This is a genomic window from Skermanella stibiiresistens SB22 (assembly GCF_000576635.1).
GTDB lineage: Bacteria > Pseudomonadota > Alphaproteobacteria > Azospirillales > Azospirillaceae > Skermanella > Skermanella stibiiresistens.
On the sequence record NZ_AVFL01000029.1, the window covers coordinates 1 to 56,938 of the forward strand.

General features: G+C 67.3%; 53 protein-coding genes and 1 other RNA gene (1 of these 54 cut by a window edge). 28 read left to right on the forward strand and 26 right to left on the reverse strand.

Annotated features, from left to right (window positions below; translation table 11 throughout):
• Window positions 1–115: 115 nt before the first annotated feature.
• A complete protein-coding gene (locus tag N825_RS28000; protein WP_037459264.1) occupies window positions 116–328 on the forward strand; it encodes a hypothetical protein in 213 nt (70 codons plus the stop codon).
• A 404-nt stretch (window positions 329–732) separates the two neighbouring features.
• Here N825_RS28000 and N825_RS28005 read toward each other — a convergent pair whose 3' ends face one another.
• From N825_RS28005 to N825_RS28065, 13 genes are read right to left on the reverse strand one after another with little or no spacing between them, the layout of a single operon-like run.
• A complete protein-coding gene (locus tag N825_RS28005; protein WP_037459265.1) occupies window positions 733–1,665 on the reverse strand; it encodes an ABC transporter substrate-binding protein in 933 nt (310 codons plus the stop codon).
• Complete coding sequence (locus N825_RS28010; RefSeq protein WP_051513346.1) at window positions 1,662–3,974, reverse strand: xanthine dehydrogenase family protein molybdopterin-binding subunit; 2,313 nt, start codon at window positions 3,972–3,974, stop codon at window positions 1,662–1,664. Before N825_RS28010 ends, N825_RS28005 begins: the two co-directional genes overlap by 4 nt.
• Before the next feature lie 3 nt (window positions 3,975–3,977).
• Window positions 3,978–4,466, reverse strand: coding sequence for a (2Fe-2S)-binding protein (locus N825_RS28015; protein ID WP_037459266.1), 489 nt, complete (start codon window positions 4,464–4,466; stop codon window positions 3,978–3,980).
• Window positions 4,463–5,338, reverse strand: coding sequence for an FAD binding domain-containing protein (locus tag N825_RS28020; protein ID WP_037459267.1), 876 nt, complete (start codon window positions 5,336–5,338; stop codon window positions 4,463–4,465). The genes N825_RS28015 and N825_RS28020 overlap by 4 nt, the downstream gene beginning before the upstream one ends.
• Window positions 5,325–6,029: an SDR family oxidoreductase gene (locus N825_RS28025; protein WP_037459268.1), complete on the reverse strand. Its 705-nt coding sequence runs from the start codon at window positions 6,027–6,029 to the stop codon at window positions 5,325–5,327. The genes N825_RS28020 and N825_RS28025 overlap by 14 nt, the downstream gene beginning before the upstream one ends.
• Window positions 6,026–6,361, reverse strand: a complete 336-nt coding sequence (locus N825_RS28030; RefSeq protein WP_051513348.1) for a Rieske (2Fe-2S) protein — start codon at window positions 6,359–6,361, stop codon at window positions 6,026–6,028. Before N825_RS28030 ends, N825_RS28025 begins: the two co-directional genes overlap by 4 nt.
• A 4-nt stretch (window positions 6,362–6,365) precedes the next feature.
• Entirely contained in the window at window positions 6,366–7,220 is an 855-nt protein-coding gene (locus N825_RS28035) for an ABC transporter permease (protein WP_051513349.1), read from the reverse strand.
• A gap of 6 nt (window positions 7,221–7,226) precedes the next feature.
• Window positions 7,227–8,330, reverse strand: a complete 1,104-nt coding sequence (locus tag N825_RS28040) for an ABC transporter substrate-binding protein (protein ID WP_037459269.1) — start codon at window positions 8,328–8,330, stop codon at window positions 7,227–7,229.
• Between the two features lie 38 nt (window positions 8,331–8,368).
• A complete protein-coding gene (locus tag N825_RS28045) occupies window positions 8,369–9,706 on the reverse strand; it encodes an amidohydrolase/deacetylase family metallohydrolase (protein ID WP_051513350.1) in 1,338 nt (445 codons plus the stop codon).
• Window positions 9,707–9,740: 34 nt separating this feature from the next.
• On the reverse strand, window positions 9,741–10,580 hold the full coding sequence (locus N825_RS28050) for an alpha/beta fold hydrolase (protein WP_051513353.1): 840 nt from the start codon (window positions 10,578–10,580) through the stop codon (window positions 9,741–9,743).
• Window positions 10,581–10,604: 24 nt separating this feature from the next.
• A complete protein-coding gene (locus N825_RS28055) occupies window positions 10,605–11,426 on the reverse strand; it encodes an ABC transporter permease (RefSeq protein WP_037459271.1) in 822 nt (273 codons plus the stop codon).
• Window positions 11,423–12,322, reverse strand: a complete 900-nt coding sequence (locus N825_RS28060; protein WP_084165130.1) for an ABC transporter ATP-binding protein — start codon at window positions 12,320–12,322, stop codon at window positions 11,423–11,425. Before N825_RS28060 ends, N825_RS28055 begins: the two co-directional genes overlap by 4 nt.
• Window positions 12,319–13,413: an ABC transporter substrate-binding protein gene (locus N825_RS28065; protein ID WP_037459274.1), complete on the reverse strand. Its 1,095-nt coding sequence runs from the start codon at window positions 13,411–13,413 to the stop codon at window positions 12,319–12,321. Before N825_RS28065 ends, N825_RS28060 begins: the two co-directional genes overlap by 4 nt.
• Before the next feature lie 528 nt (window positions 13,414–13,941).
• Here N825_RS28065 and N825_RS28070 point away from each other — a divergent pair.
• The 17 genes from N825_RS28070 (at window position 13,942) to N825_RS28150 (ending at window position 32,146) form a co-directional block, all read left to right on the forward strand.
• Window positions 13,942–16,317, forward strand: coding sequence for a xanthine dehydrogenase family protein molybdopterin-binding subunit (locus tag N825_RS28070; RefSeq protein WP_037459275.1), 2,376 nt, complete (start codon window positions 13,942–13,944; stop codon window positions 16,315–16,317).
• A complete protein-coding gene (locus N825_RS28075; protein WP_051513355.1) occupies window positions 16,314–17,162 on the forward strand; it encodes an FAD binding domain-containing protein in 849 nt (282 codons plus the stop codon). Before N825_RS28070 ends, N825_RS28075 begins: the two co-directional genes overlap by 4 nt.
• Entirely contained in the window at window positions 17,162–18,328 is a 1,167-nt protein-coding gene (locus tag N825_RS40940) for a xanthine dehydrogenase family Fe-S subunit (RefSeq protein ID WP_037459277.1), read from the forward strand. Before N825_RS28075 ends, N825_RS40940 begins: the two co-directional genes overlap by 1 nt.
• 57 nt (window positions 18,329–18,385) lie before the next feature.
• A complete protein-coding gene (locus tag N825_RS28085) occupies window positions 18,386–18,895 on the forward strand; it encodes a MarR family winged helix-turn-helix transcriptional regulator (RefSeq protein ID WP_037459278.1) in 510 nt (169 codons plus the stop codon).
• Between the two features lie 95 nt (window positions 18,896–18,990).
• A complete protein-coding gene (locus N825_RS28090; protein ID WP_037459279.1) occupies window positions 18,991–19,191 on the forward strand; it encodes a hypothetical protein in 201 nt (66 codons plus the stop codon).
• The gene (locus tag N825_RS28095) at window positions 19,188–20,612 is read left to right on the forward strand and encodes an amidase (RefSeq protein ID WP_037459280.1); all 1,425 of its coding nucleotides are present in this window, start codon (window positions 19,188–19,190) and stop codon (window positions 20,610–20,612) included. The genes N825_RS28090 and N825_RS28095 overlap by 4 nt, the downstream gene beginning before the upstream one ends.
• Before the next feature lie 413 nt (window positions 20,613–21,025).
• Window positions 21,026–21,814 carry a ParA family protein gene (locus N825_RS28100; RefSeq protein WP_198038926.1) on the forward strand — a complete coding sequence of 263 codons (789 nt, stop codon included), beginning with the start codon at window positions 21,026–21,028 and terminating at the stop codon, window positions 21,812–21,814.
• A 3-nt stretch (window positions 21,815–21,817) separates the two neighbouring features.
• Window positions 21,818–22,729, forward strand: a complete 912-nt coding sequence (locus N825_RS28105) for a ParB/RepB/Spo0J family partition protein (protein ID WP_037459282.1) — start codon at window positions 21,818–21,820, stop codon at window positions 22,727–22,729.
• A gap of 110 nt (window positions 22,730–22,839) precedes the next feature.
• Complete coding sequence (locus N825_RS28110; protein WP_037459284.1) at window positions 22,840–23,943, forward strand: NAD(P)H-dependent flavin oxidoreductase; 1,104 nt, start codon at window positions 22,840–22,842, stop codon at window positions 23,941–23,943.
• Between the two features lie 177 nt (window positions 23,944–24,120).
• Window positions 24,121–24,969, forward strand: coding sequence for an ABC transporter permease (locus N825_RS28115; protein WP_051513359.1), 849 nt, complete (start codon window positions 24,121–24,123; stop codon window positions 24,967–24,969).
• A 2-nt stretch (window positions 24,970–24,971) separates the two neighbouring features.
• Entirely contained in the window at window positions 24,972–25,892 is a 921-nt protein-coding gene (locus tag N825_RS28120) for an ABC transporter permease (protein ID WP_037459286.1), read from the forward strand.
• Between the two features lie 79 nt (window positions 25,893–25,971).
• Window positions 25,972–27,606, forward strand: coding sequence for an ABC transporter substrate-binding protein (locus tag N825_RS28125; protein ID WP_037459340.1), 1,635 nt, complete (start codon window positions 25,972–25,974; stop codon window positions 27,604–27,606).
• Window positions 27,596–28,567, forward strand: coding sequence for an acetamidase/formamidase family protein (locus tag N825_RS28130; protein ID WP_051513362.1), 972 nt, complete (start codon window positions 27,596–27,598; stop codon window positions 28,565–28,567). Before N825_RS28125 ends, N825_RS28130 begins: the two co-directional genes overlap by 11 nt.
• A 35-nt stretch (window positions 28,568–28,602) precedes the next feature.
• On the forward strand, window positions 28,603–29,574 hold the full coding sequence (locus N825_RS28135) for an ABC transporter ATP-binding protein (protein ID WP_342666053.1): 972 nt from the start codon (window positions 28,603–28,605) through the stop codon (window positions 29,572–29,574).
• The gene (locus N825_RS28140) at window positions 29,571–30,560 is read left to right on the forward strand and encodes an ABC transporter ATP-binding protein (protein WP_037459287.1); all 990 of its coding nucleotides are present in this window, start codon (window positions 29,571–29,573) and stop codon (window positions 30,558–30,560) included. Before N825_RS28135 ends, N825_RS28140 begins: the two co-directional genes overlap by 4 nt.
• A 206-nt stretch (window positions 30,561–30,766) precedes the next feature.
• Window positions 30,767–31,198: a hypothetical protein gene (locus tag N825_RS28145; protein WP_037459288.1), complete on the forward strand. Its 432-nt coding sequence runs from the start codon at window positions 30,767–30,769 to the stop codon at window positions 31,196–31,198.
• Between the two features lie 57 nt (window positions 31,199–31,255).
• Window positions 31,256–32,146, forward strand: a complete 891-nt coding sequence (locus tag N825_RS28150; protein ID WP_037459289.1) for an AEC family transporter — start codon at window positions 31,256–31,258, stop codon at window positions 32,144–32,146.
• Between the two features lie 7 nt (window positions 32,147–32,153).
• Here N825_RS28150 and N825_RS28155 read toward each other — a convergent pair whose 3' ends face one another.
• Window positions 32,154–33,203: a histone deacetylase family protein gene (locus N825_RS28155; RefSeq protein ID WP_037459291.1), complete on the reverse strand. Its 1,050-nt coding sequence runs from the start codon at window positions 33,201–33,203 to the stop codon at window positions 32,154–32,156.
• A gap of 396 nt (window positions 33,204–33,599) precedes the next feature.
• Between N825_RS28155 and gfa the strand changes: the two genes are divergently transcribed.
• Window positions 33,600–34,166, forward strand: coding sequence for an S-(hydroxymethyl)glutathione synthase (gene gfa, locus N825_RS28160; protein ID WP_037459293.1), 567 nt, complete (start codon window positions 33,600–33,602; stop codon window positions 34,164–34,166).
• Window positions 34,167–34,235: 69 nt separating this feature from the next.
• Here gfa and N825_RS28165 read toward each other — a convergent pair whose 3' ends face one another.
• Window positions 34,236–35,399: a mandelate racemase/muconate lactonizing enzyme family protein gene (locus tag N825_RS28165; protein WP_037459294.1), complete on the reverse strand. Its 1,164-nt coding sequence runs from the start codon at window positions 35,397–35,399 to the stop codon at window positions 34,236–34,238.
• Between the two features lie 117 nt (window positions 35,400–35,516).
• On the opposite strand from N825_RS28165, the gene N825_RS28170 reads away from it, so the two are divergent.
• The gene (locus tag N825_RS28170; protein ID WP_037459295.1) at window positions 35,517–36,452 is read left to right on the forward strand and encodes a LysR family transcriptional regulator; all 936 of its coding nucleotides are present in this window, start codon (window positions 35,517–35,519) and stop codon (window positions 36,450–36,452) included.
• Window positions 36,453–36,478: 26 nt separating this feature from the next.
• Here N825_RS28170 and N825_RS28175 read toward each other — a convergent pair whose 3' ends face one another.
• The 7 genes from N825_RS28175 to N825_RS28205 all read right to left on the reverse strand — a co-directional run bounded on the left by N825_RS28175 (window position 36,479) and on the right by N825_RS28205 (window position 44,167).
• Window positions 36,479–37,528, reverse strand: coding sequence for an L-idonate 5-dehydrogenase (locus N825_RS28175; protein WP_037459296.1), 1,050 nt, complete (start codon window positions 37,526–37,528; stop codon window positions 36,479–36,481).
• Window positions 37,525–38,931: a TRAP transporter large permease gene (locus N825_RS28180; protein WP_037459298.1), complete on the reverse strand. Its 1,407-nt coding sequence runs from the start codon at window positions 38,929–38,931 to the stop codon at window positions 37,525–37,527. Before N825_RS28180 ends, N825_RS28175 begins: the two co-directional genes overlap by 4 nt.
• 4 nt (window positions 38,932–38,935) lie before the next feature.
• On the reverse strand, window positions 38,936–39,514 hold the full coding sequence (locus tag N825_RS28185; RefSeq protein ID WP_037459299.1) for a TRAP transporter small permease: 579 nt from the start codon (window positions 39,512–39,514) through the stop codon (window positions 38,936–38,938).
• A 92-nt stretch (window positions 39,515–39,606) separates the two neighbouring features.
• On the reverse strand, window positions 39,607–40,578 hold the full coding sequence (locus N825_RS28190; RefSeq protein WP_157619586.1) for a sialic acid TRAP transporter substrate-binding protein SiaP: 972 nt from the start codon (window positions 40,576–40,578) through the stop codon (window positions 39,607–39,609).
• Window positions 40,579–40,628: 50 nt separating this feature from the next.
• On the reverse strand, window positions 40,629–41,342 hold the full coding sequence (locus tag N825_RS28195) for a FadR/GntR family transcriptional regulator (RefSeq protein WP_037459300.1): 714 nt from the start codon (window positions 41,340–41,342) through the stop codon (window positions 40,629–40,631).
• Window positions 41,343–41,457: 115 nt separating this feature from the next.
• Entirely contained in the window at window positions 41,458–42,654 is a 1,197-nt protein-coding gene (gene uxuA / locus N825_RS28200) for a mannonate dehydratase (protein ID WP_037459301.1), read from the reverse strand.
• Between the two features lie 34 nt (window positions 42,655–42,688).
• On the reverse strand, window positions 42,689–44,167 hold the full coding sequence (locus N825_RS28205; RefSeq protein WP_037459302.1) for a mannitol dehydrogenase family protein: 1,479 nt from the start codon (window positions 44,165–44,167) through the stop codon (window positions 42,689–42,691).
• A 128-nt stretch (window positions 44,168–44,295) separates the two neighbouring features.
• Between N825_RS28205 and N825_RS28210 the strand changes: the two genes are divergently transcribed.
• The 3 genes from N825_RS28210 (at window position 44,296) to N825_RS28220 (ending at window position 47,278) form a co-directional block, all read left to right on the forward strand.
• A complete protein-coding gene (locus N825_RS28210) occupies window positions 44,296–45,015 on the forward strand; it encodes a GntR family transcriptional regulator (protein WP_037459303.1) in 720 nt (239 codons plus the stop codon).
• Window positions 45,016–45,143: 128 nt separating this feature from the next.
• Entirely contained in the window at window positions 45,144–45,800 is a 657-nt protein-coding gene (locus N825_RS28215) for a transposase (protein WP_037459305.1), read from the forward strand.
• Window positions 45,801–46,087: 287 nt separating this feature from the next.
• Window positions 46,088–47,278 (forward strand): DUF2252 family protein, encoded by a 1,191-nt coding sequence (locus N825_RS28220; RefSeq protein WP_037459307.1) that lies wholly within the window; start codon window positions 46,088–46,090, stop codon window positions 47,276–47,278.
• A gap of 6 nt (window positions 47,279–47,284) precedes the next feature.
• On the opposite strand, the gene ybaK is transcribed toward N825_RS28220, so the two are convergent.
• On the reverse strand, window positions 47,285–47,767 hold the full coding sequence (ybaK, locus tag N825_RS28225; RefSeq protein WP_037459308.1) for a Cys-tRNA(Pro) deacylase: 483 nt from the start codon (window positions 47,765–47,767) through the stop codon (window positions 47,285–47,287).
• 83 nt (window positions 47,768–47,850) lie between these two features.
• Between ybaK and ssrA the strand changes: the two genes are divergently transcribed.
• Window positions 47,851–48,266: a transfer-messenger RNA gene (gene ssrA / locus N825_RS37585) on the forward strand.
• A 57-nt stretch (window positions 48,267–48,323) separates the two neighbouring features.
• Here ssrA and N825_RS28230 read toward each other — a convergent pair.
• The 3 genes from N825_RS28230 to N825_RS28240 are packed head-to-tail and all read right to left on the reverse strand — an operon-like array spanning window position 48,324 to window position 52,787.
• On the reverse strand, window positions 48,324–49,103 hold the full coding sequence (locus tag N825_RS28230) for an enoyl-CoA hydratase/isomerase family protein (protein ID WP_037459310.1): 780 nt from the start codon (window positions 49,101–49,103) through the stop codon (window positions 48,324–48,326).
• Complete coding sequence (locus N825_RS28235; RefSeq protein ID WP_063833940.1) at window positions 49,100–49,822, reverse strand: GntR family transcriptional regulator; 723 nt, start codon at window positions 49,820–49,822, stop codon at window positions 49,100–49,102. The genes N825_RS28230 and N825_RS28235 overlap by 4 nt, the downstream gene beginning before the upstream one ends.
• Window positions 49,812–52,787 carry an FAD-binding and (Fe-S)-binding domain-containing protein gene (locus N825_RS28240; RefSeq protein WP_245613257.1) on the reverse strand — a complete coding sequence of 992 codons (2,976 nt, stop codon included), beginning with the start codon at window positions 52,785–52,787 and terminating at the stop codon, window positions 49,812–49,814. The genes N825_RS28235 and N825_RS28240 overlap by 11 nt, the downstream gene beginning before the upstream one ends.
• 305 nt (window positions 52,788–53,092) lie before the next feature.
• Between N825_RS28240 and N825_RS28245 the strand changes: the two genes are divergently transcribed.
• The 4 genes from N825_RS28245 to N825_RS28260 form a co-directional block, all read left to right on the forward strand.
• Window positions 53,093–54,286: a pyridoxal-phosphate-dependent aminotransferase family protein gene (locus N825_RS28245; RefSeq protein ID WP_037459311.1), complete on the forward strand. Its 1,194-nt coding sequence runs from the start codon at window positions 53,093–53,095 to the stop codon at window positions 54,284–54,286.
• Between the two features lie 54 nt (window positions 54,287–54,340).
• A complete protein-coding gene (locus N825_RS28250; protein ID WP_037459313.1) occupies window positions 54,341–55,327 on the forward strand; it encodes a TRAP transporter substrate-binding protein in 987 nt (328 codons plus the stop codon).
• Between the two features lie 82 nt (window positions 55,328–55,409).
• Window positions 55,410–56,009 (forward strand): TRAP transporter small permease, encoded by a 600-nt coding sequence (locus N825_RS28255; RefSeq protein WP_051513366.1) that lies wholly within the window; start codon window positions 55,410–55,412, stop codon window positions 56,007–56,009.
• A protein-coding gene (locus N825_RS28260; RefSeq protein ID WP_198038928.1) for a TRAP transporter large permease crosses the window boundary here: on the forward strand, window positions 56,006–56,938 show its 5' portion. The gene runs 351 nt beyond the window's last position; 933 of the gene's 1,284 nt are visible here — the first part of the coding sequence; its start codon is at window positions 56,006–56,008; its stop codon lies beyond the right edge, outside the window. Before N825_RS28255 ends, N825_RS28260 begins: the two co-directional genes overlap by 4 nt.

The following is a 56,938-nucleotide window of genomic DNA, read 5'->3' on the forward strand; positions in this document are numbered from 1 at the left end:
GGTGAGGAATTTTGCCTTCCCATACTGGGGAAAATTGCCTGCACCTTGACAGACACTTCACGATCGTTATCCGGACCCGCCGTTCGAGCCTTTCCGGCGCGTTCTTGGCAAGCTGATGCTGGTATGGGGCGCACTGCTGCCGCTGATAGCGTTGCCCTACACCATGGTTGCCGACTATCCACCCGTGCCGTTGCTGATCCTGCCCCTGATGGCGGCCAGCGCCGCCGCCGAGCCCGGCGCGCTGGTGCTGGCCTATCACGATGTCATCGCCGGTTCGTTGACGCTGATCGGTATGGGTGTCTCGTTTCTGGTCTTGCCGAAGGCTTGACGAGGGCAACGGGGGGTGGGTTGACGTTGGCGGTGCCGAATAATGGTTGGTTTAAGAGGACCTATCATAACCCTAGCCGCCAACATCTAAGCAGTTGATTTTATTGCGTGAACGAAGGTTATGTTAGGCGCTCTAAGAGGGCGTCGCCCGTAGGTCGGATAAAGCGAAGCGGCATCCGACATCGACGCGCCTGCTTGTCGGATGCCGCTTCGCTTTATCCGACCTACGAGAACAAATATTGAGTCCGCCATTGCGCAGAATGGCGCCTTTCCCGCTCAATGGATCCTCGGATCAAGTCCGAGGATGACGAGTGCGGGATGGACGATGGTCAATCAAGTCTTTGGTGACGGAGTTTACCTTGGGCTCGGTAGTAATGTGACGATACTTTGGTGCCGCTTGTGACCTCACGTCAGCGCCGCCCGTACGCCCGTCGCCACGACATCGTCGTACGCCAGCGGCTTCGAGACGATGCCCATCGCGCGGGAGAAGTTCAGCATTCCCGCGATGGCGCTTTCCGGCAAGGCTGGGTCGTAGAACGGCGCGTCGCGGCGGATCAGGTCGGCGATCAGGGCCATCTCCTCCGGGGGGAACAGGTGGGATGCCACCTCGGTCGCCAGATCAGGCTGGCGTGTCAGCATCGCCTGCGCCTCGGCTACCGCGCGCGCCATGCCGATGGCTGCCGTGGGAGCCTTGGCGATCAGGCGGTCGGTGGTGGCGATGGTCGCCATGGTGCAGTCGAAGCCCTCGGGCGGGCCGTCGCCGCGGCGGGGGTCGAGCATCACCATGCCGATGCCTCGGCGCACCGCCAGTTCCGCCCCCATGCCATTGGCCCAGAAGCCGTCCAGCGTGCCCTCCGCCAAGGCTTGGGCCGCCGTCACGCCATAGTTGACCCGCGTGCCGGTGGCGCCGGGGATCGGCACGATCTCGACGCCGTCTCGGCCAATGCCGGGCGTGGTGTCGATGCCGGAGATTGCCAGCAAGCGTTCCAGCGTCAGCCGCACCCACGGTGCGGCACCAATCCTACAGCCCTTCAACCCCGCCAGATCTCCCCGCGTCAGGCCCAAGTCGGAGCGCATCACCAGGAACCAGTAGAGCCCGCGCGACTGCGCGCAGATCAGCTTGACGCCGTCCCAATCGGGAAAGGCGGAGGCGGCGGAATGGGACGAGCCGCCGACGAAATCGACGGTGCCATCGCGCAAGGCCCGATAAGCGGCGTCGACCGGCGAGATCACCTCAAGCTCGACGGTCAGTCCCTGCTTCCGGCACAGCCCCAGCTCGATCGCGGCGATGGCGGGGAAATAGGAGGGTGAGATCAGGTCGGGGATGGCGAGCTTCATTCCGCCGCACTCCGCTGGTCCATGGGAACCACCGTGTCCAAGCCGTCCAGGGCCGCCAGGATTCGCTCCCCCGTGAAGGGGGTCGTGGTCACCCGGGCGCCGGTGGCGTCCTCGATGGCGTTGGCGAGGGCGGCGGTCACGGCGAGCATGCCGCTCTCCCCCAGCCCCTTGGCGCCGAACGGCCCTGGTCCCATGCCGTGCTCCTCCACGAAACAGTCGAAGCGGTCCGGCAGGTCGGAGGCCATGGGCACGCGGTAGGCGCGGGGGTCGGCGTTTTCCGGCTGGGCGCCGTCGCGATAGCGCAGCTCCTCGAACAGCGACAAGCCATAGGCCTGGAGGGCGGCGCCGGCGATCTGGCCGACGCAGGACGCCATGTCGATGGCGTGGCCGGCGTCGCCGCCGACGATCAGTTGCAACACCCTCAGCCGCCCGGTCTCGCGGTCGATCTCGACCTCCGCCCCGGCCCAACTCGGCATCCAGAACAGGTTGCGGGCGCGCACCGGCGAGCGCTCGTCATAAGGCACCTTGATGCCGCCGCGTCCGATGAAGACATAGCCGACCCCGCCGAACCACGACATGATCAGGGGGGCGAGCGGATGCAGGTCGGCGCCGCGGCGGACCGCCCAGCCCTGGCCCGATTCCTCAAGGGTCAAATCCGCGGCCGGGCATTGCAGTTGTTCGGCGGCGAATTCCAGGATCTGGGCGCGGGCGTCCTCGGCGGCGCGCTGCACCGCCGTGCCCGTCACCGTCGTGCCGCAGCTGACATGGGTCCCGTTGTTCAGCGGCGTGCGGTCGGTGTCGATCGGCGCGTAGCGCGCGTTCGCCAGCGGCAGCCCAAGGGTGCGGGTGGCGATGCGGCACAGCGTGCTGCCCGCCCCCTGCCCTATCTCGGTCGTGGCGGCGCTGACCGTCACGGCGCCGGTGTGGCTGACGGTGACCGTCGCCTGGGCGTGGTTGCCGGTGCCGCCGCCATCCTTGATGCCGATCGCCAGCCCCATGCCCCGGCCGTTCCGATGGCCGGGGTGTTGGGAGCGTTCGTGATATCCCAAGCGGCGGCAGACCTCGTCCAGGCCGCGCCGCAGGTCGCTGTCCATGCCGCTGTCGCCGGGCGCGAAGGGCTCGCCGACGTCCAGCAGGTTGCGGCGGCGCATCTCGTAGGGGTCCAGGCCGATCCGGCGGGCGATCATGTCGATCTGGCATTCCGAAGCGTAGCTCGCCTGGGTGCCGCCGAAGCCGCGGTACGATCCCGCCGGGATTGTGGTGGTGCGGATGATCGAGGCGCGGCTGAACACCGACTTCCAGCGGTAGGGTCCGGTCACCCGGTAGGCCGCCTTGAGGGCCACCATCGCGCTGGCGTCGGCATAGGCTCCGCCGTCCAGTTTCAGTTCAGACCGGCGGGCGATCAGCCGTCCCTCGGCGTCGACGCCGGTCGTCAGGGTCAAGACGCCGGCGTGCTTGGTCAGCGTCAGCAGGCTCTCGTCCAGGGTCAGCGCCAGCCGGACCGGCGCCCTGGCCTTCATCGCCATCAGGACGATCAGCGGCTCCAGCTTGCAATAGCTCTTGCCGCCGAACCCGCCGCCGATCATCGGCGAATGCAGGCAGATGTCATTGACCGGCAGGCCGAACATGCGGCTGATGTCGGCCCGGATCATGAAGGGGTCCTGGTTGCAGGTCCACAGCTCGATCCGGCCGTCCTCGATCCGCGCCACGCCGGAATAGGGCTCCAGGTAATAGTGGCTGATCCGCGATATCGCGAAGCTGTCGGTGAAGACATGGGCGGCGCCGGCCAGATCGGTGTCGATCTCGCCACGCGCGTAGCCGTATTCGTACAGGACGTTGGGAGCGGGCTCGTTGCGGCTCCATGATCCGGCGCCGACGCCCAAGGGCGCTCCGGGATGCGGTTCGTCGAAGAGCACGGGAGCGCCGGGTGCCAGGGCGGCGTCCAGGGTCGGGACCGGCTCCAGCACCTCGTAGTCGACCGCGATCAGTTCCAGCGCCGCCAGGGCCGTCCGCTCGTCCATAGCGACCACCGCGGCGACGGGATCGCCGACATATCGGACCTTGCCGATGGCGATCAGCGGCTGGTCGCGAACCGAGAAGCCATGGTGCGGGTCCGGCAGCCGGGCCGCGTCCTCGCCGGTCACGACGCAGACGACGCCGGGCAGCGCCAGCGCGTGGGACGCGTCGATGCCGAGGATGCGGGCGTGCGGGTGCGGACTGCGCAGGAGCTTGGCGTGCCGCATGCCGGGAAGCGCCGCGTCGAAGGCGTAGCGCGTGCCGCCGCCGACTTTGTCGTTCAAGCCGTCCATTGGTCAGACGCTCCCTTGCCGCAGCAGCCGCGCCGCCGTGTGGACTGCGGAGATGATCGCGGAATAGCCCGTGCAGCGGCAGACGCCCGCCCCCAGCCAGGCCCGGATGGTCGCCTCGGTCGGGTCGGGATCGCGTTCCAGCAGGGCCCGCGTCGTCAGGATCATGCCGGCGGTGCAGTAGCCGCACTGGAACCCGCGCTCCTCCAGGAAGGCGCGCTGGATCGGGTCGGGAGCGCCGTCGGAAGCATTCGCGACACCCTCGATGGTCAGGACGGAGCGGCCCTCGACCTCGAAGGCGAAGGTCGAGCAGGCCGCCATCGGCGTGCCGTCGACCAGCACCGTGCAGGCGCCGCAGACCGCTTGGTCGCAGCCGATCCTGCAGCCGTGGAGCCCGTGATCCTCGCGCAGCACATCGACCAGCACCGCGTTGTCGGGTGCTCGGAGGCTGGCCGGTTTGCCGTTGAGGGTGAAGCCCCTGCCGTCGCCGGTCATGGTCGTGATCCCGCTGGTGGTGTGGTGTTCAGGGTGGTGCCGAGGGAGGTTTCCAGCAGGCGCCGGGTTAGGATCCGGATCATCCGGTTCCGGTAGGCTGCCGAGGCGATGCCGTCGTCCAAGGCGGGTGGCAGGCCGGACGCCAGACGGTGCGCCAGCGTCTCGGCATCGCTCCCGTCCAATGCGACGGCCGCGACGCCGGGCCGGGCGTGGGCGCAGGAGACCGACAGCCGCGCCGAAGTGGCGAGGCCGTCGCGCAGGTCGACGCCGAGATAGACGCAGGCGACGGGGCGCAGGGTGCGGTCGAAGGTCAGGCGGGTGACTTGTTGGGAGGGGATCTCGACCGCGCGCAGCAGCCGCGGCTCGCCGGCTTCCAGATTGGCCGCCGGAAGCCGCGTCTCGCCCTCGGGGCCGACCAGGACGAGCGTGGCGCCCAGCGCCAGCAGGGCCGGCATCAGGTCGTAGACGCCGTTGCCCGACATGACGCTGCCGCCGACCGTCGCCTTGCTCCGGATGCGGATGTTGGCGACGCCGCCGATCAGCGTGGCGAGGTCCGGCGCCATCGTCCGGACCAACTCGCTGTCGGCGAGGTGCTGGTAGGTGGTCAGCGCGCCGACCCGCAGCGCGCCGTCGTCCGTGCGCTCGATCGCGCGCAACTCGGCGAGGCCCGCGAGGGGGATCACCCGCTCCATCGGCGAGCCGTGCTTCAGGCTGTCGATCAGGTCGACGCCGCCGGCCATCCAGGTGGAGCGCCGCGCCTTTCTGAGGTCCAGGGCATCGGTCAGGCTGGTGGGGCGCGCCAGTGTGAAACCGGCGATCCGCTGGCGTCCGCGTAAGCCTATCAGGGGTGGGGCCGGTTCAAAGCTGTCCATGGGGCCTTATCTCGATCAGGTCGATGCTGGCGGTCGCGGGAGCGTTGACGGCGTGGAGGATCGCGTCGGCCACTTGTTCCGGCGTCAGCCATGCGAAGGTCTTGGCGGCATAGGAGGCCAGGACGGTGGGGTCGTCGACATCGCGCATGACGCCGGTCCGCACCAGACCCGGCGCCACCTCGGTCACCCGCACGCCTTTGGGCGCCAGTTCCATCCTCAGCCCTTGGGTGATGGCGGCGACCGCGTGCTTGGACGCGGCGTAGACGGCGGTGAACGGCGCCACCCGGCGGGCCAGCAGGGACGACACCATGACGATGTGGCCGGAGCCGCGCGCCGCCATCACCCGCGCGACGGGCTGGGTCAGCGCCAGCAGGGCCAGCACGTTGACCTGGAACACCCGCTCCCAGTCGGCGGGATCGCCCTCCAGGATCGCCGCGTGCTTGAGGGTGCCGGCGTTGTTGACCAGGATGTCGACACCGGCCGCCGCCTCGACCAGATGAGCGACGAAGGCGGTATCGGTCAGGTCGCCGGCCAGGGTGGTGATGGAGGGGTGCTCGCGGGCCAGGGCGTCCAGCGCCCGGGCGTCGCGGCCGGTCGCCAGCACCGAGGCCCCGGCCCTCGCCAGGGCCAGCGCGGTGGCCCGCCCGATGCCGGAACTGGCCCCGGTCACCAGGGCGCGTTCGCCGTTCATATCGCCTCCGCCAAGTCTATGTTTCCGTCGGACTCGGTCACCGGGACCGCCATCAGCTTCTGTCCGGCGCAGGGGCCGCGGACGCAGACCCCGTCCTCGCGGCGGAACAGCGCGCCGTGGGCGGTGCAGCGCAGCCAGCGGGGGCCGGGAGCCGTCACCCGATCCGCCACCCAGTCCAGCATGATCCCCATGTGCGGGCAGGCGTTGAGGTAGGCCACGGCGACGCCGCCTTGCCGCAGCACGATCAGGTTGCGGGTGTCGACGCCCTCGCCGATGCTGACCAGGATGGCGGCGCCCTCGGCCACGTCGTCGCTCCGGGCCAGCCGCCTCACCGGGTCAGACCACGTCGCCGGCCGACATGGGGGCGTCCAGCTTCCGCATCACCGCAATCTCCAGCAGCGTCACGACGCCGTACAGGATGACGCCGACCAGGCAGAGCAGGAACACCGCCGCCAGCGCCAGCGCCGTCTCCGCCGCCGAGGACGCGAACATGATGATGTAGCCGAGCCCGGCCTGTGCGGTGACGAACTCGCCCACGACGATGCCGATCACCGACATCGTCACCCCGACCTTCAAGCCGGCGAAGATGTAGGGCACGGCATAGGGGAAGCGGACGTTGACGAAGGTCTGCAAACCCGTGGCCGTCAGCGAGCGGCACAGCCGCAGCGCCGCCGGGCTGGTTCCCGCCAAGCCCGCCGCGGTCGAGACCGCGACCGGGAAGAAGGCGATGAACACCGCGAAGGCCAGCCGCGACGGCGTGCCGATGCCGAGCCAGACGATGAACAGCGGCGCCAGCGCCACCTTCGGGATGACCTGGAACAGCACCATGTTCGGGTAGATCGCCTGCCGCATCCGTTCCGACGAGGCGATCAGCGTGCCCAGCGTGATCCCCAGCAGCGACGCCAGCGAGAACCCCGCCACCGTCTCGGCCAGGGTCGGGATGGCGTGCTGCATCAGGATCGCGTGGTGCTGCGACAGAACGGCGAAGATGGCCGACGGCGGCACGATGATCATCGACGACACGCCGGAGATCCGGACCGCCACTTCCCACGCGGCGAACACGCAGATGACGAAGGCGAGCGGCAGCGCGACACGGCGGATCGCCGGGCCGTACAGTCGCCAGGAGGCCGGATGGACGGGCGTTACCGTCCGCTCCAGCCGCCCGGCTGTTGAGTTGACATCGACCGCCATGGGACCTCAGGAGACCAGCTTGCCGAATTCGGACGAGTTGGTCTTGACGCTCGCCCACTCGGCTTCGGTCAGCTTGAACTTGCCGGCGAAGCGGTTGCTGAAGACCTGATCGACCGTCGGGCGCTTCATCTCGGCGTTGCCGGTGTATTTCATGACGAGGTCGATCATCTCCTCGTAGACCTTGGGATCGCCCCAGCCGATGCCGTGGGTCATCGACTCCTCGCGCGCCATGGTGTGGTGGGCGAGGCCCAAGCCGATCCGGACGAACTCCTTGCCGTTGGCGGTCAGCCCGATCTCGGGAACCTCGCGGGCGAACAGCTCCAGCGACTCCTCCGGGTTGCGCATGGAATAGGCGATGGCCTCCATCAGCGCGTCGACCACCGCTTCCGACATGGCGGGGTCGCGTTGCAGGACCTCGGGGCGGGTGACGATGGTCTGGCCATAGGTCCGCATGCCGGTGGAGCTGTAGAGCAGCCAGCGGACAGGGATGCCCTTGGACAGCATGACCGGCAGGCTCGACGAGCCGACGCCCATGATGGCCGAGACCTGCTTCTCGGTCATCGCCCGCTCCAGCACCTTGTTGTCGAGGTGGATCAGCTCGACGTCGTCCATGCTCATCCCGGCCCGGTCCATGAAGGCGGGGAAGAACGGGTATTCGGCGGAACCCGGCACCGCGCCGATCTTGAGGCCCTTCAGGTCGGTGGCCGCCTTGATCGGGCTGTCCTGGAGGACGCCGACCCCCATCGTCGCGTCATAATCGGACGTGGCGATGGCGGTCAGCGGCAGGCCCTTGGCGATCGACAGGATCAGCGGGGTCGAGATCACGATGCCGTAGTCGAACTGCCCCGCCGCGATGCTCTGCGCCGCCGGCAGCGAGCCGTAGCCGCGCGAGATTTCCACATCCAGCCCGCGCTGGGCGAAGAAACCCTTGGCCTTGGCGAGGTAGACGTAGAGCGAGGAGCCCTGCGCCAGCCAGGCCAACGTGAACTTGACCGGCTTGTTGGCCGCGATGGCGGGAGCCGACAGGGGGCCGGCCGCCGCCAGGGCGGCGCCGGCGGCGGTCGCCTTCAACAGGGTCCGGCGCGAGAAGTTGGTGGGGATCAGCGTCATGATGGCTCCTGTTCGGGCGGTCGTGTTTAGGCGGTGTCTTAGGCGGCGGCGGCGAATTCGGGGATGATCGGGCTGTCGGCGGTGATGATCTCGCCGGCGCGGACCACCATCTCCGGCTTGAGGAAGCGGTCGGTCTTGACCTTGACGCCATTGCTGTCCTCCAGCATCCACTCGCCCTCCAGCACGCGGAAGATCGAGACGTCGGCGGGGGCGCCGGGACGGAGCGTCGCGATCTCGCCGGACAGGCCCAGCATCGCGGCGGAGTTGGCCGTGGCCATTCGCACCAGGTCCGGCAGCTCGATGCCCAGCGCCATCAGCTCCGTCATGGCGTGCAGCATTCCGAGCGGCGTGGAATACGGGCTGTCGTCGACCGGCGCGTCGTCCGGCGCCAGATCGGTGTCGGTGAAGATGCCCCGGTACCAGCGCTTCTCGCCCGTCAGCTTGACGTTGTAGCCGTGCTGGTCGGCGCCGATGGTGAACGGCATGATGCCGCCGTCGAGCACCGCCTTGGCGTTGTCGAACGAGAAGTGCGCGCCGCGACCGACGTCGATCCGGACACCCTTGTCCAGCGCCTCGCGGACCAGCGGATGGATCGAACCGTCGGCCGAGACGAAGCCGCTGGGATAGCGGGTGAACGGGTGGGCCAGGATGTCGCCCTCGTCCAGCAGCGGCACGACCTCGTCGATGATGGTCTTGGCGTCGACGCTGACACCGGCCTTCTCCGGCCACAGGGTTCCCAGGTGGACGTAGACCGGCAGTTTGACCTCGCGGGACGCCTGCTTGGCGAGCTTGAGGGATTCGACGCCCCAGCGCGAATAGCCACCGGGCTCGGCGTGGGCCTTGATGCCCTTGATCAGGCCGGGATTGTCGGTCGCGGCCTTGACGATGGCGCCGACATTGATGCCGGTCGGGCCGTAGAGGTCGACGTATTTGTGACCGAGCAGGCCTCCCGCCAGATAGGCCGAGACGTAGCACAGCACGCGCGTCTTCGACGGCTCGACGATGAAGTGCTTGAAGCCGTCGATGGTCAGCGCGCTGGCGCCGCCCTGGTCGACCACGGTGGCGACGCCCGAGCGGACGCCGACCATGTCGGGGTTGAGGCCGAAGTCGCCGCTGACGTGCTGGTAGACGTGGGCGTGGGTGTCGATGATGCCGGGGGTGACGACCGAACCCTCGACCGAAACGCGCTTGGCGTCGGCCGCCTCGACCGTTGGCGCGATGGCGACGATCTTGCCGCCGCCGATGCCGATATCCATGATGCCATCCAGCCCGTTGGCCGGATCGAGCACCCGGCCGCCGGTCAGGATCATGTCGATCTGGCCGGGCATGGCGCCGACAGTTCCGTTCTCGCTGGTGCGTTCCTTGGTGTGTTCCATGGTCGAAACCTCCGTTATCAGAGCCGGCGGGGCTTCAGCCCGCCGCCGGGTGGTGTTTGTCGAGAAAGCCGTCGAGCGCCGCGTCGAACGCGGCCGGTTGCTCGATCGGGATCATGTGGCCGGCGCCAGGCACTTCGGCGTAGGCCGCGTTCGGGATGGCCGCCGCGATGTCGCGCATTCCCGCCGGCGGCGTCAGCGTGTCCGCCGTCCCGGCCAGGACCAGGACCGGCATGGCCAGCCCGGCGTGATGGACGGTCGCGTCATAGCCGTAGCCGGCCCGCATGGCGTGGGCCAAGGCTGACTGGTCGTGACCGGCGCGCCATGCCACGAACCGGGCCAGCTCGGCCGGATGCGCCGCCCGCCACGCTTCGGAGAAGACGCTGTCGGCGGCGACCCTGGCCGCCGCCTCGGCGCCTTCGGCTGCCTGGGCCGCCAGCCGCTTCTCCATGTTGGCGCGGCCCGCCTCTTGGAACTTGCCCGACGTGCTGACGAGGCACAGCGCAGACACCAGGTCCGGCCGCTTGGCCGCCAGGATCTGCGCCGTCATGCCCCCTTGCGAGAAGCCCACGACGCAGGCACCGGCGACGCCCAGGGCGTCCAGCAGCGCCGCCCAGTCGGCGGCGTATTGGTCGATCGAGTACGGCCCGTCCGGCTTGTCGCTCTCGCCATGGCCCCGCGTGTCGGCCGCGATCACCCGGTACCGTCCCGACAGCCGCTCGACCTGGGGGCGCCACAGGTTGCGGTCCCAGCCAAGCCCATGGACCAGCACGACCGCCCTGCCCTCCCCCGCGATGGTCGCGGCCATCCGGATCTCCCCGGCGGCGATCCGGTCCAATGGCAGGCTGGTGGGAAAGGGGAACAGGGCGTCGGGCATCAAGGCCTCTTCTTGGTTGGGTGATCAGGCGAGATAGGTTCGGCGGACGATCCGCTCGGCCAGCACGACGGCGCCGAACAGGACCAAGCCGACGATGCACAGCATCAGCAGGGCGGAGAAAATGCCGACCGTCTCCATCCGCGAGGACGAGTACAGGATGTAGAAGCCCAGCCCGGCGCGGGACGAGATGAACTCGGCCACCACCACGCCGATGATCGCCATGGTCGAGGCGATCCGCATGCCGTTGAACAGGTAGGGCAGCGCGAAGGGAACGCGGACCTGGAAGAACGTCTGCACGCCGCTGGCCGCCAGCGACCGGCACAGCCGGAGCGACACGGGATCGGTGTTGGAAAGCCCGACCGTGGTCGAGATCACGACCGGAAAGAAGCTCATGAACACCGCGAAGGCGAGGCGGGACGGCGTGTCGATGCCCAGCCAGATGATGAACATCGGCGCCAGCGCGATCTTGGGGATCAGCTGGAACGCCACGAGGTTCGGCTGCAGGATCTCCCGCGCCAACGGGAACGCCGCCATCAGCCCCGCCAGCGTGGCGCCCGCCGCGGTCGCCAGGACGAAGGCGCCCAGCGCCTCCAGCCCGGTGTGCCGCGCGTGGTTGAGCAGGGCCGGCAGGTTGGTCAGGAAATGCGCGCCGATCTCGCTCGGCGCCGGCAGGATCACGCGGGGGATCTGGAACGCCACGGTGACGATCTGCCAGACGATCAGCACCGACAGCGCCGTCGCCACCGGCAGGATGACGGCCATGTTCGCCCGGATCAGCCGCCTCACCCGCGAGGGAGCGGCGATGTCGAGGATCGCGGCGCCGGAGCTGTTGGCGGTGATGCTCACGCTCCCCTCCGTCCGGGTTGCAGCACGGGGCCGTCGCCGGAGCGGCGGCCCTGGGCGGCGCCGTGCCCGCTCTCGATCAGCGAGCGCAGATAGACGCAGATCTCGTTGAATTCCGGCGAGCCGCTGACGTCGCGCGGACGGGGCCGGCCGAATGGGATGCGGATGTCCTCCACGATGGTGGCGGGACGCCTTGTCATCACCAGCACCCGGTCGGCCAGCAGCACCGCCTCGCGGATGCTGTGGGTCACGAACAACGCGGTCTTGGTGTACTGCTCCCAGATGTCGAGCAACGCCTCGCCCATCTCGTCGCGGGTGATCGCGTCCAAGGCGGAGAACGGCTCGTCCATCAGCAGGATGTCCGGATCGTAGACCAGGGCGCGGCAGATCGCGACCCGCTGGCGCATGCCGCCCGAAAGCTGGTGGGGCTTCTTGTCCTCGAAGCCGTGCAGCCCGACCATGTCGATCAGCGACCGCGCCCGCTCGGTGTACTCGGCCATCGGGCGCTTCAGGATCTTGATCGGGAACAGGATGTTCTCGAGCACGGTCTTCCAGGGCAGCAGCGAGGCGTCCTGGAACATCACGCCGATGCTGGGGCGCGGCTGGGTCATCGCCACGCCCTCGATATCGATCCGGCCCGAGGTGATGCTCTCCAAGCCGCCGCACATCATCAGCAGCGTGCTCTTGCCGCAGCCGCTCGGCCCCAGGATGGCGACGAACTCGCCGCGCTTGACGTCGAAGCTGACGCCGCTGACCGCCTCGGTCCGCTCGCGCCCGGTGTCGTAGATCTTGCGGACGCCATCGACGCTGATCGCGGTGCCGGCGGTGCCGCTCTCGGTGCCGGCTCCGGCGTCGGGGACGATCTGGGTGTCGACGGTCCTCAGGGGTGCGACGCTCATTGGAAGAACCCCGCGTATTCGCGTGTGGCGGCCATGGCGGTGTCGAACTCGGCGGACGTCAGGGTGGCGGCGCCGACGAACTTGTTGGTCATCACGCCGTCGACGGCGGGCCGGTTGTCGCCCGGCGCCGACAGGTGCTTCATCACCAGATCGGTCATCCGTTCATAATCCGCCGCGGCTCCGTAGCCGATCGGGTTGGAGCGCAGGATGTCGTTCATCATCGACATGCGGAACAGGCCGAGCCCGACCTTCGCCTGGGTCTTGCCGCCGGGGGTCAGCGCCACCTCGGGCACCTGCTTGACGAAGATGTCCAGCGCCTCGTCGGGCTTGAGCAGGCAGAAGTGGATGGCCTTGGACAGGCCGTCGACCATCGCCTTGCAGACCTCGGGCTCCTCGGCCAGGCGCTGGGGCTGGGTCATCAGGGCGTTGTTGTAGAAGCTCATGCCGTGCTGGCTGTAGAGCGAGAACTTGGTCTTGATGTTGTTGGCGACGAACACCGGCAGGAAGCTGACCGCGAAACCCGAGATCGCGCTGACCTGCTTCTCGATCAGGATGCGCTGGCGCACCGCCGCGTCGACCTGCACCACCTCGACCTTGGAGAAGTCGAAGCCGGCGTTGGACGCGAAGGCCGGCAGGAAGGGGAATTCGCCCGATGTCGCGGTGGCGCCCAGCTTCTTGCCTTCCAGGTCCTTCATGGACTTGATCGGCGAGTCCTCGAGGTAGCAGACGCCCATGGTGCTGTCGTAGCCGCAGCTCATCAGCTGCATGACCGGCAGGCCCTTGGCGGTCTGCTGGATGCCGGCCGATGCCGCCGCCAGCCCGAAGTCGAACTGCCGGTTGCCGACCGCCTGCGCCGCGGCCAGCGAGCCGTAGCCGCGCGCGATATCGACATCCAACCCACCCTCGGCCCAATAGCCATTGGCCTTGGCGACATAGGCGAACAGGTTGCCGCCCTCCGCGACCCAGGGCAGCGTGAAGGTCACCTTGCGGGTGGCCGCCCGCGCGGCACGGGGAACGATCGCCGAAGCCGCGGCGATGGCGCCAAACGCCTTTAGTACGTCACGCCGGTTGGAAGTAATGCCTCGCACCATTCACCTCGTTATCTGATCGCCGAATACCGGTGTCACGCCGGACAAGACGCGTTATGGATCGCGATTATCGACACGGGCGCGTTCCCAAGGATTTCGCGGGAGAACAACGCCAGGGTCACTTGCCGGCGCGATACGGTGTCGCAATCCCCGTGCCAAATGGTCTCAGCCGCGCGGTCACTGGATTATCGCTGCCCCGCTGCGGGCATTGCCGTTATTAGGCGCCTCTTGAATGGGCAAAACGTCGCGGTTGGGTGGGGGACAGGGCGGGATCTAGGGCGGGGGAAACGCGATACGCCAGTATTTACCGCCTCCTCGGCGGTCTCGCGATGATGGTCGATTTATACGCACCGACTGCACAGCCCGAAGGCAATCGTCAGTATACTGAGTAATTTTCGCCGGAGGCATGCGACGGGGGTTTTCAGCGGCCACGGGCGGTCCTAGCGGATGGCGACCCGAATACCCTCGAATTCCACATGGCACGGGGGTTGCGTGAATGCCGCCACTCTCGTTGAAAGCAGGGACGGCGAAATGGCTGCCAAGAAGTCGGAATTCGGTGTGGGCGCGTCGATCGAGCGCCTTGAGGACGATCGCTACCTGCGAGGCCGAGGCCGCTTCGTCGCCGATATCCAAATGCCGGGCATGCTCGACATCGCCTTTGTCCGAAGCCCCGTGGCCCATGCCCGCATCCGCTCGATCACCAAGCCGGAAACCGGCGGCGATGGCGTGTTCGTCGCGGCCGACCTGGCCGGCGTCAGCGGCATCCGGGCGGATTCCGGATTGCGGGGTTTCCGGAGCTCGATCCAGCCGATCCTGGCCCACGACAAGGTGCGCCATGTCGGCGAGCCGATCGCCGCCTGCGTCGCCACCTCCCGCGCCCGGGCGGAGGACTTGGCGGAGTTGGTGACGGTCGAGTTCGACGAGTTGCCCGCCGTGTCGGAGATGACCCGCGCCCGCGACGCCGACGCGCCGCTGCTGCACGAGGACTGGGACGAGAACGTCTTCCTGGAGACAGCCGTCGACACCAATTTCGCGGCCAGCATCGCGAGCGCCACTGTCGTGATCAAGCGCACCTACCGGACGGCGCGCCAATGCATGGCTCCGATGGAGGGGCGTGGCGTCGTGGCGGTGTGGGACAATCAGGCGGAACAGCTCGTCCTCCACACCTCGACCCAGATGCCGCACATCGTCCGCACCGGGTTGTCGGCCTCGCTCGGGCTGGACCACTCGCGCATCCGGATCGTGGCGCCCGATGTCGGGGGCGGCTTCGGCTACAAGGGCATCCTGCTGACCGAGGAGGTCTGCGCCGCCTGGCTGGCGATGAAGCTGCGCCGCCCGGTCCGCTGGATCGAGGACCGGCGCGAGCACCTGACCGGCGGGGCCAATTGCCGCGAGCACCATTACGAGATCACCGGCTACGCGGCGGCGGACGGCCGCCTGCTGGCGGTCGATTGCGAGGCGATCGTCGATAGCGGCGCCTATTCCATATACCCGTTCTCGGCCTGCCTGGAGGCGGCCCAGGTCGCCAGCATCCTGCCGGGCCCCTACCGGATGGACGGCTACCGCTGCCGCACCTGGTCGGTGGCGTCGAACAAACCGCCGATCCTGCCCTACCGCGGCGTCGCGCGCACCGGCGTCTGCTTCGCGATGGAGATGCTGATGGATGGGCTGGCCCACGAGCTTGGCATCGAGCCGTGGGAGATCCGCCAGCGCAACTTGGCGGAACCGCACCAGATGCCCTTCACCAACATCACCAACAAATACTTCGACAGCGGCGACTATCCGGAGGCGCTTCGCCGCGCGGTCGAGGCGATCGACATCGCCGCGATCCGCCGCCGGCAGCGGGTTGATGAGGGGGGAAGTGGCGGGCGTCACCGGATCGGGGTCGGCCTGTCGATCTTCTGCGAGCAGGGCGCCCATGGCACCTCGGTCTATCATGGCTGGGGCATCCCGATGGTGCCGGGCTTCGAGCAGGCGACCGCTCGGCTGACGCCGGACGGTGGGCTGGAAATCAGGGTCGGCATCCAGAGCCACGGGCAGGGGCTGGAAACCACGCTGGCGCAGATCGCCTACGAGGAATTGGGCATCAAGCCGGAGGCGGTCCGCGTCGTCCATGGCGACACGGCGCTGACCCCCTACTCCACCGGAACCTGGGGCTCCCGCTGCATCGTGATGGCGGGGGGCGCCGTCGCGGCTGCCGCGGCCAAGCTGGGTGACCGCATCCGGCACATCGCGGGCCACCTGCTCCAAGCGGCGCCCGACAGCGTCATCCTGGCCGATGGCGTTGCGCGCGCCGGCGCCGGTGAGATCCCGCTGAGGGAGATCGGCCGCCTGTGGTATCTGGCGCCGCAGCACCTGCCACCGGATGTCGATCCGGGTGGATTGGAGGTGACGCAGGGCTACCGCACGGTTCGGGACACCGGGACGTTCTCCTATGCCTGCCACGCGGTCACCGTCTCGGTCGATCTGGCGCTGGGCGACGTCAAGCTGCTGGACTACGTGATCGTCGAGGATGGCGGCGTGCTGATCAACCCAATGGTGGTGGATGGGCAGGTGCTGGGCGGAGCGGCCCAAGGCATCGGCACCGCGCTGTACGAGGAGATGCGGTTCGACGGCACCGGCCAGCCCATGGCCGCGACGCTGGCCGATTACCACCTGCCGGGCGCTCCGGAGGTGCCCGCCATCCGCATCCTGCACATGGAGACCCCCTCCCCACTCAGCCGGTTCGGCCAGAAGGGCATTGGCGAGAGCGGCGCCATCGGGCCGCCCGCCGCGATCGGCAACGCGGTCAACGACGCCCTGCGGTCTCTGGACGCCCGGATCTGGGAACTGCCGATCACGCCGGAACGCGTGCTGGCCGCCGTGGCGGAGGCCGAGGGCAAGGCCCGGATCGGAGAAGCGGCATGAAGCCCGTCGCCTTCGACCTGACCACCGCAACCGCGGCCCCGCACGCCGTGGCGCTGCTCTCCAATGTGGACATCGAGGCCAAGATCATCGCCGGCGGCCAGTCGCTGGGGCCGATGCTGAACCTGCGGCTGGCACGGCCAGGGCACTTGATCGACGTGACGCGCGCCAAGGATCTGCGCGGTGTGGTGGATGAGGGCTCCGCCCTGCTGTACGGCGCGGCGGTCACCCACGCGGAGATCGAGGATGGCGCGGTGCCGGACGCGACCGGCGGCTGGCTGCAAGCCATCGCCAGCCGCATCGCCTATCGGGCGGTGCGCAACCGCGGCACGATGGGCGGCAGCCTCGTCCATGCCGATCCCGCCGCCGATTGGGTCGTGACGCTGACGGCGTTGGGCGCCGTGGCGGTGATCGCCGGTCCCGGCGGCGCCGCGCGCGAGGAGCCGCTGTCCAGCTTCATCGCCGGTCCCTTCACGACCACCCTGAAACCGGGCGAGATCCTGACCGGCATCCGTCTCGCCAAGCGGACCGCCGACGCCCGCTGGGGCTATTGGAAATTCACCCGCAAGGTTGGGGAATTCGCCAAGGCCAGCGCCGCGGTGCTGATCGACCCCGGCGCCGGTGACACCCGCGTCGTGGTCGGCGCCATCGAACAACCGCCCATCATCCTGCCCGCCGGTGACGCCGAAGCCGTCATCGCCGGCCGCCTGCCCATCGAGGAAGCCTTGCGCCGCGCCCTGCCCCACCGCCCACCCGCCTCCCTCGTCCTGCACGCCGTAGCCGTCCGGGAAGCCCTCGGCATCGCCGGCGCCGCTGGGTTCCCGGCACAGGACCAGGGAGCCGCGTGATGAACGCGATCACCCTTCGCATCAACGACCGCGCGGTTTCCGCCGAGGTCGAGCCACGGATCCACCTCGCCGACTTCCTGCGCGAGGACCAGCTTCTGACCGGAACGCATATCGGCTGCGAGCACGGCGTCTGCGGCGCCTGCACGCTGATGGTCGATGGCCGGCCGGTCCGCTCCTGCCTGACCTTCGCGGCTGGTTGCGGCGACGCCGAGGTCAGGACGATCGAGAGCTTCGACGACGATCCGCTGATGACGCGGCTGCGCGCGGCGTTCTCGCGCCACCACGCGCTCCAGTGTGGCTTCTGCACGCCGGGCATGCTGGTGACGAGCTATGACATCGTCCGCCGCCTGCCCCACGCCGACGAGGCGCGCATCCGCGAGGAGTTGTCGGGCAACCTGTGCCGCTGCACCGGCTATGCCGGCATCGTGGCGGCGATCCAGGACGTGCTGTCCGCTCCGCCGGCCGCACCGGTGCAGCCGCTGACACGCCCGGCCCCCACCGCGCCGGCGGCGGTGATGGGTGCTCCCGCGGTGACGGGGGCGACCTCCCGGCCGTCCGTGGCGGCTCCGCGCGAAGAGGCCCCCTCCCCCGCCCTGCCGCCGCTGGACGGGGCGATCACCGATGGGGTGACGTTGACGCGTGCCATACCGCTCGACCTGCCACCGGATCAGGTTTGGGCGCTGGTGCAGCGGATCGACGCGGTGGTCGCCTGCCTGCCCGGCGCCCGGCTGATCGGCGCCACCTCGGGCGAAGTCCTGGATGGGACCTTCACCATCGCCATCGGGCCGATGCGGGCGACCTTCGCCGGCAAGGCCGCCGTCAGCTTCGACGCGGCCAGCCGCTCCGGCACGGTGCGCGGCCGCGGCGGCGACGCGCGCAGCCGGTCGTCCGCCGATGGCGCCATGGGCTTTCGCGTCGCGGAGGGGGTTGCTGGAGGCTCCCGCGTCGAGGTTGACCTGACATACAGGCTGAAGGGTCCGCTGGCGCAGTTCGGCCGCCCAGCCATCGTGTCCGGCATCATCGACCGCCTGCTGGCCGACTTCGCGGCCAACCTCACCGCCTTGGCCGAAGGTCGCGAGGGGGCCGTGACGACGGAGCCGCCGAGCGGTTTCCGTCTGGTGCTGGGCGCCCTCGCGGCCCGGTTCCGGCGGCTGTTGGGCCGATGATGGCACCGGTGATCCGCATGTCGTATGGTGCGGTCCGCAATAGGAACGAAGGGTTTCATGACACCGCCCGCCGACTGCTTCGCCACCGAGGTCGAGCCGACCGACCGGTGGCGCTCGCTCCCAATCCACGAGCGCCCTGGCTTTCTGATCCGGCGCCTGCATCAGATCCACGTGGCGCTGTTCGCGGAGGAATGCGCGGGCGAGAACATCACGCCGGTGCAGTACAGCGTGCTGACCGCCTTGGATCATCTGGGGACCGCCGACCAGACCGCGCTGGCGCATGCCGTCGGTCTGGACCGGACCAACATCGCCGACGTGCTGGCTAGGCTCGACAAGCGGGGCCTGATCGACCGGCGGGTGGCCACGGAGGATCGGCGGATGAAGCTGGCCACCTTGACCACGACGGGACGCGAGACCCTGGTTCGTCTGGCGGACGGCGCCAGCCGCGCGCATCTGCGGACCGTCGAGACGCTTCCCGCGCAGGAACGGAACGCCTTCGTCGAGGCGATGAAGCGGCTGGTCGACGCCAACAACGATGTCGGGCGGGCACCCTTGCTGCTGAGCTGACGGGATTTCGGCCGGACGGGTTCTTCTTGGCGCTTGACAGGTGTGCGGCGATCGATCCTGATTGTCCGGACAATTAAGGTGCCGAGGAGTGTTGCATGACCGATCCCCTGCTGATCAAGACCGTGATCCACGCGTGGCATGGCGTGACGCTGGATGATGCCGATGCCGCCGGAGCGGTGCTGGCGCTTGACCGCTCGCTGGAGGCCTTGAAGGCGGCCGGTGCCGGCGAACTGGGCTTCGACCACGACAAGGGCCTGTTCCAGGCCCAACTCGTCAAGGCCGGAGCGACGCCATGAGCAACGTGGAACCGTGGAAGCTCTCCCTTCGCGACGCCGCCGACGCCATACGAGCGGGCACCTTGAAGTCCGAGGCGCTGGCGGAAGCTTGCCTGGACCGGATCGCGCGCACGGAGGACCTGAACTGTGTCGTCGCGGTCGATCGCGGCCAGGCGCTGTCCGCCGCCCGTGCCGCCGACGCGGCCGTCGCGGCGGGGCGTGAGTTGGGGCCGCTGCATGGGGTGCCGCTGGGTCACAAGGATATGTTCTACCGGGCTGGCCGGGCTTCGGACTGTGGAACGACCATTCGCCGCGGCTTCGTTCCCGATCACACCTCGGCGGCGTTGGAGCGGCTGGATTGGGCTGGCGCCCTCGACATCGCGCGGCTTCACATGTCCGAATTCGCGATGGGCCCGAGCGGGCACAACGCGCATCTGGGCCGGTGCCGCAACCCATGGAACCCGGATTACATCACCGGAGGGTCATCCAGCGGATCGGGCGCCGCCGTCGCGGCTCGGCTGGTGTTCGGCGCCCTGGGTTCGGACACGGGCGGTTCCGTCCGGCTGCCTGCCGCGATGTGCGGCGTGGTGGGACTGAAGCCGACGCAGGGGCGGATCAGCCGGTATGGCATCATGCCCCTGTCGGAATCACTCGACTGCGTCGGGCCGCTCGCGCGGACGGTGCGGGATGTGGCGCGGCTGATGGATGTCCTGGCGGGATATGATCCACGGGATACCGGCACGGTCGCGGCTCCGGTGTCGGATTACGAGGCGGGGCTGGACAGGGCAGGCGGCCAGCGTCTCGACGGCGTTCGGATCGGCGTGCCCACAAGCTTCTATTTCGACGGCATCGACGCCGAGGTGGCGAACCGCGTCGAAGAGGCGATGCGGGTGCTGGAAGGGTTGGGTGCCGTCCTCTCCGACGTCCCCCTGCCCGACCATGACCAGATCGCCGAACTCGCCAACGTCACTTTCACCCCGGAAGCGGCGATGCTGCACCTGCCCTGGCTGCGGGAACGGCCCGATGATTACGGACCGCAGGTACGGGCGCGATTGCTTCAGGGATTGGTGATCCCGGCGACAGCGTACCTCCAGGCGAAGAGTTTGCGGGGTGTCCTGTTGAAGTCGATGTTGGAGGGGCCGTTCGCCCAATGCGACGCCTTGGTAACGCCGATGCTGGGAACCCCGGCACCGACCGGCGCCGAGACGGACGTGGCGGCGGGCGAGGGCATGGCCGCCGTGGTGGGCAAGCTGGCCCACATGACCCGCCCGGTCTCCTATCTGGGGCTCCCTGCCCTGTCCATGCCGGCTGGCTTCACCAGCAACGGCTTGCCAACCGCGATCCAACTGATCGGCAAGCCCTTCGCCGAAGCGACCCTGCTGGGCATCGGCGACGCCTACGAGCAAGCCACCCATTGGACCGAACACGCGCCGCCCCTCTGAACCCGTGTGCGGAACCGCACACCGTATATCGTGGCCGCTCGCGGCTGGCCGCCAGCACTTCGTAGGTCGGCTAGAGCGAAGCGGCGGCCGACAAGCGGGCGCGTCGGGAGTGGCGTCGGCTGCCGCTTCGCTCTAGCCGACCTACGTTCACGGCCTTTGATACGGCCATGGCGGAAAGCAATCATGTGCGGTTCCGCACACAGCCAACGGAAACTTACCCTGCCCGCCCCAGACCATCGTTGACATTGGGTCTGTGTGGTCCGAAACATCGCGCCACACAGACCCAAATGATTTAGAGGCTGGAGATGGCGCGTACCGTCAAGAAGACAAGCAACACCACCGAAACGCTTGTCGAGGATCGAGGCGCCGGCGAACCGGTTACTCCTCCCCTCAAACGAACTTTCCGTCTCGCCGTGACCAACTTGAAAGGCGGCGTCGCCAAGACCACGACGGCGGTCAACGTCGCCTGGGGGCTGGTCGATGCCGGACTCAGTTGCCTGATCGTCGATCTGGACATGCAGGCCAACGCGACATCCGACCTTGGTTTCGACATCACGGAGGTTCGGGAGAATGGCCTGAACATGGCCTCCGTGCTGCGCAACCAGTGCGAAATCGACGGCATCCTCCTTCAGTATGGTGAAACCGACCTGTGGGTGGCGCCAAGCTCCAAGGCCTTGACCGATGCCGAGCGTATGCTGAGCAACGAGATCGGCGGGGAGAAGCGACTGGCCCAAAAGCTGAAGGCGGTCGAAGGTAGGTTCGACGTCATCATCTTCGACTGCGGCCCCAACCTGAACCTGCTGACGATCAACGCCCTGAGCCTGGCCGACTACCTGATCATCCCGGTTCAGACCGAGTATCTGGCGGCCCATGGCACTCTGAGCCTATTGGATACCGTGGCGCAGGTGCGGGACAACTATAATCCCGGCCTGACGATTCTGCCGATCCTGCCGACCATGTATACCGCGAAGAACAGTCAGGAACAGGCGACGCTGGGCGAATTGAACCGGCTGGTGTCCGATCTCGTCCCCATCTTCGAACCGGTGCCGCGCGCCACCGTGTTCAGCAAGGCGTCGGCCGCCGGGCACCCTGCCCTGCGCGCCAGTGCCCGGTCGAAGGCTGTCGGCACGTACCGCGACTACGTCAAACTCATCCTCAAGCACATCAGAGCGGCCCAGGCGGCTCAGGGAAAGGCTGGTTGATCCATGGCTAATCTTCTCGCTCGCCGCTCGTCCGACAACATCCAGCGTCAGGTCCGCGAACTCGCGGGCAAAGGTGGCGAAGCCGATCCGAACGGCCGCCAACAGCGCATTCCGGTTAACAGCGTTCGGCCCAATCCGAACCAGCCGCGCAAGAACGTCGATCCGGGAAAGATCGCGGCGCTCGCCGACAACATCCGCAAGGTTGGTCTGATCAACCCGATCACCGTCGTCTGGCTGGCCGAGGGCGAGTACGAGCTTCGCGCTGGACAGCGCCGGCTCATGGCCCACGAGCATATGGGCGAACAAACCATCCTCGCCCGCGTCTTCCTGAAGAGCGATCCAGCGGTAGCCATCGCCGAGAACCTGATGCGGGAGGACTTGGACGTCGTGGAGACGGCCCTGGCCTTCCGGAGCCTGATGGAGCAACTCGGCATCACCGACCAATCGGCGATCGCCGATCTCGTCGGGATGGAGCGCTCCCGGATCAGCCGTATCCTTGGCGTGCTGAGGATGCCTCAGGATATCCTCGACGAATATCAGGACATGGCCGATCAGGTGTCCGCCGCGCGGCTGTTCGAGGTCGCGTCGGCTGGGACCGAGGAACGTCAACGGCAGCTTTGGCATCTCGCGAAGGCTGGTTTGACCGAGCGCGAGTTGCGTGACGCCAAGCGCGCGGAGAGTCCGATCGAGGTCAACCCGAAGCAGTCGCCCAAGTCGGCGGCTGGTGGTGATCGGGAGACACGACCGGTCAAGCCGGGCAAGCAGTTGCTGGGGCTGATGGAGCGCCTCACGACATCGTTCGATGATCTGGAAATCCAACGGGCCAGCATCGACGATGATCATCGGTGCCGTATGGAGGCTCTGCGTGACCAGATCGATCGGTTGCTGAAAGCCGGATCCGGAATGGTGGATTAGGGCAGGGGGCGCGTGTGCGGTTCCGCACGCGAGCTTCAAAGACCCCTGTGCGGAACCGCACAGACAGAAGACCAAAAAGAGAGAGAAGACCAAAAAGGAGGAACACCGTCATGACCGTTTGGCCGGACACCCGGATCATCGACCTACTCGGTATTGACCTCCCGATCGTCCAGGGGCCAATGGCGGGAGCGACCACTCCGGAGATGGTTATCGCCGTTAGCGAGGCGGGAGGATTGGGCTCCCTGCCCTGTGCGATGCTGACCCCGAAACAGGCCCGCGAAGTCCTTGATCAAATCCGTCAAGCGACGTCGCGGCCGATCAACGTCAACTTCTTCTGCCACGAACCGCCATCGCCGGACGCCGCCCGTTCCATGGCGTGGCGGTCGCGTCTGGCTCCGTACTATGTTGAACACGGGGTCGACCCGGAAGCACCGATCCCGGTTTCCAACCGGGCGCCGTTCGATGGCGAGTTCTGCTCCCTGATAGAGGAATATAGTCCTGAAGTCGTGAGTTTCCATTTCGGCCTGCCAGCCGATGCCCTGCTCTCCCGTGTGAAGGCGACCGGCGCCAAGGTCATAGCTTCGGCCACGACGGTCGCCGAAGCTCTCTGGCTGGAGGCGCGCGGCTGTGACGCGATCATCGCCATGGGCATGGAGGCGGGCGGCCATCGCGGCAGCTTCCTGTCGAACGACTTGATTGGCGACATGGCCCGGCAAGTCGGAACCTTCGCTCTTGTCCCGCAGGTGGTCGACGCCGTGCGCGTGCCGGTCATCGCGGCGGGTGCCATCGCCGACGCGCGCGGGATCGTCGCCGCCTTGTCGCTGGGAGCCTCCGCCGTCCAGATCGGAACCGCTTATCTATTCACCCCGGAAGCGAAGATCACCCCCGTCCACCGCGAAGCGCTCAAGACCGCCAGCGCCGATGACACCGTCATCACCAATGTCTTCACCGGACGTCCAGCGCGCGGCATCGTCAACCGCCTCATAAGGGAGGTCGGGCCGCTTTCGGATCTGGCGCCGGCCTTTCCGCTGGCGGGTGGCGCGCTGGTCCCACTGCGGGCCGCGACCGAACCGACGGGGTCGTCGGACTTCACCAACCTGTGGGCGGGGCAGGGGGCTCCGCTGGCGAGGGAGATGTCCGCCGGTGACCTGACGCGTCATCTCGCCAAGGAGGCATTGGCCAAGCTGACCGGTTTTCCCCAAGGCCGAACGTAGTACCTCGCGGGGAACCTTGCGGCCAGGCTTCAAGCGGTTTCAATTGGTTACTTACCAATTGCCCGAAGCGAGCGGGTCGAGGGATGACCGAAAATCAACGAAACAACGAAGCCGCGTCCCAGCGGGGCGGCACCCGATCGCCCGCGCGTGACGGCTCGCCGACACCCAGCGCCGTGAATGTCTGACGCGTTCCGGCGCTTCGCCGTCAACCGCATCGCCATGATCGGTCTCGCGGTGATCATCCTGATCGTCGGCGCCGCGGTTCTGGCGCCGGTATTGGCGCCCTTCGACCCCAATGAGCAGTTCTTCGAAGGGCTGACGATCGAAGGGGCGCCCCTGCCACCCAACGCCACCTATTGGCTGGGGACGGACCAGCTTGGCCGCGACCTGCTGTCCCGCCTGATCTTCGGCGCCCGCACGTCGCTGGTGGTCGGCGTGCTGGCGAACGGGGCGGCCGTGCTGGTCGGGACCATCCTGGGCGTCGTCGCCGGCTATGCCCGTGGCGTGGTCGGCTCGGTCATCATGCGCTTCACCGACCTGATGATGGCCTTTCCGGCGCTGCTGCTGGCGATAGCGCTGGCGGCGATCTTCAGCCCGTCGCTGCTGATCGTGGCCCTGGTCATCGCCATGGTCAACTGGGTGCAGATCGCCCGCGTCGTCTACACGGAGACCACGGCGCTGGCGGAACGCGACTACATCGAGGCCTGCCGGGCGCTGGGCGCCAACTGGCCGCGCATCCTGTTCCGCCATATCGTGCCGCATCTGGTGCCGACCGTGCTGGTCTACGCGACGCTGGGTATCGCCACCACGGTGCTGCTGGAGGCGACATTGTCGTTCCTCGGCATCGGCGTCCGTCCGCCGGAGCCCTCCTGGGGCAACATCATCTACGAGAACCAGACCTACTTCGCGACGGCGCCTTGGCTGGTCTTCATCCCCGGTGCGGCGATCCTGCTGCTGGCGCTGGCGTTCAACCTGGTTGGCGACGGGCTGCGCGACGCGCTCGACCCGGCGCGGCAGGGGAGGTGAGCATGGCGGGATACCTTCTCCGGCGGATCATCCAGGCGCTGCTCATCCTGCTCGGCGTGACAGCGATCACCTTCATCCTGCTCTATCTGCTGCCGGCCGACCCGGCCCGCCAGATCGCGGGGCGCTCGGCCACCGCCGCGACGGTGCAGTCGATCCGCCAGCAACTCGGCCTCGACCTGCCGCTGTGGCAACAATACCTGCGCTACCTCGGCAACCTGGTCCAGGGTGACATGGGGCGCTCGTACATCCAGCGGACGGAGGTGGCGTCCCTGGTTTGGAGCCGGCTGCCCGCGACCCTGCTGCTGATGGCCGGCGCCATCGTCTGCGAGTTGGTGATCGGCTTGGGTGCGGGCATCATCGCGGCTGTCCGGCGGGGCAGGCCGACCGACACCGCCATCATGGTGGCCTCCTTCCTGGGCGTTTCCGCCCCGCAATTCGTCGTCGGGATCCTGCTGCTCTACGTCTTCGCGGTCCAGCTCGGCTGGTTCCCGATCGGGGGATACGGCACCTTCGCCCATCTGGTGCTGCCCTCCCTGACGCTCGGCATCCTGGGCGGCGGCTGGTACAGCAGGATGACCCGAAGCTCGATGGTCGATGTCCTGCGGCAAGACTACATCCGCACCGCCCGCGCCAAGGGCGCCACCGGCGGCCGCATCGTCCTGGTCCACGCGCTGCGCAACGCCGTGCTGCCGCTGATCGCCATGATCGGGTTGGATGTCGGCATCTTCATGAGCGGTGCCGTGGTCGTTGAATCGGTCTTCGGCTGGCCCGGCATCGGACAACTGACGTGGCAGGCGATCCAGCAGGTCGACATCCCGGTCATCATGGGGGTCACGCTGACCGCCGCCTTGTTCATCGTGCTTGGCAATCTGTTGGCCGATCTGATCGCCCCGCTGGCCGACCCGCGCATCAAACTCCGGTGACGCGATGGCGCGTCCCGGCAACCAAGAACCCAATTTCGTGACCCACCAACAACAACCCCTCACAGGAGGCTTCCCGAAGATGCGTACCCTGATGATCGCCGGCGCGCTCGCGTCGGCACTCGTGTGCGGAACCGCACTCACCAGCCCGGCCCCGGCTTTCGCCGCCGAGATCAAGAATGGCGGCGCCATGACGGTGACCTACAAGGACGATGTCGCGACCCTCGACCCGGCCATCGGCTATGATTGGCAGAACTGGTCGATGATCAAGGCCCTGTTCGACGGGCTGATGGATTACGAGCCGGGCACGACCAACCTCCGGCCGAACCTGGCCGAGAGCTACGAGATGTCGCCCGACGGCATGACCTATACCTTCAAGCTTCGGCCCGGCGTCAAGTTCCACAATGGCAGGGCCTTGACGGCGGAGGACATCAAGTACTCGATCGAGCGCGCGGTCAACCCCGCGACCCAGAGCCCTGGCGCCGGCTTCTTCGGGTCGATCAAAGGCTTCGAGGAGGCGGCGGCCAACAACGGCGCGCTATCCGGCATCACGGTGGTCGATCCCGCCACCGTCAAGATCGAGCTGTCTCGGCCCGACGCCACCTTCCTGCACGTGATGGCGATCAACTTCTCCTTCGCCGTGCCAAAGGAGGAGGTGGAGAAATCCGGCGCCGATTTCGGCAAGAAGCCGGTCGGCACCGGCGCCTTCAAGCTGCGGGAATGGACGCTTGGCCAACGCGTCGTGTTCGAGCGCAATTCCGATTATTACGAGAAAGGCCTGCCGCACCTGGATGAGATCACTTTCGAGATCGGTCAGGAACCGACGGTGGCCTTGCTCCGCCTGGAGAGGGGAGAGGTCGACGTGCTCGGCGACGGCATCCCACCGGCCCGATTCCTGGAGGTCAAAGGCAACCCCAAGAACAAGGGCTTGATCGTCGAGGGCGGCCAACTCCACACCGGTTACGTCTCCATGAACGTGACCATGAAGCCGTTCGACGATGTCCGCGTCCGCCAAGCCGTCAACATGGCGATCAACAAGGACAGGGTCGTCCGCATCATCAACGGCCGCGCGATACCGGCGAACCAGCCGCTGCCGCCGACCATGCCCGGCTACGCCAAGGATCACAAGGGCTACGCCTTCGACCAGACCAAGGCCAAGGCGCTGCTGGCCGAGGCCGGTTTCCCCAATGGCTTCGAGACGGAGATCCTGGCCAACAACACCGATCCCAACCCGCGCATCGTGCAGGCGATCCAGCAGGATCTGGCCGCCGTCGGCATCCGGGCGGCGGTCAAGACGCTGGCCCAGGCCAACGTCATCGCCGCGGGTGGCGAACAGCAGGGCGCTCCGATGATCTGGTCGGGTGGCATGGCCTGGATCGCGGACTTCCCCGATCCATCCAACTTCTACGGCCCGATCCTAGGCTGCGGCGGCGCCGTTCCCGGCGGTTGGAACTGGTCTTGGTATTGCGACAAGGATCTCGACGCCAAGGCGGCCGCCGCCGACGCGATGGTCGATCCAGCCAAGAAGGAGGAACGCACCGCCGCGTGGCGCGATATCTACCTGAAGATCATGGAGGCCGCTCCCTGGGCTCCCGTGTTCAACGAGCAGCGCTTCACCATGCACAGCGCCCGCTTGGGCGGACCCGACGCGATCTTCGTCGATCCCGTCCACATCCCGGTCAACTACGAACAAGTGTACGCCACCGATGTCCAATAACCCCGCGTCCCCCTCCGGCCATGCGCGGCACGGCCACACGATCCACCGCCACTGCCATCACCACGGCTGGGACAACACCAACGCCCCGGTGCTGACGATAGCGCCGGGCGAGACCGTGGAGTTCGAGACGGTCGACAGCTCGGGAGCGCAGCTTGGTCCCGACAGCGGCCTGGACGACCTGCTGAAGCTGGACTTCGGCAAGGTCAACCCGGTGACGGGGCCGGTCCTTGTCGACGGCGCCGAGCCCGGCGACGCGCTGAAGGTGACGCTGGTCTCGTTCAAGCCGTCGGGCTGGGGCTGGACCGCCAACATCCCCGGCTTCGGGCTGCTGGCCGACCAGTTCAAGGACCCGGCGCTGCACATCTGGAAATACGACCCCGGCACCCTGGCTCCGGCGTTGTACGGACCCGGGGGCAGGGTGCCGCTGAAGCCCTTCACCGGCACCATCGGATTGGCGCCGGCGGAACCCGGTCTCCACAGCGTGGTTCCGCCGCGCAGGGTGGGGGGCAACCTGGATGTCCGCGACCTGTGCGCCGGGACCGAGCTTTACCTGCCGGTCGAAGTGGCGGGAGCGCTGTTCTCGGTCGGCGACACCCACGCGGCGCAGGGCGACGGCGAGGTCTGCGGCACCGCGATCGAGAGCCCAATGGACGTCACGCTCAAGTTCGAGCTGGTCAAGGGCGCCAATCTGGCGTTTCCCCGTTTCCGCACCAGCGGACCGGTGACCCGCCACCTGGACGCCGAGGGCTATGAGGTGACCACCGGCGTCGGCCCCGACCTGATGGAGGGCGCCCGCGCGGCGGTCTCCGGCATGATCGACCTGCTGTCGGCGCGTCACGGCTTGTCGGCGGTCGACGCCTACATGCTGTGCAGCGTCTGCGGCGACCTGCGCGTCAGCGAGATCGTAGACATGCCGAACTGGGTCGTCAGCTTCTACTTTCCGCGGGTGGTGCTGTCCTGACCGCCCACGACCCGAAAACCACGCCGCTGTTGCGGGTGGAAGACCTGACGGTCAGCTTCGCCGGCCGGGATGAACCCGGCCGGCGGACTGGCCAGCGGGCGAACGTGCTGGAGGGCGTCGGCTTCACCCTCGCCATCGGCGCGATCGTCGGGCTGGTCGGTGAATCCGGCTGCGGCAAGAGCGTCACCGCCATGTCGATCCTGCGCCTGCTGCCCTCTCCCCCCAGCCGGGTGGAGCGGGGCAGGGTGCTCTTCGAGGGTGTCGATCTGCTGACGCTGGACGAGGGCGCCATGCGCGACATGCGGGGCAACCGCGTCGGCATGATCTTCCAGGAGCCCATGACCAGCTTAAACCCGACCTTCACCGTCGGCTGGCAGATCGACGAGGCGCTGCGCCTGCACACTCCTCTGGGCCGGAAGGAGCGTCACCAGCGCTGTCTGGAACTGCTGCGTCTGGTCGGCATAGGAGCGCCGGAACGTCGGCTGGCACAGTATCCACACGAGCTGTCCGGCGGCTTGCGCCAGCGGATCATGATCGCCATGGCGCTCGCCTGCGAGCCGCGCCTGCTGGTGGCGGACGAGCCGACCACGGCGCTGGACGTGACGATCCAGGCGCAGATCCTGGATCTGCTGGCCGGCATCCGCGAACGGCTCGGCATGGCGATCCTGTTGATCACCCACGATCTGGGCGTCGTCGCGGAATATTGCGACGAGGTGGTGGTGATGTATGCCGGCCGCGTCATCGAGACGGCGCCGGTCCGCCCCCTGTTCGCCAATCCCCGGCACCCCTACACGGCGGGTCTGCTGGCGTCCATGCCGAAGCTGGATGGCGGGCGCGGCATGCTGCCGACGATCCCCGGCATGGTGCCGAGCCCCGGTTCCAGGCCGGTGGGGTGTCCCTTCACCGACCGCTGCCCCAACGCGCTGCCCCGCTGCCGCACCGAGATGCCGCCGCTGGAAATCGGGCCGGACCGACACGCCTTCGCCTGCTGGAACCCCGTTCGATGACATCGAACCCTCGCCAATCCGAGAATCCTTCCGACGACCTCCTCGCGGTCGAGGACCTCACCAAGCATTTCCCGCTCAAGACCGGGGGCGTCATCCACGCCGTCAACGGCGTCAGCCTGCGCCAGCGGCGGGGGGAGACGATCGGCATCGTCGGCGAGTCCGGCTGCGGCAAATCCACCTTCGCCCGCCTGTGCCTCCGGCTGATCGAACCGACCTCCGGCGCGATCCGCTTCGATGGCGGCGACTTGCGTTCGTTGCCGGCGCGCGCGTTGCGCGCCAAGCGGCGTGACATGCAGATCATCTTCCAGGACCCCTACGCCTCGCTCGACCCCAGGATGAGCGTCGGCGACATCATCCGCGAGCCGCTCGACATCCACGCCATCGGAAACCGCGCCGAGCGCCGCGCCCAGGTCGTCGAACTGCTTGAGAAGGTGGGGCTGCCGCCCGACGCCGCCCGGCGCTATCCGCACGAGTTCTCCGGCGGCCAGCGCCAGCGGATCGGCATCGCCCGCGCCATCGCGCTGAGGCCGAAGCTGGTGGTCGCGGACGAGCCGGTCTCCGCCCTCGACCTGTCGATCCAGTCGCAGGTTCTGAACCTGCTGGTGACGCTCCGGGCGGAGATGAACCTGTCCTACCTGTTCATCTCCCACGACCTCGCCGTGATCCGCCACATCAGCGACCGGGTCGCCGTGATGTATCTCGGCCGGATCGTGGAATTGGCCGAGGTCGACGCCCTCTACGCCAACCCGGCGCATCCCTACACCCGGGCGCTGCTGTCGGCGATCCCGCAGCCGGACCCGACGCGAAGGCGCCCCCGGACGATCCTGGCCGGCGACCTGCCGAACCCGGAAACGCCACCCTCCGGCTGTCCATTCCACCCTCGCTGCCCCTCCGCCCTGGAGCAGTGCGCCACCGTGTACCCAGCGTCGCGGAACATCGGCCCGCCCGACAAGCCGCATCTGGTCGACTGCCACCTTTATGACTGAGTGGGCCGGCGAGGGAACCGCCGGTCAGGCCCGCTCCACAACCGCATTGACATCGACGGCTGGCGGGACGATGACAGTAGTCGTCGAGCCCCCTCCGTGATCGAAGTCCGAAAGACCGAAGGCATGAGCATCAAGCGCGTTCCCCGCCGCCACCCGATGCCAGCGGGCGGTCTCGGCGAGACGACGTCTCCCTGAGCGCCGATATCATGCCCATCCGTGCCGAAAACCGGTATTTCTACCCGATCGACTGGCCGCAGCTGTCGCGCACCATCCGGTTCAAGCGCGCCAAGGGGCGGTGCGAAACCTGTGGGCGGCGGCATCTGGCGCGGGTGCGGGTGTTGCCCGACGGGCGCTGGATCGATCTCGCGGTGGGGGACGCGTGGCGCGATCGGCGGGGGCGTCACAGCGCCTGGCCGGACATCATCGAGGTGTCGCGGGGCAAGATCAGCGTGGTCGTCCTGGCGTGCTGCCATCGGGATCGCGATCCCGTCAACAACCACATCTCCAACCTCGCGGCCTGGTGCCAGTGGTGCAATCTCGACGCCGACCGGCCATCCCAGCGGCGGCGGGCGGGCATGACGATCAAGATGAGGCGATCGATCGGGGACCTGTTCTCCGGTCCCTACCGCCGCTGGTGAACCCCGCCGGTCACGAAAAGAACAATCAAGAGCTGACTGAAAAGGCCCCAGACCCCCATGGACTCCCAAGCCCTCCTGTCCGGCATGTTCGCCGTCATCGCCCCCGTGTTCGTGGTGGCGGCCCTGGGGTTTGGTTGGGCGCGCGCCAAGCTGCCCTATGACAGCGCGTTCATAACCACCTTCGCGATCAACGTCTCGACGCCCTGTCTGGTCTTCTCCGCGCTGACGCGGATGCATATCGGCGGCGACCAGCTTTGGACCATGGCGGTGGCCTCGGTCGCCTGCATCGTGCTGCCCGGCCTGATCTCCCTGCCGATCCTGTTGGCGGCGCGGGTTCCGTGGCGCGTCTATATTCCGGCGCTCAGCTTTCCCAATTGCGGGAACCTGGGGCTGCCGATCTGCCTGTTCGCGTTCGGCGAACGCGGCCTCAGCCTGGGTGTCATGTTCTTCGCCGCCATGGCTGTCGGGCAGTTCACCATCGGCCCGGCCATCGCGGCGGGACGCTTCAACCTGAAACGCCTGATCAGCACGCCGGTGATCTACAGCGTGGCCCTGGCCCTGACCGCGCAGTTGACCGAAACGGCGGTGCCGAAGTGGATCTCCAACACAACTGGCCTGATGGGAAACTGCGCCGTTCCGCTGATGCTGTTCTCGCTGGGCGTGGCCCTCGCGCGCCTCCGGTTCGCCGGCACCTCCCGCGCGATCACGCTGTCGGCGCTGCGCATCGTGCTGGGCGCCGCCGTCGGCTTCGGCGTGTCATGGGCGATGGACCTGGATCACCTGACGCGCGGCGTCGTCATCCTGCAAAGCGCCATGCCGGTGGCGGTGTTCAACTACCTCTGGGCGCTACGCTACGACAACTCGCCCGAGGAGGTCGCCGCCATGGTGCTGGGCTCGACCGCGCTGGCCTTCCTGGTGCTGCCGCCGCTGCTCCTGGTCGTCATGTAGAGATCGGTCATGGCGAGGGTTCGCCGAAGCCATCCAGGAAGCTGTCGAGATTGGCCGCCAGCGCCTCCCGATCGTAGCCGCCCTCCTGGACCACGACGATGGGCAGGCCGAATCCCGCGATCAGAGCGCCCAGCTTGGCGAAGCCCGGAGTGGTCACCTTGAACGCGGCCAGCGGGTCGCCGGCGTAGGTGTCGAACCCGAGCGACAGGACCAGCAGTTCGGGCGCGTAGCGGGCCAGATGGGCGCCCGCCTCGGCCACCGCCGCCAGGAAGGCGGCCTCCTCCGTCCCGATCGGCAGCGGCATGTTGAGGTTGTAGCCCTGTCCCCGGCTGCGGCCGCGCTCATGGGCGTAGCCGGCGAAGAACGGGTAGAACTCGGCCGGATCGGCGTGGATCGAGATGACCAGGACATCGTCGCGTTCGTAAAAGATCGCCTGGGTGCCGTTGCCGTGGTGGACATCGACGTCGAGGATGGCGGCGCGCGGCTGCTTGCCCCGTCCGGCGAGGATCGGGAGGGCAGCCTGGGCCGCGATGGCGGCGTTGTTCAGGTAACAGAAGCCCCCCGCCATGTCGCGCGACGCGTGATGGCCGGGCGGGCGGCAGAGCGCGTAGGCGGCCCCGGTTTCGCCGCTCGCCACCAGCAGGGCGGCTTGGACGGCGGTGTCGGCGGAGGCGCGGGCGGCTTCCCAGGTTCCCTCGGCGATGGGGCAGGCGGTGTCGGACATGTGCCAGCCGGCTTGCCCGACGATGCCGCGCGGGTATTCCGCCATGTCGGTGTTGCGGTGGACGTTGGGGATCACGGCCTCGGCAGCGTCGGGCAGCGCCGACCAGCGGGACCAGGCGGTCTCCAGGAATGCCAGGTAATCAGGCGAATGCACGGCGGCGAGCGGTCCCATCCCATGGGAAGGCGGTCGCTCGATGGTGACGCCGCGCCGGCGAAGCGCGCCAGCCAATGCCTCCGCCCGCTCCGGCTTCTCCGGGCACGGTTTCAGTCTACCCCGCACGAGGAAGTGGGGAGGCGAATGGCGAAGTTGGGTGTCGGAGTGGATGAATCTCATGGTGGTGGCTCCTGACGGCCGCGCTGGATGTCCCGACGGTGCCGAATGACCGTGATTACAACAAGGCCTTTAGTCGGTTGAACCCAGCAAGCCTCTGAAATATGGACTAATGCGTCCGTTCCATGTTCTTGGACGCAAGCTTATGACAAGATGAGTTCGGGAGTCCGTACATGCGCTTCCGAGACTATCGAGATGCACCCTCGCGGTGAATCCCAAGATAAAAATGAACGCTCAGGGTCACGCCGTCCGTTCCGTTCAGGCAAATACAGCTGGGATCGGACGGAACTACAATGCGGACTACGACGAACGGGAGGAAACAAGATGTTTTGGCGAAAAAGCAACAATAGCGCTTCTGCGAGCGGCTCCGCTCCAAGCAACACCGCCAGCTATAGTTCGGTGAAGATCCACCCTTCCGTCGACAACGGTGTCGTTGCCGGCAACCCCAGCTTCGCGGGCGGCACGCTTCATTGCAAATGCTCGCGCAACCCGGTCGAGGTCCAGATCAAGGGCAACTCGGCGCATAACCACGTGTGCGGCTGCACCAAGTGCTGGAAGCCCGCGGGCGCGCTGTTCTCGATGGTCGCCGTGACGTCGCGCGACAACGTGAAGGTCACCGCCAACGCGGACAAGCTCCAGGTGGTCGACGCCTCGGCCGCGATCCAGCGGCACGCCTGCAAGGAGTGCGGCGTCCACATGTATGGCAGGATCGAGAACACCAGCCATCCCTTCTACGGCCTGGATTTCATCCACACCGAACTGTCCGACCAGAAGGGCTGGAGCGCTCCGGAGTTCGCGGCCTTCGTCTCGTCGATCATCGAGTCCGGCGCCAAGCCGGAGCAGATGCCAGCGGTGCGCGGCCGGCTCCGCGAGCTGAAGCTGGAGCCCTATGACGCCCTGTCACCTCCGCTCATGGACCTGATCGCGACCCACATCGCGAAGAGCAAGGGCGTACTGGCGGCCTAAGCTTGGACCTGAAACAGACGTAAGGGGGCGGTGGTGCCGCGGGCTGGAAGGCCCGCGGCACCACCGCCCTCACTCGGCGAGTTCGCGCATCACCTTGATCAGGTCGGACTTGCCCTCGAAGCCGATGCCGGGCAGTTCGGGCATGACGATGTGCCCGTCCTGGACACGCACACCGTCCGGGAAGCCGCCGTAGGGCTGGAACAGGTCCGGATAACTCTCGTTGCCACCAAGCCCGAGGCCGGCGGCGATGTTGAGCGACATCTGATGCCCGCCGTGCGGTACGCAGCGCGACGGCGACCAGCCGAACTGATCCAGGACATCGAGGGTGCGCAGGTATTCGACCAAGCCGTAGGACAGGGCGCAGTCGAACTGCAGGAAATCGCGGTCGGGCCGCATCCCGCCGTAGCGCAGGAGGTTGCGCGCGTCCTGGTGCGAGAACAGGTTCTCGCCGGTCGCCATGGGACCTGGATAGAACTCCGACAGGGCGGCCTGAAGGGCGTAGTCCAGCGGGTCGCCAACCTCCTCGTACCAGAACAGGGGATAGTCGCGCAGCATCTTCGCGTAGGCGATGCCGGTCTCGAGATCGAACCTCCCGTTCGCGTCGACCGCGAGTTGCGCCTGTGACCCGATTTCCGTGAGTACCGCCTCGACGCGACGCCGGTCCTCGTCGATCGGAACTCCGCCGATCTTCATCTTCACGACGTTGTAGCCGCGATCGAGGTAGCCGCGCATCTCGGCCCGGAGGGCGGTGTCGTCCTTGCCGGGATAGTAATAGCCGCCGGCCGCGTACACGAAGACCCTCGGGTTCGCCTCGCGGCCCTTGCGGTCAGCCAGCAGGCGGAACAGCGGCTTGCCCGCGATCTTGGCCGTGGCATCCCAGATGGCCATGTCGAGGGTGCCGACCGCCACCGACCGCTCGCCGTGACCGCCCGGCTTCTCGTTCATCATCATCGTGGCCCAGATCCTGTGCGGATCGAGGTTGTCGCCGCTGTCGTCGAGCAGGCTCCCGGGAGCCGCCTCGAGGATCCGGTCGCGGAAGCGCTCCCGGATGAGGCCACCCTGGCCGTAGCGGCCGTTCGAGTTGAAACCGTAGCCAACCACGCGCCGCCCGTCGCGGACCACGTCGGTGGCCACCGCCACCAGGCTCGCGGTCATTTTCGAGAAGTCGATGTAGGCGTTGCGGATGGGCGAGGCGATCGGCTTGGTGACCTCGCGGACGTCGATGATGCGCATGGATGGTCTCCCTGGGGTAGGATTTGGTTGAGGGTCGGTGAGGTTGCCAATTACTTCTCGACGCCGCCGATTGGCCAATGCCAAGATCGGTTCGCCTTATGCGGGATCGGTATCGTCATGGATCTGGACTGGCTCAAGGACTTCCTGGCGCTGGCGGAGCAGAAGAACTTCTCGCGCGCGGCGGACATCCGCAACGTGACGCAACCGGCTTTCAGCCGCCGCGTCCGCGCCCTCGAGGATTGGATCGGCACTCCGCTCTTCGCGCGGGGCGCCCAGGGAGCCACCCTGACGCCGGCGGGCGACTATTTCCTGCCCTTGGCCGATGAGTTGACGCGTGGCCTGCTCCGGGCACGCCGCGACACGCGGGCCGTGGGCGAGCGCGTGGGAGCGACGCTGTCGATCGCCGCGACGCATGCCCTCTCCTTCACCTTCTTTCCCGGCTGGATACGCCGGCACATGCGCTTCGAAGCGCTCGGCACCCTCAACCTGATCTCGGACAGCATGGATGCCTGCGAACAGATCATGCTCGGCGGCGAGGTGCATTTCCTGCTGTGCCACCATCATGCGGACGCGCCGACGCGGTTCGAGCCCTCCCGGTTCCAGAGCGTCCATGTGGGGAACGACGTGCTGGTTCCGGTCTGCGCGCCGGACGCGGAGAACCGTCCAGTCTGGCCGCTTCCCGGCAGGGCGGAAAGACCGACGAGGCTGCTGGCATACAGCCAAGCTTCCGGGCTTGGCCGGATACTGGCGGCCCATCAAAGCGGCGGGAGCGGGAGCGCTGAAGTGGAGACCGTTTTCACGTCGCATCTCGCCGCGACGTTGCTGACCATGGCCCGGCAGGGGCACGGGGTCGCCTGGCTTCCCCTGACGCTGGCGGAGGACGACCTGACGCGCGCGCGCTTGGTTCGGGCTGGACCGGAGCGGTTCGATATCCCCATCGGGATCAGGCTGTTCAGGTCGGTCGATTGCCGCAATCGCGTCGCGGACGAGTTGTGGGAGCTTCTGAACGGGAGCCCCGCCATCCCCGACACCCTGATCCCTCCGGCGGGATAACGGCGTCGGGGATGGCGGCGGCGGCGTCACGCCGCCGTGAGCACGACCTTGACGCTCTGGGTGCGGTCGAGGGCCAGCAGGAAGGCGTCGGGGGCGCCCGACAGCGGGCGTTCCGCCGTCACCAGCTTGAGCACGTCGACCCCGCCCGAGACGATCAGCGAGACCGCCCGGTCGTATTCTCGGCCAAAGCGGAACGTGCCCTTCAGATCCAGCTCCTTCGACATGACGGCGTTGGCCGGGACCGGCAGCAGGCCGCCGGCGAGGTTGCCGATCTGCACGACCGTGCCGCCCTTCCGGACGCTGCCGATGGCGGACGCCAGTCCGGCCGGGGTGCCGGAGACCTCGAACCCGACATCGAAGCCCGCCTGGGCCGACAGATCGCGCAGCGCGGCGTCGCCGCCCGAGACGTCGACCACGTGATCGGCGCCCAGCTTCTCGGCGAAGGCGAGGGGGGCCGCCGCGACATCGACCACCGCGACCTCGGAGGCACCCGCCAGCTTGGCGCACAGCATCGTCAGCAATCCGATCGGTCCGGCGCCGAACACGATCGCCTTGTGACCCTCCATGGCTCCCGCCCGCGCCACCGCGTGCAGGCAGACCGCCAGCGGTTCGGCCAGGGCCGCCGCCGAGAAGGGCAGGTCGGCGGGGACCCTGACGCATTGCGCCGCCGTCGCGTCGAACAGGCTGGAGAAACCGCCCTGCATGTGCGGCGTCTTGGACGCCGACCCCATGAAGTAGATGTTCTCGCACAGGTTCTCGCGGCCCTCGCGGCAACGGACGCAATGGCCGCACCAGCGCGACGGGTTGACCGCGACATGGTCGCCAACCGCCAGGCCGGTGACGCCGGAGCCCAGCTCGACGATCTCGCCGGCGACCTCGTGGCCCAGCACCAGCGGCGAGGTGACGACGAAATCGCCCGTCCGGGCGTGCCGGTAGTAGTGCATGTCGGACCCGCAGATCCCGCCCGCGCCGAACTTGACGCGGACCATGCCGGGGTCGAGGCGGTCCAGCGGGCGCTCGACCATTCTCAAATCCTCGGGGCCGAAGAGGGTCGCCGCCAGGGCGCTGTCGGTCATCGGATCAATCCCATCGTTTGGGGAAGCCAAAGGGTGATGGCGGGTATGAAGGTGATCATCAGCAGGGCGATGAACAGCGGCACCAGCCAAGGCAGGATCGCCATGGTGGTCCGCTCGACCGACAGCTTGGCGACGCGGGACAGCACGAACAGCACCATGCCCAACGGCGGGTGGAGCAGACCGATCATCAGGTTCAGCGTCATGACCACGCCGAAATGGACCGGGTCGATGTCGAACTTCAGGACGATCGGCAGCAGGATCGGCACCAGGATGGTGATCGCGGCGATCGTGTCGAGGAAGCAGCCGACGATCAGCACCAGGATGTTGACCAGGATCAGGAAGACCCATTTGTTGTCGGTGATGCCCAGGATCAGGTCGGACAAACCCTGCGCCGCCTGTCCGACGGTCAGCAGCCACGCGAAGATCGACGCCGCCGTGACGATGAACAGCACCGAGGCGGTGGTCTCGATCGTGTCGAAGCCGGCCTTCGCCAGCGTGCGGAACGTCATGGTCCGGTAGCGCACCAGCCCCAGGAACAGCGACCAGATCACGGCGGCGACCGCCGCTTCCGTCGGGGTGAACCAGCCCATGGTCATGCCACCGATCAGGATGATCGGGGTCATCAGGGCCATGACGGCGGAGAAGTCGAAATACCAGTCCAGCGCGATCAGGACCGCGAAGGCGATGATCAGGGCGACGTTGGGCGACAAGCCGGCCCAGGTCATCGCATAGACCACCAGGGGGAAGGCCAGCACGATCACGACTTCCATCGCGGCGCTCGCCAGCTTGTTCCATTCGAACCCAGTGTCGGCGCCCCAGCCGCGCTTGTAGGCGATCAAGGCGACCGTCACCATCATCAGCAGCGTCATGACGATGCCGGGCAGGATGCCGGCCAGGAATAGCGCGCCGATCGAGACGTTCGCCATCATGCCGTAGATCACGAAGGGCAGGGACGGCGGGAAGATCGGGCCGAGCGTCGCGGAGGCGGCGGTGACGCCGACGGCGGCCTCGACCGGGTAGCCATGGTCCTTCATGGCCTTGATCTCGATCGTGCCGATGCCGGCCGCGTCGGCCAGCGCGGTGCCCGACATTCCGGAGAAGATGACCGAGCCGATGATGTTGACCTGCGCCAAGCCACCCTTCATCCAGCCGACCAGGGCCACCGCGAAGCTGTAGATGCGGCCGGTGACGCCGGCGATGTTCATCAGGTTGCCGGCCAGGATGAAGAATGGCACGGCGAGCAGCGGGAAGCTCTCGACGCCGGCGATCATGCGCTGGGCGACGATGACATCTGGCGCCACGTCGTAGAAGACGAGATAGAGCAGCGACGCCGAGGCCATCGCGACCGCGACGGGGATGCCCAGCACCATGAGGACGAGGAAGGAGACGATCAGAAGCGTCATGGGGTCACTCTCCCGCCGGCAGGAAGGCTTCGGGGCGCTGGAGCACCGAGTAGCCACGGCGCAGGTTCTGGATCAGCACTTGGATGGAGCGCACGCACATCAGGGCGAAGCCGACCATCACGGTGTAGAAGACGATCGACTTGGGCAGGTCGATCATGGTCATGCGCTCCTCGCTGATCAGCTGGGAGTAGTTCCAGACCAGCAGGGCCGCGTAGCCGAAGAACGCGATCCGCACGACATCGACGAACAGCGACAGGATCCGCGCCAGACCTTCGGGGATGTAGTGGTACAGGATATCGACCTGGATGTGCCGCGACTGGCGCACGCACATGATGGAGCCGAAGAACACGACGCCGACCAGGAAGTTGATGGCGACCTCCTCGGTCCAGGCGAGGCTGTCGTTGAGAACGTAGCGGGTGAAGAACTGGACGAAGACCGCCAGAGCCATCGCCCAGAACATGAACTGGGTGATCCAGTCCTCGATGGCGTATTGCGACAGATCGACCGCCTCGACCTCCTCCTCGAAGGCGTGGGCGATTTCTTCCGCCGTGGCGGTGACGTCGGATTGGGGATGCTGCGACACGACCGTGCCTTTCCAAACTGAGCCATGTACCCATCGCCTCGGGGCGGGGCAGGGCGGACCGGCGCCGCGCGGGGCGGCGCCGGGTCGGGGTTCTACTGGACGGCGCGGATGCGGTCGTAGTCGGCCTGCTTGTAGCCGAACTCCTCCAGCGGAACCTTGGCGCGGACGACCTGCTCGAAGGCGGCCTTGTCAACCTCCTGGACGTTGATGCCGCGGTCCTTGAAGGTCTGGACCAGCGCGCCCTCGCGCTCCTGGACGATCTTCGTCGCGCGGGCGGCGGCTTCCTGGGTCACCTCGGTGAAGATCTTCTTGTCCTCGTCCGACAGCTTGGCCCAGCGCCGTCCGGCGATCGTGGTGTTGACGTGGTCGGTGATGTGGCCGGTCAGGACGATGTTCTTCTGGACCTCGTAGAACTTCTTGGCCTCGATCGTGGTCAGGGGGTTCTCCTGGGCGTCGACGGTGCCGTTCTGAAGCGCAAGATAGACCTCGGCGAAGGCGATCGGAGCGGTGTTGGCGCCGCAGGCGCGCGGCATCGCCAGATATGCGGGCACGTCGGGCACCCGGATCTTCAGGCCGCGCATGTCATCGCAGCTCGTGATCGGCTTGTTGGAGGTGGTGTGGCGGGTGCCGTAATAGGTCACCGCCGCGATGTGGTGGCCGGACGCCTTCTCGTAGCCCGCCGCCAGCTCCTTGAACACGTCGCTCTTGGTATAGGCGATCAGGTGATCCGGGTTGCGGAAGATATAGGGATAGTAGGTGACGCCGATCGGCGGATAGCTGCGGGCCGCGAAGCTGGAGCCCGAGACGATCATGTCGACGCTGCCAAGGGTCAGGCCCTGGTTGAGGTCGTTTTCCTTGCCGAGCTGCGAGGCGGGGAAGACGGTGATCTTGTAGCGGCCATTGGTCCGCTTCTCGATCTCCTCGGCCGCCCAGACGGATTCCGTGTGGAACGGCTCCGACGTCTCGTAGGCGTGGCCCCATTTGAGGTTGGTCTGGGCCTGGGCCGGCGCCGTGGCGCACAGGGCGATCACGGCGGTGAAGGCGGCGGCGTAAAACTTCATCATCTTCTCTTTTTCCTCCCGGGAACTGAACTGACTTGATCTCCGGCCCGCCCTCAGCCGGGCGAAGCCGCCTCCTCCTCGAAACTCGTGGAGAAGCGGTGCTGCGACTGTTGCAGGTGATGGCGCATGGCGGCGCTGGCGGCGCCAGGGTCGCGGGACGCGATGGCGTCGCGGATCGCGCGATGCTCGTCCACGGCGGCCCGCCACGTGTCGGCCGTCTCGAAATGGCCGGACAGGCGTTGGAAATAGGGGTTGATCCGCTGGTCGAACAGGTCGCCGGCGAAGCGTAGGATGATGCCATTGCCGACGATCGACGCGATCGTCTGATGGAACTGGCGGTCGAGCCCGACCATCGCCTTGGTGCCGGCGTCGCTGCTCCGCTCCATCGCGTCGAGCAGGTGGTCCATGGCGTTGATATCGGCCTGGGTCACCAGCGTCGCCGCCTCCGCCGCGATGGCGCTCTCGATGAAGGCGCGGGCGCGCAGCAGTTCGAAAGGACCTTCCGCGGGGCCGACCAAGATCGGTGACTGGGCTGGTGGTTCGGTGACGTAGATGCCGGAGCCGACACGGATGCGGACGCGGTGTTCCACCTCCAACGCGATCAAGGCCTCGCGGACGGTGGGGCGGGAGATGCCGAGCTTTTCGGAAAGCTCGCGCTCGGTCGGAAGCCGTTCGCCGACCTTGTACTCGCCCCGGTCGATCAGGTCCCTCAGGTGATCGGCGACCTGCCGGTAGAGCCGGCGCGGTTCGATGGCTTCGATCGGCATGCGCCGAACCCCTCCCAGGCGTGCCGAGTATCCGGCTAGTTCATGTCGGCCATTTGGTCTGACCAATTGACCGACATGATCCCGTGAAACACCCGGTGTGTCAAGTGTCCAGTGGTCAGACCGGTAAGTCTTTCAAAGACGCCACCGCTGTCATGATCCCGCGGAGTTCCGCAAGTCCCCGCAAACGTCCAATCATCGGATATCCCGGATGGGTCGGCTTGCCGACATCGTCCAACAGTTCATGGCCGTGATCGGGACGGAACGGGATGCGCCAGTCGTCCAGCCCTGCGTCGTGACGGCGCTTCTGCTCCTCCAGCAGGGTGGTGACGACCGAGACCATGTCGACGTCGCCGCCCAGGTGGTCGGCCTCCATGAACGAACCGTCGACCTCCTTGGCGACGTTCCGCAGATGGGCGAACTTGACGTGGCCCGCGAAGCGCTTCGCAAGTTCCGGCACGTCGTTGTCGCGGCCGGCGCCCAGCGATCCGGTGCAGAAGGTCAGGCCGTTGGCGTCCGACGGTACCGCGTTGATGATGAAATCCAGGTCGTCGGCGTTGCTGACGATGCGCGGCAGGCCCAGCAGCGGCCGCGGCGGATCGTCGGGATGGATGCACATGCGGATGCCGGCCTCCTCCGCGGTTGGGATCACCTCGCGTAGGAAACGGGCGAGCGTTTCCCGCAAGCCGTCGCGGGTCATGCCGCGATAGCGGTCGAGCATCCGGCGCAGGCCCGGTGCGTCGTAGCGGTCGAAGGCACCCGGCAAGCCCGCCATGATGTTGGCGAGCAGGTTCCGCTTGTCGCTCTCCGACGCTTGATCGATCCAGGCACGGGCGCGACGCATGACCTCGGGCTCGTGCTCGTCCTCGGCGCCCGGACGCTCCAGGATGAAGCAGTCGAACGCGGCGTATTCATGGGCGTTGAAGCGGAGCGCGCTGCCGCCGCCGGGCAGGGGGGCCCGCAGCTCGGTCCGAGTCCAGTCCAGCACCGGCATGAAGTTGTAGCAGACCGTGTCGACGCCACAGGCGCCCAGGTTGCGCAGCGATTCCCGGTAATTGTCGAACAGCACCTCCAGGTCGCCCTCGCCCAGCTTGATGTCCTCCGACACCGGCAGGCTCTCGACCACGCTCCAGCGCAGGCCGAGCGAGGCGTCCTCGCCGATCATGGCCTTGCGCTTCTCGATCTCGTCGACCGACCAGACCGTCCCATAGGGGATGTGGTGGAGGGCGGTGACGATGCCGGTGGCGCCAGCCTGCTTGATGTGCGGCAGGCGGATGGCGTCTTCCGGCCCGAACCAGCGCCAAGTCTGTTCCATGGTGCGTTCTCCCTGGATTTACGTGTTTATGAACTTAGCCGACATCTTGAATGGCTTGGCGGGCACCGCGCGCCACCAGCCGGTCGAGCGCCCGCGTCACGGCGGCGATGAAGGTCGGATTGGTCGGCAAGTCGTCGCCGAACACCTCGCGCACGCCGAGCAGGGCCGAGACCAGCTTGCCGGTGTCGCCGCCCGCTTGATCCGCCGCTTGGTCCGACAGCGCCTTCAACCGCTCGGCCAGGGGATCGCGCACGTCGATCGGCTGGCCGGCCTCGTCCCGCCCGCCGACATAGCGCATCCAGGCGGCGACGCCGAGCGCCAGCCGGTCGAAGCCCTGTCCGGCGGCCAGCCGGTCGCGGATGGTGCCGAGCAGGCGCTGGGGCAGCTTCTGCGACCCATCCATGGCGATCTGCCACGTCCTGTGCTTGAGGGCGGGATTGGCGAACCGCTCCAGCAGGGCGGCCTTGTAGCGCCCGAGATCGGCACCGGGCGGCACGTCGAGGGTGGGGGTCACCTCCTCGTCCATCAATTCCCGCGTGAAGCTGACGAAGCCCGGGTCGGCCATGGCGTCCGACACCGTGGCGTGGCCCGCCAAGTATCCGAGATAGGCGATGCAGGAGTGGCTGCCGTTGAGCAGTCTCAGCTTCATGAACTCATAGGGCCGGACATCGGTGACCAGTTCGGCACCCTCCAGCTCCCACGCCGGGCGGCCGGTCGGGAAGTTGTCCTCGATCACCCATTGGGTGAAGGGCTCGGCCATGACCGGCCACGCGTCCTCCACTCCCAGGGCCGCCGCGACGCTGGCGCGGTCCTCGGCGGTGGTGGCCGGCACGATCCGGTCGACCATGCTGCTGGGGCAGGCGACCCGGTCGGCGACCCAGCGGCCAAGCTCGGGATCGCGCAATTCGGCGAAGCGGCGCAGGATGCCGGCGGCGACGTGGCCGTTGCTCGGCAGGTTGTCGCAGGACAGCACGGTGAACGGCTCGACACCGGCCGCGCGGCGGCGGGCCAGCGCCTCGACCAGGAAACCGGCGAGGGTGCGGGGTTGTCCACGGTTCTGGAGATCGTGGACGATATCGGGGTGCCGCTCGTTCAGGGCGCCGGTCGCCGGATCGTGGCAATAACCCTTCTCGGTGACGGTGATGGTGACGATCCGCACGGCGGGGCGGGTCAGCCGCTCCAGCACGGCGGCCGGGTCCTCCGGCGCCACCAGCGTTTCCGTCAGGGAGCCGACCACGCGGAGCCGTTCGCCCGACGCGTCGCGGATCGCGACCGTGTACAGGTTGTCCTGGGGAGCCAGCGCGTCGCGCGTCTCCGGACTGCGGAGCGAGACGCCGCAGATGCCCCAAGGCCCCGGCTGGCGCTTCAGCGCGTCCTCGGTGTAGACGGCTTGATGGGCGCGGTGGAACGCGCCGAGCCCCATGTGGACGATGCCGGTCTCCAGGCCGCTGGCGCGCACCGGGATTTCCACTCCCAGAGTCTCCAGCGTCCGTTCATCAAGACGGCGACCCATGGCATCCTCCCCAACATATGCTATTATCGGCTTATTGACTGGTATGGTAGTATGCAAGCTCACGAAGCGCAAGCCCCCGCGATCATGGGAGGGGGCGGCGATAAGAACAGGGATGGGGAGGATCGGTGATGCTGGACAGGATCGAAGCCAATTCGGCGGAGCCGGTCGCCCGCCGTGTCTTCCGCGAAGTGCGGAACGCGATCGTGACGATGGGTTTCCAGCCCGGCCAGGCCCTGTCGGAGCAGGAGATAGCCACCCGGCTGGGCGTCAGCCGCCAGCCCGTCCGCGAGGCCTTCATCAAGTTGAGCGAGGCGGGGCTGGTGACGATCCGGCCGCAGCGCGGCACCTTCATCGTCAAGATCTCCATGAAGCAGGTGTTCGACGCGCGCTTCGTGCGGGAGGCGGTGGAACTGGCGATGGTCCGCCGCGCCTGCGCCGAGATCCCGCAATCCGCCATCGACCTGCTGCGCGCCAATTTGGAGGCTCAAAGGGTCGCCGCCACCGCGCTGGACCCGGTCGAGTTCATGGGCCTGGACGAGGCGTTCCACCGTGGCATCGCCCTGGGCGTCGGCTGCGATTACGCGTGGCGGGTGGTCGAGGAGACCAAGGCCCAGATGGACCGGGTCCGCTATCTCAGCGTGCCGCTGGCGACCCCGGTGGAACGGCTGATCGCGCAGCACCAGGATGTCCTGGACAGCATCGCCGCCCGCGACGCCGACCGGGCGGAAGCGGCGATGCGCCGCCACCTGCGCGAGATCCTGACCTCCCTGCCGGAACTGGCGGACCGCTTCCCCGACTTCTTCGAACGCGATGTGGCGGCGGAGATGGCGAGTGTCCTGGCGTCGTGAGAAGCGAAAAGAAAGGAAAGAAAGGGGACATTCTGGTTTAAAGTTGCGTGACTTGGCATCGGATCACGATAACCGCGCGTCATTTGGCCGCCTTGCACGCTCCCGGATGCAATCCGTAAGTTCCAAGGATGCCACGAACCGCACGCGCCTCCGTTGGCGGGATCTGCTATCACGTCATGAACCGGGCGAATGGCGGTACCCGCATTTTCGAATGCCCCGCCGACTACCGGGCCTTCGTGAACCTTATCGCCGCTGCCGGCGATCGGGTGCCGATGCGGATTTCCGCGTGGTGCCTGATGCCGAACCATTTTCATCTGGTGCTATGGCCTCTTGAGGATGGCGACCTCAGCCGATGGATGCAGTGGTTGCTGACCGCTCATGTCCGCCGGTATCACAATGCGCGTGGCCCCGATTCTCGCGGACGTGTCTGGCAAGGTCGGTTCAAGGCATTCCCTGTGCAGCAGGATGCGCATCTCTTGACCGTATTACGCTATGTCGAGCGCAATCCTCTTCGAGCCAGCTTGACGCCATGGGCGGAGGATTGGCCCTGGAGTAGTTTGGGCTCGCCAGACGCGCTGACCTTGACCACGCCCCTGATACGTCCCAGCGGATGGGTGGGGTTGGTGAACTCCGCCCAGACGGTGGCGGAAGTCGAGGCGCTCGACCGGTCGGTGACGCGGGGGACTCCTCTCGGAACGGCGGATTGGGTTGCGGCGACGGTGCGGGATCTCGGTTTGGAAAGCAGTATTCGCTTTCGAGGACGCCCCAGGAAGGAGGTGCCGTGAAGGCGTGTCGAGGACGACATGTTCATTTCGCGCGCGGAACACGCAACTTTAAACCAGAATGTCCCCATTCTTTCTGGGAGTGGCCTCACGGTCACTATCCATGGAATAGTATCAAACGGAATGAACAGCGACTTCCCGCCGCGTGTTGTACAAGGTGGATGGGGATCGTCATGCCCGGGCTATCGGGGGATACCGGCGCGGCGAAGCAGTCCGATCACGGAATTGGGTCACCGGACCGGAGCGCCAGGGTGAGGCGCCCTCTCGCGGGCCACATCTGAAGGTTATCGATGACGGCGCCAGAAGAACGCGCGGAGACCCTGCTGCGCACGCGGAACATCAAGATGGCCCGATCCGCCCACGCCTATGTGCGGGGCAGCACGGTCAAATTCTACGAGTGGCTCGAGGCCCGCTCCGGCAAGGTTCCGGAAGGGCCGCCGGTCTGGATCTGCGGCGACTGCCATGTCGGAAACCTGGGACCGCTGGCGGACGCCAAGGGCCGGGTGGCGGTGCAGATCCGCGACCTCGATCAGACGGTGATCGGCAACCCGGCGCACGACCTGATCCGGCTGGGCCTGTCGCTGGCGTCGGCCGCCCGCGGCTCCGACCTGCCCGGTGTCATCACCGCGCGCATCCTGGAGCATTTGATCGCCGGCTATGAGACGGCGCTCGCCGGATCGTTCGACGGCCACCGCGACAAGAGCGCCCGCCCCCGGGTGATCCAAGACTTGCTGGCGCAGGCGACCCGCCGCCGCTGGCGCCATCTGGCGGAGGAGCGGCTGGACACGGTCAAGCCCGTCGTTCCCCTGGGCAAGCGTTTTTGGGCGCTGACCGCGGACGAGCGGGGCGCGCTGCATGCCCTGTTCGAACAGCCGGAACTGCGGTCGACCATCATCGGGCTTCAGGACCGCGACGACACCGACAAGGTCGAGATGGTCGACGCCGCCTATTGGATGAAAGGGTGCAGTTCGCTGGGCCGCCTGCGCTACGCCGCCATGCTGCGGGTGGGGCAGGGCAAGGGCTCGTCCCTGTGCCTGGTCGACGTCAAGGAGGCGGTCACCGCCGCGGCGCCGCGCGCCGCCGACGCGCCGATGCCGCGCGAGAACGCCATGCGGGTGGTGCTGGGTGCGCGCGCCCTGTCGCCGCACCTGGGCGAGCGGATGATGGCGACCCGGCTGATGGGTAGCGGCGTGGTCGTGCGCGAGCTGATGCCGCAGGACCTCAAGATCGAGGTCGAGCGGCTGACGGAGGAGGCGGCCACCACCCTGGCGGAGTATCTGGCCGGCGTCATCGGACGCGCCCACGGCCGCCAGATGGACGCGGATAGCCGCGAGCGGTGGCTGTCCGAACTCGGCCGCGCGCGTTCCAGCACGCTCGACGCGCCCTCGTGGCTATGGTCCAGCATCGTCGAACTGCTGTCCATCCACGAGGCGGCCTATCTCGAACACTGCCGGAGGTTCGCGCTCGCGCGGTCGGCGTGACGCCCTTTAGGGATCGCCACTCGCCAACGCCGCCACGACGGCGCCGGTCGAGGCCACCAGATCGGCGGGCGCGAGTTTGATCTGGAGGCCACGCTGGCCTCCATTGACCACCAGGAACGGCAGGTCCATAGCCGAGGCGTCGAGGAAGCAGCGCAGCCGCTTCTTCTGCCCCAGCGGACTGATCCCACCGACATGGTAGCCGCTGATCCGCTCGGCGTCCGCTGGCTTCATCATGGCTGCGGACTTCCTGCCCGCCGCCGCGGCCAGCGCCTTGAGGCCAAGCTCCTGATCCGAGGGAATGATGCCGACGCAAGGTTCGTCGCCTGCGACCACCATCAGCGTCTTGAACACGACTGACGGGGAAAGCCCGAGCGCCTCCGCCGCCTGAAGGCCGATCGACGGCGCGTCGGGATCATACTCGTAGCGCAGCAGTTCGAACGGCTTGCCCGCCTTCTCCAAGGCCATCGTCGCCGGCGTCCGCTTGGACATGTCACCCTTCCCCCTGACTGGAACCCCCAGGGAGCAGTATTATCGCCGCGGGACCGGATACGCGAGCGCCCGATCATCGTGCCGGTCTTGATCTCCGAGCCGGAATATCCTATATCGGGGACAGCGTTGCAGGATGGCTTTCGGGCCATCCGAGACTGCGATCATATAAGACCTAGCGGACGGGGGCTGCGATGCCCCCCGCCTCCACCAAAAGACCTCGTGATGAGCGGGGCATGGTCCTCGGACCATCAGGCCAAACCTCCTCCGAGTCAGGGCTTGTTCCATGGGGGCGAATTAGGATCGACGTGGGTGAATAAGGGTCGTTTAGACGTTGGGTGAGGCACGCCCGCTAATCCCCATCCGGGGAAAGGCTCGTCCAACAACTTGTGAATGTCGCAAATGACAACCACAATGCTCAGGATCTGCGCGTAGCCGCCTAACGGTGGTCGCGTTGAGACTAGGCGGGGCTGGAATGGCCTAGCAACAGAATATTCCCAGAAAGGGCGGGGGCAACCCCGCCCTTTTTGCGTTCAGATGGATCCACTCGCCCCGGGGGTCACTTGCCCTTCCAAACCGGCGGCCGCTTGTTCAGGAAGGCGTCCATGCCCTCCTGGAAGTCCTGGCTCATGTAGCAGGACAGGATCAGGTCGTCGCTTTCATTCGGCGTCATCTTGTCCTGAATGCGCAGCAGCGCCTCCTTGGTCGCGCGCAGGGTCAGCGGCGCGTGGCTGGCCACCGTGCGGGCGACCTCCCCGGCGCGCGACATCAGGTCGGCACCCTCGGCGATCACCTCGGATACCAGCCCGATCGCCAGCGCCTCGGGCGCGTCGACCAATCGGGCCGTGAAAATGATGTCCTTGACGCGGGCCGGCCCGATCAGCGCCGCCAACCGGGCGTAGTTCGCGACCGACAGGCAGTTGCCGAGCGTCCGGGAGATCGGAAAGCCGAACCGGGAGTGGGGGGCCGCGATGCGCAGGTCGCAGACGGCGGCGATCGCGGCACCGCCGCCCGTGCAGGCTCCGGCTATGGCGGCGATGGTCGGCACGCGGCACCGTTCCAAGGCTCCCAGAAGTTTGTCGATCCGCGCCTCGTATCCGAGCGCGTCCTCGGGACCCTTGAAGGCGCGGAACTGGCCGATATCGGTTCCGGCCGCGAAAGCCTTGTCGCCAGCGCCGGTAATCAGCAGGGCCTTGACCCGGTCGTCCGTCTCGACTTCCCGGCAGATCTCGCCCAGCCGCTCGTACATCGCGAAAGTCAGGGCGTTGCGCGCCTGGGGGCGGTTGAAGGTGATGGTGCCGATACCGTCCTGGACATCGTACAGAAGTTCTTCGGTCAAGGGACTCGCTCCATGTCGGATTGCTCTGGCTGAGGTTTTTTCACCGGGGTTTTCCTGGCCGCGGCGGGCGGGGTCGGGGTCTCGTCGCTCTCAGCGAAACCGGCCCGCTCGACTTGCTCGCATTTGTTGCGCAGGTGCGTCTTCAGGATCGACGACAGCATCACGGCGTCGCGGCGTTGAAGCGCGTTGAGGATCGCCTCGTGCTCCGCCATGGCGAGCCGCCAATGGTCCGGCGGCATCGGCACCACGAAGCGGGCGCGCCGGATGCGGGCGCTGACGTTCTCGTACAGGTTGATCAGGACGGCGTTGTGGGTGGCCCGCACGATCGCCTCGTGGATCGCGCGGTTGAGCGGGTAATAGCCGGCGAGGTCGCGCACCGCGTAGAATTCCGCCATGCGGTCGTGCAGCGCCTCGATCTCGGCGATCTCCGCGTCGGTGCCATGCTGGCAGGCGAGCTCGCCCGCCAGCGCCTCCATCCCGCCACAGACCTCGAACAGCTCCTCCAGGTTCCTGGCTGTCATCTTCGCGACGCGGGCGCCCCGGTTCGGCAGCAGGACGATGTAGCCCTCCGACGCCATCACCTTCAGCGCCTCCCGCAGGGGTGTGCGCGACACGCCGAATTCGGCGCAAAGCTCCTTCTCGGGCACCCGCGATCCCGGCGGCATGACGCCGTCGATCAGCTTCTCGCGCAGGCGCGCCACGACCTCCTCATGAAGCAAGACGATCCTCCGGCCTTTCCAGGGCGTCCCGCAGCAGGATGGCGAGATGGACCGCCTGACGCCGCGCCCCATCCTGGATCTGGTGCCGGCAGCTGGTGCCGTCGGCGACGATCACGGTATCCGCATCCGCCGCCCGCGCGGCGGGAAGGACACCCAATTCACCCATCCTCATCGAAACCTCATAGTGCTCGGCCTGATAGCCGAAGGCTCCGGCCATGCCGCAGCAGGTCGATTGTATGGTCGAGACCTCCAGTCCGGGTATCATTTTCAGCACCCGCTCGGTCGCGGGCATCGCGCCGAAAGCCTTCTGGTGGCAATGTCCGTGCAGCAGCGCCCGCTTGTGGGGCAGGGCCCTCAGCGGCAATCGCAACCTGCCGGCCTCGGCCTCCGCCGCCAGGAACTCCTCCAGCAGCAGCGCGCGGCCGGCGAGCGCGGCACTGGCCGGGCCCGGCAAGACCGACTTGAACTCGTCGCGCATCGTCAGCAGGCAGGATGGCTCCAGGCCGACGATCGGGGTGCCGCGCTCGACATGGGGTCCGAGCGCGTCGAGCACCCGCCGCTGCTCGATCCGCGCCTCGTCCACCAGGCCCGCGCTCAGGAAAGTCCGGCCGCAGCAGAGCGGCCGCTCGCCCTTGGGCGGCATGGCGACATGGACCTTGTAGCCGGCCGCCTCCAGCACGGCCAGGGCGGCGCGGGCGTTGTCCGCCTCGAACCAGCGGTTGAAGGTGTCGACGAACAGCACGACCTCCGCCACGGACCCATCCGTCGCCCCAGTCTCCTTTGGCGCCAAATCGCGGAAGGGTTCGGCGTGCCATTTCGGCAAGGGCCGATGGCGGCTGAAGCCGGTCAGCCGCTCGCCCAATCCCGCCAAGGCTGGAACCCGGTTGCGCAGGTTCAGCATCCCGCCCAGCCGCGCCGCCATCGGCGCGTAGCGCGGCAGCCACGCGATCAGCCGTTCCCGCAGGGGGATGCCATGGCGCTTGCGGTAGTGGTGCAGGAACTCGATCTTCATGCGCGAGATGTCGACGCCGGTCGGGCATTCCCGCTTGCAGCCCTTGCAGCCGACGCACAGGTCCAACGTCTCGTACATCGGCTGGGACGTGAAGGCGTCGGGTCCCAACTGCCCGGTGATGGCGAGCCGCAGGGTGTTGGCACGCCCGCGCGTGACGTGCTTCTCGTCCGCCGTGGCGCGGTAGGACGGGCACATGACGCTGGCGTCGGACTTCCGGCAGGCGCCGTTGTTGTTGCACATCTCCACGGCGCCGCTGAAGCCGTTCCAGTCGGACCAGTCCAGCGCGGTTTCCATCGGCAGCGGCGCGTAGCCGGGCTTGTAGCGGAACAGCCGCCGGTCATCCATCCTCGGCGCGTCGACGATCTTGCCCGGATTGAACAGGCCGGAGGGGTCAAATGTCGTCTTGACCTCGCGGAACGCCTGGACCACCCGCGAGCCGTACATCGGCTCGTGGAATTCCGACCGGACCAGCCCGTCGCCGTGCTCGCCGGAATGCGAGCCTTTGTATTCCCGCACCAGCGCGAAGGTCTCCTCGGCGATGGCCCGCATCTTCCTGACGTCCAGGTCCAGCTTCAGGTTGAGGACGGGACGGACATGCAGGCAGCCCTCGGACGCGTGGGCGTACCAGGTGCCGCTCGTGCCGTGCTTGTGGAACACCTCGGTCAGCCGCTCGGTGTAGTCAGCCAGATGCTCGAGCGGGACGGCGCAGTCCTCGATGAAGGACACCGGCTTCCCGGCGGTCTTCATCGACATCATGATGTTGAGGCCGGCCTTCCGAACCTCCCAGATCGCGGATTGGAAAGCCGGATCGATCGCCTCGACCACGCCGCCGGGCAGGCCCAAATCGTCCATCAGCTCGACCAGCCGGCGCAGATTGGCCTTCTCGGCATCCAGGTCCTCGCCGGCGAACTCGACGAACAGCAGGGCGTCGGGCTCGCCCCGGACGAACAGGTCCATCGTCGCGCGGAACATCGGGATGGCGCGGCCCAGGTCGATCATCGCGCGGTCGGCCAGTTCCACCGCCGCCGGGCGCAGCGCCACGATGTGCCGCGCCGATTCCATCGCCTGCCGGAACGTCGGGAAATGGCAGACGCCCAGCACCTTATGGCGGGGGAGGGGCTGCAGGTCGATCTCGATCCGCTGGAAGAACCCCAGCGTCCCCTCCGATCCGACCAGCAGCTTGGCGAGGTTGACCTTCTCCCCGCCCAGCCGCTCGATGTTGTAGCCGCCGACCTTGCGCTGGACGGTCGGGATTCGCGCCGTGATCTCGTCGGCCTCGCGCCGGTACAGATCCCGCATGCGCCGCAGCAGGTCCTGATGGCGCGCCGGCAGGTCGTTCCGTTCGGGATCGACCTCGTCGAAATGGATGGCGCTGCCGTCGGCGAGCACGGCGTCGATGGCGCGGACGTTGTGGACCATGTTGCCGTAGCGGAGCGACCGGGTGCCGCAGCTGTTGTTGCCGGCCATGCCCCCCAACGTGGCCTGCGCGCTGGTGGAGACATCGACCGGGAAGAACAGCCCGTGGCATTTCAGCTTCTTGTTGAGCGTGTCGAGCACGAGGCCGGGCTGCACGACCGCGGTCCGCGCCTCCGCGTCGAAGGCCACGAGGCCGTTCAGATGCCGGGAGCAATCCATCACCAGCGCCTCGCCGACGGTCTGGCCGCATTGCGAGGTGCCGCCGCCTCGCGGCAACACGGGAATGCCCTCATCCGCCGCGATCTGGAGGGCGATCTCGACATCCCGTTCGTCGCGGGGCGCCACCACGCCGATCGGCTCGATCTGGTAGAACGACGCGTCGGTGGCGTAGCGCCCGCGCGAGAACGCGTCGAACAGCACCTCGCCCTTCAACTCGCGCCGCAGGCGCCCGGCCAGTTTGCCGTCGCCGATGCGCGAGGAGGCCGGGCGGGCGTTTTCGGGAGGAGCGTCGAGCGGCATGGCGTTTCCCCAAAGCATTATTCATTCGCTCCCAGCAACATAGCGGTTTGAATGCAAAATGCCAATCGTTCGAACCCGCGCATTCGTGGGGCCCCTACCAATCCAGGTTCAAAACAACCAGGAGAGGCTTAAAACTAGCTTATAACTTCCGATTTTCAGCAGATTTGGTTCTTTTAATCTCGTGCGGCGGTTCGGATTCATCAGGCCCCTCATCAAACAAGGTTGCCTGACCCTAATTTTGAATGCAAAATGGCTGTCATGATCCGGATGGGAAACAACAAGCGCTTTCCGGGCTGAAGAACAGACAGGGGAGAAACACCAAGATGGCCCATCGCGGCGGACGCCACTTCCTTCAGATTCCGGGCCCGACGAACGTTCCCGACCGCATCCTGCGGGCGATGGACCGGCCGACCATCGACCATCGCGGTCCGGAATTCCAAAAGCTCGGGCGGGAAGTCCTCGACGGGATCAAGCCGGTCTTCGGCACCACCCAGCCGGTCGTGATATATCCCGCCTCCGGGACCGGCGCGTGGGAGGCGGCGATCGTCAACACGCTGTCGCCCGGCGACAAGGTGCTGATGTTCGAGACGGGCCATTTCGCGACATTGTGGCGCGGCCTCGCCCAGCGATTCGGCATCGAGACCGAGTTCGTGCCCGGCGACTGGCGTCACGGCGTCGATGCCGGCGTGGTGGAGGCCAAGCTGCGCGAGGACACGGGCCACGCCATCAAGGCCGTCATGGTCGTCCACAACGAGACCTCGACCGGCGTCACCACCCGCGTTCCCCTGGTGCGACAGGCGATCGACCGCGCGGGACATCCGGCGCTGCTGCTGGTCGACACCATCTCGTCGCTGGGATCGATCGACTACCGCCACGACGAGTGGGGTGTCGATGTCACGGTGGCGGGATCCCAGAAGGGTCTGATGCTGCCACCGGGCCTGAGCTTCAACGCGGTGTCCGAGAAGGCCATGGCGGCCAGCCGGAACAACCGCATGCCGCGGTCCTACTGGGACTGGCAGGACATGGCGAAGCCCAACCAGAACGGCTTCTTCCCCTACACCCCCGCCACCAACCTGCTCTATGGCCTGCGCGAGGCGGTCGCCATGCTGATGGAGGAGGGCATGGCCAACGTGTTCGCGCGGCATGACCGCCACGCGGAGGCGACCCGCCGCGCCGTTCGCGCCTGGGGTCTGGAGATCCTGTGCGCCGAGCCGGCCGAGTATTCCAGCGCGCTGACCGCCGTGATGGTTCCGGACGGCCACGACGCCGACGAGCTGCGCCGCGTCATCCTGGACCGCTTCGACATGTCGCTGGGCGCCGGTCTGGCCAAGCTGGCCGGCAAGGTCTTCCGCATCGGCCACCTCGGCGACTTCAACGACCTCTCGCTGGCCGGCACCCTGGCCGGCGTCGAGATGGGACTGAGCGTCGCCGGCATCCCGCACCGTTCCGGCGGGCTCGACGCCGCGATGCGCTTTCTGGAAGGCAACGGCGGGGAAGCGAAGAAAGCCGCAGAGTGAACCGCGGCACCGCCGAACATCGTCAAAAAATAGAAACCCTTGGGAGGGAACGAGATGTCCTTTAACCGCAAGTTGCTGGCGTCGGTGCTGTTCGCCGGCTCGCTCTTCGCCAACGCCGCCTCGGCGCAGACCGAGATCAAGCTCGGCCATGTCGGCGAGCCCGGATCGCTGCTCGCGCTCTCGGCGGAGGAGTTCGCCCGCCGGGTCAACGAAAAGGTGGGCGGCCAAGCCAAGATCGTGGTGTTCGGCTCCAGCCAGCTCGGCGGCGATTCCGAACTGCTGAAGAAGCTCAAGCTCGGCACCGTCGATCTGGCGCTGCCCTCGACCGTCATGTCGTCGGAAGTGCCGCTTTTCGGCTTGTTCGAACTGCCCTATCTGGTCAAGGACCGCGCCCACATGGCCCGCCTCCGCGACGAGATCGTCATGCCGGTCATGGCTCCCGCGGCTGAGAAGGACGGCTTCAAGATCCTGGGCGTTTGGGAGAACGGCTTCCGGCAGATCACCAACAGCAAGCGTCCGATCGAAAAGCCCACCGACCTCCAGGGCATCAAGCTGCGCGTCCCCAGCGGCATCTGGCGCGTGAAGATGTTCCAGTCCTACGGCGCCAATCCCAGCCCGATGGCCTTCTCCGAAGTGTTCGTGGCGTTGCAGACCGGCGTGATGGACGGGCAGGAAAACCCGCTGGCCCAGATCTACCCGTCGCGCTTCTACGAGGTGCAGAAATTCCTGTCGATGACCAACCACGTCTACACGCCGGCCTACCTGACCGCCGGCCGGAGCTGGAGGAAGTATGGTCCCGAGATCCAGAAGGCGCTTACCGAAGCGGCGGTGGAAACCCAGCCCGTCATCTATGAGATCGCCGCCAAGATGGACGAGGACTTCCTGCAAAAGCTGAAGGACGGCGGCATGCAGGTCAACCAGGTCGATCAGAGTGTCTTCGTGGCCGCCAGCGAGGGCATCTACAAGGACTTCGCCGCCCAGGTGCCGGAAGCCAAGGACTTGATCCAGAAAGCGCAGGAACTCGCCAAATCCGGTTCCTGACCGCCCGCGGCATCGCGGCCGTCCCGTCCTCGGGACGGCCGCTCGGCTTCTCCGTCCTCCCCGAAGGAGCGTTCCCTTGTCCATGCTCCCCATGCTGCGCGCCGGCTTCGGTCGCGTGCTCGAGGCCATCGTCGTCTTCCTCGTCGTGGCGCTCACCCTCATCATCATCGCGGGCTTCGTCTTCCGTAGTTTCGGCAGTTCGCTGGTCTGGTACGACGAGGTCGCGTCGATCGGCCTCGCCTGGCTGACCTATTATGGTTCGGCCCTGGCGGCCCTGCGCGGCGCCCATATCGGCTTTCCCGGCATCGTCAACGCCATGCCACCGCGCCTGCGGCTGGCGGTGGCCCTGTTCGGCGAGGCCTGCGTCTTCCTGTTCTTCATCGTCCTGACCTATACCGGGATGGAGGTGCTGATGATCCTGGAAGGCGACACCCTGGTCAGCCTGCCCAGCATCCCGCTCCAGCTCACCCAGTCCGTGATACCCGTTGGCGCCGTCCTGTTCATGATCGCGGAACTGCTGCGCCTGCCCGACGTCATCAAGTCGGCGCTGGGTGACGGCTTCGTCGATCACGAGTTGGAGGACGCCCTGCCGGGCATCGAGGCGCCGCCCGTTCATTCCGGCGCCCAGGGCGTCGCCGCCGCGGCTCCCGCTCCAGCGCTCCACGGAGGTTCGCGCCGATGACCATCGGTTTCATGCTCAGCGGCCTGTTCGCGCTGGTCCTGCTCAACGTGCCGATCGCGGTGGCGCTTGGCCTGGTCGCCATGACGGCGATCGTCCTGACGCAGGGCGTGGACATGCTGCCCAACGTCGCCCTCGTCATGTTCGACGGATCGACCAATTTCCCGCTGCTGGCCATCCCGCTGTTCATCCTGGCCGGCGCCATCATGAACGCGTCGAGCATCTCGCGCCGGCTGGTGGCCTTCGCCTCGGCATTGTTCGGCTTCGTCCGGGGCGGGTTGTCGATGGTGGTGATCGGCGCCTCGATGTTCTTCGCGGAGATCTCCGGCTCCGCCGTGGCCGGCGTCGCGGCGCTCGGCACGATCCTGATCCCGGCGATGCGGGCGCGGGGCTATTCCAAGGAGTTCTCGGCGGCCATCTGCTCCTCGGCCTCCAGCCTCGCGATCATCATCCCACCGTCGATCCCGATGATCCTCTACGCCGTCATGGCCGAGACGTCGGTGGTCAAGATGTTCGTGGCCGGAATCATTCCGGGGATCCTGGGTGCCGTCGGCTTGGCCCTCACGGCCTACATCATCGCGGTCCGCAAGAACTTCCCGGTCGAGGAGCGGTTCCAGGTCAGCCGCGTCTGGTCCACCTTCAAGGACGCCGCCTGGGCCTTCCTGCTGCCGGTGATCATCCTCGGCGGCATCTTCGGCGGCTTCGTGACCGCGACCGAGGGCGCCGGGCTGGCGGTCGCCACGGCGCTGTTCATCAGCCTGTTCATCTACCGCGAACTGAACCTGCGGGAGCTGCACAAGGCTTGCGTCGACGGCGGCATCCAGACGGCCGTCGTCATGCTGCTGGTCGCGAGTTCCGCCCTGATCGGGACCTTCCTGACCGAGGCGCAGCTTCCCCAGCAGCTGGCGCGGGGCATCACCTCGCTCACCGAC

What these genes read in the sequence shown, in the direction of transcription:
- N825_RS28000 (WP_037459264.1), top strand. Translation starts at nt 116, where the DNA reads ATGCTGGTATGGGGCGCACTGCTGCCGCTGATAGCGTTGCCCTACACC.
- N825_RS28005 (WP_037459265.1), bottom strand. Translation starts at nt 1,665, where the DNA reads ATGAAGCTCGCCATCCCCGACCTGATCTCACCCTCCTATTTCCCCGCC.
- N825_RS28010 (WP_051513346.1), bottom strand. Translation starts at nt 3,974, where the DNA reads ATGGACGGCTTGAACGACAAAGTCGGCGGCGGCACGCGCTACGCCTTC.
- N825_RS28015 (WP_037459266.1), bottom strand. Translation starts at nt 4,466, where the DNA reads ATGACCGGCGACGGCAGGGGCTTCACCCTCAACGGCAAACCGGCCAGC.
- N825_RS28020 (WP_037459267.1), bottom strand. Translation starts at nt 5,338, where the DNA reads ATGGACAGCTTTGAACCGGCCCCACCCCTGATAGGCTTACGCGGACGC.
- N825_RS28025 (WP_037459268.1), bottom strand. Translation starts at nt 6,029, where the DNA reads ATGAACGGCGAACGCGCCCTGGTGACCGGGGCCAGTTCCGGCATCGGG.
- N825_RS28035 (WP_051513349.1), bottom strand. Translation starts at nt 7,220, where the DNA reads ATGGCGGTCGATGTCAACTCAACAGCCGGGCGGCTGGAGCGGACGGTA.
- N825_RS28040 (WP_037459269.1), bottom strand. Translation starts at nt 8,330, where the DNA reads ATGACGCTGATCCCCACCAACTTCTCGCGCCGGACCCTGTTGAAGGCG.
- N825_RS28045 (WP_051513350.1), bottom strand. Translation starts at nt 9,706, where the DNA reads ATGGAACACACCAAGGAACGCACCAGCGAGAACGGAACTGTCGGCGCC.
- N825_RS28050 (WP_051513353.1), bottom strand. Translation starts at nt 10,580, where the DNA reads ATGCCCGACGCCCTGTTCCCCTTTCCCACCAGCCTGCCATTGGACCGG.
- N825_RS28060 (WP_084165130.1), bottom strand. Translation starts at nt 12,322, where the DNA reads ATGAGCGTCGCACCCCTGAGGACCGTCGACACCCAGATCGTCCCCGAC.
- N825_RS28065 (WP_037459274.1), bottom strand. Translation starts at nt 13,413, where the DNA reads ATGGTGCGAGGCATTACTTCCAACCGGCGTGACGTACTAAAGGCGTTT.
- N825_RS28070 (WP_037459275.1), top strand. Translation starts at nt 13,942, where the DNA reads ATGGCTGCCAAGAAGTCGGAATTCGGTGTGGGCGCGTCGATCGAGCGC.
- N825_RS28075 (WP_051513355.1), top strand. Translation starts at nt 16,314, where the DNA reads ATGAAGCCCGTCGCCTTCGACCTGACCACCGCAACCGCGGCCCCGCAC.
- N825_RS40940 (WP_037459277.1), top strand. Translation starts at nt 17,162, where the DNA reads ATGAACGCGATCACCCTTCGCATCAACGACCGCGCGGTTTCCGCCGAG.
- N825_RS28085 (WP_037459278.1), top strand. Translation starts at nt 18,386, where the DNA reads ATGACACCGCCCGCCGACTGCTTCGCCACCGAGGTCGAGCCGACCGAC.
- N825_RS28090 (WP_037459279.1), top strand. Translation starts at nt 18,991, where the DNA reads ATGACCGATCCCCTGCTGATCAAGACCGTGATCCACGCGTGGCATGGC.
- N825_RS28095 (WP_037459280.1), top strand. Translation starts at nt 19,188, where the DNA reads ATGAGCAACGTGGAACCGTGGAAGCTCTCCCTTCGCGACGCCGCCGAC.
- N825_RS28105 (WP_037459282.1), top strand. Translation starts at nt 21,818, where the DNA reads ATGGCTAATCTTCTCGCTCGCCGCTCGTCCGACAACATCCAGCGTCAG.
- N825_RS28110 (WP_037459284.1), top strand. Translation starts at nt 22,840, where the DNA reads ATGACCGTTTGGCCGGACACCCGGATCATCGACCTACTCGGTATTGAC.
- N825_RS28115 (WP_051513359.1), top strand. Translation starts at nt 24,121, where the DNA reads ATGTCTGACGCGTTCCGGCGCTTCGCCGTCAACCGCATCGCCATGATC.
- N825_RS28120 (WP_037459286.1), top strand. Translation starts at nt 24,972, where the DNA reads ATGGCGGGATACCTTCTCCGGCGGATCATCCAGGCGCTGCTCATCCTG.
- N825_RS28125 (WP_037459340.1), top strand. Translation starts at nt 25,972, where the DNA reads ATGCGTACCCTGATGATCGCCGGCGCGCTCGCGTCGGCACTCGTGTGC.
- N825_RS28130 (WP_051513362.1), top strand. Translation starts at nt 27,596, where the DNA reads ATGTCCAATAACCCCGCGTCCCCCTCCGGCCATGCGCGGCACGGCCAC.
- N825_RS28140 (WP_037459287.1), top strand. Translation starts at nt 29,571, where the DNA reads ATGACATCGAACCCTCGCCAATCCGAGAATCCTTCCGACGACCTCCTC.
- N825_RS28145 (WP_037459288.1), top strand. Translation starts at nt 30,767, where the DNA reads ATGCCCATCCGTGCCGAAAACCGGTATTTCTACCCGATCGACTGGCCG.
- N825_RS28150 (WP_037459289.1), top strand. Translation starts at nt 31,256, where the DNA reads ATGGACTCCCAAGCCCTCCTGTCCGGCATGTTCGCCGTCATCGCCCCC.
- N825_RS28155 (WP_037459291.1), bottom strand. Translation starts at nt 33,203, where the DNA reads ATGAGATTCATCCACTCCGACACCCAACTTCGCCATTCGCCTCCCCAC.
- N825_RS28165 (WP_037459294.1), bottom strand. Translation starts at nt 35,399, where the DNA reads ATGCGCATCATCGACGTCCGCGAGGTCACCAAGCCGATCGCCTCGCCC.
- N825_RS28170 (WP_037459295.1), top strand. Translation starts at nt 35,517, where the DNA reads ATGGATCTGGACTGGCTCAAGGACTTCCTGGCGCTGGCGGAGCAGAAG.
- N825_RS28175 (WP_037459296.1), bottom strand. Translation starts at nt 37,528, where the DNA reads ATGACCGACAGCGCCCTGGCGGCGACCCTCTTCGGCCCCGAGGATTTG.
- N825_RS28180 (WP_037459298.1), bottom strand. Translation starts at nt 38,931, where the DNA reads ATGACGCTTCTGATCGTCTCCTTCCTCGTCCTCATGGTGCTGGGCATC.
- N825_RS28190 (WP_157619586.1), bottom strand. Translation starts at nt 40,578, where the DNA reads ATGATGAAGTTTTACGCCGCCGCCTTCACCGCCGTGATCGCCCTGTGC.
- N825_RS28195 (WP_037459300.1), bottom strand. Translation starts at nt 41,342, where the DNA reads ATGCCGATCGAAGCCATCGAACCGCGCCGGCTCTACCGGCAGGTCGCC.
- uxuA (WP_037459301.1), bottom strand. Translation starts at nt 42,654, where the DNA reads ATGGAACAGACTTGGCGCTGGTTCGGGCCGGAAGACGCCATCCGCCTG.
- N825_RS28205 (WP_037459302.1), bottom strand. Translation starts at nt 44,167, where the DNA reads ATGGGTCGCCGTCTTGATGAACGGACGCTGGAGACTCTGGGAGTGGAA.
- N825_RS28210 (WP_037459303.1), top strand. Translation starts at nt 44,296, where the DNA reads ATGCTGGACAGGATCGAAGCCAATTCGGCGGAGCCGGTCGCCCGCCGT.
- N825_RS28215 (WP_037459305.1), top strand. Translation starts at nt 45,144, where the DNA reads ATGCCACGAACCGCACGCGCCTCCGTTGGCGGGATCTGCTATCACGTC.
- N825_RS28220 (WP_037459307.1), top strand. Translation starts at nt 46,088, where the DNA reads ATGACGGCGCCAGAAGAACGCGCGGAGACCCTGCTGCGCACGCGGAAC.
- ybaK (WP_037459308.1), bottom strand. Translation starts at nt 47,767, where the DNA reads ATGTCCAAGCGGACGCCGGCGACGATGGCCTTGGAGAAGGCGGGCAAG.
- N825_RS28240 (WP_245613257.1), bottom strand. Translation starts at nt 52,787, where the DNA reads ATGCTTTGGGGAAACGCCATGCCGCTCGACGCTCCTCCCGAAAACGCC.
- N825_RS28245 (WP_037459311.1), top strand. Translation starts at nt 53,093, where the DNA reads ATGGCCCATCGCGGCGGACGCCACTTCCTTCAGATTCCGGGCCCGACG.
- N825_RS28250 (WP_037459313.1), top strand. Translation starts at nt 54,341, where the DNA reads ATGTCCTTTAACCGCAAGTTGCTGGCGTCGGTGCTGTTCGCCGGCTCG.
- N825_RS28255 (WP_051513366.1), top strand. Translation starts at nt 55,410, where the DNA reads ATGCTCCCCATGCTGCGCGCCGGCTTCGGTCGCGTGCTCGAGGCCATC.